Source organism: Pseudomonas sp. MT3 (assembly GCF_054720805.1).
In genome coordinates this window covers 217,416-274,261 of record NZ_JBTVPY010000001.1, presented here as the reverse complement: position 1 = coordinate 274,261, position 56,846 = coordinate 217,416, and the positions used below count along the sequence as shown (strand labels likewise).

Genomic DNA, 56,846 nt, shown 5'->3' with positions numbered 1-56,846 from the left:
ACAGTCAGAAGGGGGGACGTTCGTCCATATTCTGGGCGCCCCGGCGCGCGGGCGCGGTGATGGGACTCTTGCCGCTGCTGGTCGCGGGCTCGGCGCAGGCGCTGGAGTTCAAGCTGGCGGACAACGAGATCACCGGTTCCCTGGACAGTACCTTGTCCTACGGCGCGATGTGGCGCGTGCAGGGGCGCGACAAGGACAACATCACCGACATCAACGCCGACGACGGCAACCGCAACTTCGACACCGGGCTGGTTTCCCAGGTGTTCAAGCTCACCTCGGACCTGTCGGCCAAATACCAGAACTACGGCCTGTTCATGCGTGGCACTGCCTATTACGACACGCAGATCATGGACAAGCGCAACGACTACTACGACACCACCAACGGCGTGGAGCGTCCCAGCCAGTCGTTCCCGCAGGACGATCACTTCACCGATGACACCCGCCATATCGCCGGCCGCAAGGCCGAATTGCTGGATGCCTACCTCTCCGGCAGTTGGGACATCGCCGAACACCCGCTCACCGGCCGCGTCGGCCGCCAAGTGCTGAACTGGGGCGAGGGCGTGTTCTACCGGGGCGGCATCAACACCATCAACCCGGTGGACGCCGCGCGCTTCCACCTGCCGGGCTCGGAGCTCAAGGAAGTGCTGGTGCCGGTGGAGGCGTTGAGCTTCAACCTCGGCCTGACCGACGACCTGTCGATGGAGACCTTCTACCAGTGGAAGTGGAAGGAAACCCGGCTGGACTCGGTGGGGACCTATTTCTCCGACACCGACCTGTTCAGCGACGGCGGCAACACCGCCTACACCACCGAGGACAACCCGCTGATCAAGGAGCTGCTGGCGGGCTACCCGACCGTGGCCTCCCTCGGGCTGCTGGGCAACGGGCCGCACGGGCCAAACGCCTACCTGAACCCCAACACCGGCACCTTCAAGGTCGCCAACGTCGGCAAGGACATCGATGCCCGTGACGATGGCCAGTTCGGCGTCGCCTTCCGCTACATCGCCGAGGAACTGAATTCCACCGAGTTCGGCTTCTACTTCGTCAACTACCACGCCAAGGAGCCGCAGATCGCTGTCGACCTGCGCAACTACCAGGGCGTCGACGTGGATGGGCTGAACGCGTTGCTCGGGCCGCTGGGCCTGGGCGAAGCCGTGCCGGGGCTGTCTACGCTGGACATGGCCAGCAACGCCGAGGCGCGTCGCGACTATGTCGAAGACATCCGCATGTACGGCTTCAGCTTCAACACCACCCTGGGCGATGCCTCGGTGTCCGGCGAGATCGCCTACCGGCCGAACATGCCGATCAGCATTTCCGCCACCGACGACATCCTCGGCGACCTGCTGACCCAGGGTGTGCTCGGCCAGACCAACCTGTTCGACGCCAACGTGCCTGCCGGCCAGGCCTGCGCCCCGGTGGCCGGCAAGCAACTGTGTCGGGGCGAGCTGTTCGAGAACTACGAACGCGCCGAGACCTACAACATCTCGTTGTCGACCATCTACAACTTCGGCCCGCATCTGTCCTTCGACTCCATGACCGGCGTGGCCGAACTGGCCTCCGAGCACATCCGTGGCAGCAGCCTGAAATACACCGCCTGGGACGGTAGCGAGCGCAGATTCGTCGGCGCCCAGGACAAGGCCTATGTCGGCGGCAACGATGACGACGTGCAGATCGACCGCGACAGCTACGGCTACACGCTGCTGCTTACCGGCAGCTGGAACGATGTCTACGCTGGGGTGAAGCTGTCGCCCTACGTCGTCTACCAGGAGGACTTCAGCGGCAACTCCGACCGCACCGGCAACTTCATCGAAGGACGCAAGGCCTATACCCTCGGCATCGACGCCAGCTACCTGAACACCTTCGAGGTCGGCACCCAGTACACCAGCTATTACGGCGCCGGTTCCAGCAACTCCATGCGTGACCGGGACAACGTCTCGGTGACCGCGAAATACTCGTTCTGATCCGGAGAGAACCATGTACAAGAAGAGTTCCCTGATCGTCCTTGCGACCCTGACGGCACTGGCCGTCACCGATGCCCGTGCAGCGGTTTCGGCTGACCAGGCGGCCCAGCTCAAGAGCAGTCTCACCCCGATGGGGGCGGAGAAGGCCGGCAACGCCGCCGGCACCATCCCGGCCTGGACGGGCGGCCTGACCTCGGCGCCGGCCGGCTACAAGGGGCCGGGCGCGCACCACGTCGATCCCTTCGCCGGCGAGAAGCCACAGTTCGTCATCACCAAGGCCAACCTGGACCAGTACAAGGCCAACCTGACACCGGGGCAGATCGCGTTGTTCAACGCCTACCCGGACAGCTACCAGATGCCGGTCTACGAGACCCACCGCACCGGCTCGGCGCCGCAATGGATCTACGACAACATCTACAAGAACGCCACCAGCGCCAAGCTGGTGGAAGGCGGCAACGGCTTCTCCGATGCCTACGGCGGCGTGCCGTTCCCGATCCCGCAGAGCGGCGTGGAGGCGGTGTGGAACCACATCGCCCGCTACCGTGGCACCTACATCGTGCGGCGTTCGTCCCAGGCTGGCGTGCAGCGCAACGGCGCCTACGCGCTGGTGACCTCGCAGGACGAGGCACTGTTCCGCTTCTACGACCCCAAGGGCAGCTACGACAAGCTCGGCAACACGCTGTTCTACTACATGACCTTCACCACCGCACCGGCCCGCCTGGCCGGCAACGGCGCACTGGTGCAGGAGACCCTCGACCAGGTCAAGGAACCGCGCCAGGCCTGGGGCTACAACCCCGGCCAGCGCCGCGTACGGCGCGCGCCGACCCTGGCCTACGACACCCCCATCGAGGACTCCGATGGCCTGCGCACCGCCGACGACACCGACATGTACAACGGCGCGCCGGACCGCTACGACTGGACCCTGGTGGGCAAGAAGGAAATCTACATCCCCTACAACAACTACCAGGTCACCAGCCCCGAGGTTAAGTACAAGGACCTGCTCACCCCCGGCCACATCAATCCCAAGTACACCCGCTACGAGCTGCATCGCGTCTGGGTGGTGGACGGCAAGCTCAAGCCCGGCGCGCGGCACATCTACTCGCGTCGCACCCTGTACCTCGACGAGGACAGCTGGGGCGCCGCCGTGGTGGACCAGTACGACGGCCGTGGCGAGCTGTGGCGCGTGTCCCAGGCCTACCTGAAGAGCTTCTACGAGCAGCCGATGGTGTGGACGGCGCTGGACACCTTCCACGACCTCCAGGCGCACCGCTACAGCATCCAGTGGCTGGATAACGAGGAGTCCGGCACCGCCGACTTCAGCCAGGCGCCGCCGGACGACTCCAACTTCAGCCCCTCGGCCCTGCGCCGCAAGGCTTCGCGCTAAGCCCGGAAACGACAAAGGCCCCGAAAGGGGCCTTTGGTTTTCTGGCCGGAGCGATTGCGTCTTGCACGGAACGCGCTTGCTTCTCGTAGGAGCGAGCTTGCTCGCGAACCCGTTTCACACCTGACCCTGTTGGTGGCGTGCTTTCGCGAGCAAGCTCGCTCCTACAAGGTCGGCGCCGCGCCAGCCGGCAACTGTTGTCCACGCTCAGTGAGCGTGGACGCAGTTCAGTCCCCGCGATACTCGCACCCGCTGGTGCAGGTCTCGTGCACCCGCACCCTGGACAGCTCCGGCAGCAGCGGTTTGAGCTGTTGCCAGATCCACCGGCAGAGGTTTTCGCTGGTGGGGTTTTCCAGCCCCGGAATCTCGTTCAGGTAGTTGTGGTCGAGCTGGTCGTAGATCGGCTTGAAGATCTGCTTGATCTCGGCGAAGTCGCGAATCCAGCCGGTGTACGGGTCGACTTCGCCCTCGATGTAGATGGCGGCCCGGAAGGAGTGGCCATGCAGGCGGCCGCACTGGTGCCCGGCCGGGACGTGGGGCAGGCGGTGGGCGGCTTCGAAGGTGAACTCTTTGAACAATTCCACGGGATTTCCTGTAACTCAGATGAGGCGGGCGTTTCGGAAAGGCCCGTGATGCGGATGTAGTGATTGATGTACTGATCGGTCGTTGCTGGGCTGGAGGCTTTCCATCCAGTTGGCGATTTCTGACTGCCGCCAGGCAACGGAATTGGGGCCAAGTCTAACCTGTTTCGAGAGTGCGTTTTCACACGGCCGACGATAGACCCTGCGGTGGCCAGGGCCGATAACCGGAGGCGCCTATCTGCAGAGCCCCGTATGTAGAGGCGAGCAGCGGATGAGCACGCAATCCTCGCGTACGGTCACTTGATCGCCAGCCGGCGCGCCAGCCGGTTGAGGTTGGCCCGGTCCAGCCCCAGTTCGCGGGCGACCGCCGCCCAGTTGCCGGCATGACGTTCCAGGCAGTGGCTGATCATGCGGCGCTGGAAGGCGTCCACCGCCGGGCGCAGTTCGCCTTCGACGGCGGCTTCCGGGGCGTTGCCCTCGCGAGTGGTCACGCCGTGGAGCGACGGTCGTTGTTGTTCCAGGCCGAGATCGCCCAGGCCCAGGCTGAGGATGCGCGAGCGCTGCGGATGGTTCGCCAGCGCCTTGAGGGACGCCCGTCCGATCAGGTGCTCCAGTTCGCGCACGTTGCCCGGCCAGTTGTAGTCGAGCAGGGCGGCCTGGGCTTCGCGGGTCAGGCGCAGGCTGCGCAGGCCGAGGCGCGGACGGTTTTCTTCGAGGAAGTAGCCCGCCAGCAGCAGAACGTCGTTGCTGCGCTCGCGCAGGGGCGGTACGCGCAGCGGGTAGACACTCAGGCGGTGGTAGAGGTCGGCGCGGAAACGTCCGGTGCGCACCTCCTCGGCCAGGTCACGGTTGGTGGCGGCGATCAGGCGGACATCGACGTGGTGTTCGCGGTCCGAGCCGACTCGCTGCAGTTGGCCGCTCTGCAGGACGCGCAGCAGCTTGGCCTGGATCGCCAGCGGCAGTTCGCCGACTTCGTCGAGGAACAGGGTGCCGCCGTCGGCCAGCTCGAACTTGCCGCGGCGCTCGCCCACCGCGCCGGAGAACGCGCCGCGCACGTGGCCGAACAGTTCGCTTTCCACCAGGGTTTCCGGCAGCGCCGCGCAGTTGAGGCTGATCAGCGGCTGCTCGCGGCGCAGGGAGTTGGCGTGGATCGATTGTGCCACCAGCTCCTTGCCCACGCCGGTCTCGCCGGTGATCAGCACGCTCAGGTCGCTGCCGGCCACCAGCTGGATTTCGTTCATCAGCGCCTGGTGCGCCTTGCTCTGGCCGATCAGTTCCCGCGGCTGGTCGCCGGACGCGCGCTGGTAGGCATCGGCGCGCTGTTGCTCGTGCTCCGCGCGCAGGGTGAGGTCGAGCATGCGCTGGCTGGCTTTCACCGTGGCGGCGGCAAGGCTGGCGAAGGCTTCCAGGTTGTCCAGGTCGCCGGTGGAGAAGCGCTCCGGGTCGAGGGCGTCGAGGGTCAGCAGGCCCCAGGGCTGTTCGTCGAGGAACAGCGGGCAGCCCAGGCAGTCGTGCACTTCCAGGTGGCCATGCAGGCCTTCCACCAGGCCATCGTAAGGGTCCGGCAGGCCGCAGTCGGCGGCGAAGTGGGTCGGGCCGGGGTGTTCGAGTAGTGCGCGCAGGCGCGGGTGTTCGCTGGTCTTGAAGCGGCGGCCGAGGGTGTCGGCGCTGAGTCCGTCGACGGCCAGCGGTACCAGTTGATCACCTTCCAGGCGCAGCAGGGCGGTGGCATCGCAGGGCAGCAACTGGCGCAGCGCCTCCAGCAGGCGTCGATAGCGCTCGCTGTCGGGCAGCTCGCGGGAGAGATCGGCAACCAGGGGGAGCAGGGTGGCAAGCAAGGGGTTTCGGGTCATTTTGACCTCTTGAGAGTCTTTTTGACTCATTGATACTCTGGTCATTATGACTCAATAAACTGCAAAGGTCCCGAAAATAGTGGGCTGTAGGGTTGGCACGCTTCCTGAAGTACTTCTGGCAGAAAGCACAGGCAGACCCCTCTCTGCCTGGCCAATCCGAGGAGATCCCGATGCTGTCCAATGAACACCGTACCCTGGTCAAAGCCACTGTCCCGCTGCTGGAGACCGGCGGTGAGGCGCTGACCCAGCACTTCTACAAGATGATGCTGAGCGAATACCCGGAAGTGCGTCCGCTGTTCAACCAGGCGCACCAGGCGTCCGGCGACCAGCCCCGCGCCCTGGCCAACGGTGTCCTGATGTACGCCCGCCACATCGACGAGTTGGAACAGCTCGGCCCGCTGGTGGCGAAGATCGTCAACAAGCACGTCGCGCTGCAGATCCTGCCGGAGCATTATCCGATCGTCGGCACCTGCCTGCTGCGGGCCATCCGCGAGGTGCTCGGCGAGGAAATCGCCACCCAGGCGGTGATCGATGCCTGGGCCGCTGCCTACGGCCAACTGGCTGAAATCCTGATCGGCGCCGAGGAATCGGTGTACCAGCAGAATGCCGAGCAGCTCGGCGGCTGGCGCGGTGCGCGGCGTTTCCGCGTCGTCCGCAAGGACGTGGAGAGCGAGGAAATCACCTCCTTCTACTTCCAGCCGGTGGACGGTGGCGCACTGCTGGACTTCCAGCCGGGTCAGTACATCGGTCTGCGCCTGGAGCTGGATGGCGAAGAAGTACGCCGTACCTACTCGCTCTCCGATGTACCCAATGGCCGCGAGTACCGCATCAGCGTGAAGCGCGAGCAGGAGGGCAAGGTGTCCAACCATCTGCATGATCAGGTGCAGGTGGGCGACGAGATCGACCTGTTCCCGCCGGCGGGCGACTTCGTCCTGCGCGACGGCGAGAAGCCCCTGGCGCTGATCACTGCCGGCGTGGGCATCACCCCGGCGCTGGCGATGCTCAAGCAGGCGCTGGGCAGCGGCCGCGAGGTGCATTTCATCCACTGCGCGCGTCACGGCGGCGTGCATGCCTTCCGCGACTGGGTCGAGGCGCAGTCCGAGGCTCATCCGCACCTGGTGCATTACTTCTGCTACAGCGAGCCGCGCGAGCAGGATGAGGTGCACGCAGAAGGTTTCCTCAGCCGCGATCTGCTGGCCGAATGGCTGCCGGTCGACCGTGACCTGGATGCCTACTTCCTCGGACCCAAGCCCTTCATGGCCCAGGTGAAGCGTCATCTGCGCGAGCTCGGCGTGCCCGAGCGGCAGGCCCACTACGAGTTCTTCGGCCCGGCCAGCGCGCTGGAGGCCTGAAGCTGAAACACCCGGCCCGCCCGCGGGCCGATTCAACCGAGGAGGTGTGTGATGGACGGTCTTTTCGCTTGCCCCAGACGGAACCTGGTAATGTCGTCGACGCTGCTCGGCAGCGGGCTTGCGCTGTTGCTGGTGGGGATCATCGGAGCCTATTTCGTCGATACCCGGCTGTCGCTGCTGGCGATCGTGATGGCTCACGCATTTACCATCCTCGGTCCTACACTACTGAAGCTGGGCTATGTGCTGCGTCTCATCGCCCAGCATCAGATGCGCAAGGAAGGATGGGAGGCATGCTGTGTTGCTGGTTGATCGAAAAGCGTTGTTGAGCATTCCGCCGCTGTGGCGCCTGGGCTTCCGCCCATTCTTCCTCGGCGGCGCGTTGTTTGCGTTGATCGGTATTGCCGCCTGGGCGGCGGTGCTGCTGGGGGTGTTGCCGGCCTGGGAGCCACTGGGTGGCTGGTTGGCCTGGCACCGTCACGAAATGCTGTTTGGATTCGCCAGCGCCATCGTCGCTGGCTTTTTGTTGACGGCCGTCCAGACCTGGACCGGCCGACCCGGCGTCAGCGGGCGCCCGCTGATGATTCTCTCCGCGATCTGGCTGGCGGCCCGGCTCGGCTGGCTCGGCGGTGCGCCGCTGTGGCTGGTCACGCCGCTGGAACTGGCGTTCCTGCCGGCGCTGGCGTTCTTCGTCGGACGCAGCCTGTGGCAGGTGAAACAGGTGCGTAACTACCCGGTGATCGCGGTGCTGACACTGCTCACCCTGGCCGATGCACAGGTAATGCTGGGCCTCTGGAGCGGTAACGAAAACTGGCAGCGTGGCGGTGTGCTGGCCGCGCTCTGGCTGGTGGCGGCCCTGATGGGGCTGATCGGCGGACGGGTCATTCCTTTCTTCACCCAGCGTGGCCTGGGGCGCACCGCGCAGGTGCCGGCCTGGCCCTGGCTGGACAACGTGCTGCTGGCCGGCACGATGCTGGTGGCCGTGCTGACGGCGACCGGATTCGGCCTGACGCCGCAGCCGCTGGTGGGCGCGCTGTTCGCGGTGCTCGCCCTGGGGCACCTGATTCGCCTGTGGCGCTGGCGGGACAAGGGGATCTGGAGCGTACCGCTGCTGTGGTCGCTGCACCTGGCCTATCTCTGGATGATGCTGGCCCCGGCGGGCATGGCCGCATGGAACTTCGGTGCGCCGCTCGCCGTCAGCCTGCCGATCCATGCGCTGACGGTTGGCGGTGTGGGTGGCCTGATCCTGGCGATGATCGCCCGCGTCAGCCTTGGCCATACGGGGCGCCCGCTGCAGCCGCCGAAGGTCATGGCCTTGGCGTTCGCGCTACTGAACCTGGGGGTGCTTTTCCGGGTGCTGCTGGTGGTGTGGCTGCCGCTGCAGGGCCTGAGCCTGGCCGCTGCCTGTTGGGTGGTGGCTTTCCTGCTGTTCGCCTGGCACTACGGGCCGATGTTCTGGCGTCCGCGGCTGGATGGGCAGCCGGGCTGATTTCTCTTCGCGAACCCGCCTGGCACCGAACCTGCCGACGAATCGCGGACGGAGTCCACTTCTACAGGATCGGTATGTGCCGCGTTATCCGTAGGAGCGGGCTCCGTCCGCGATGCCCTTCGTAGGGCGAATAACGCGCAGCGTTATCCGCCGTGATGGGTATCGCTTCGCTCAACGCCATCCTACGTATGCCATCCCGGTGGGTTTCTTGTAGGAGCGAGCTTGCTCGCGAACTCGCCTGGCACCGAACCTTCCGGCGAATCGCGAACAGAGTCCGCTTACTGCCAGGGCGAGGCGGGAAGGGCGAATGAGCGGAACGAAGGTAGACGGCGCATGGTGATGCAAGTCGCGCCGATCATGTCAGCGGCAGCAGGCGCTCACCCAGCCGGCCGCTGTCTGCCAGTTCAAGGAACTCGTCGCCCATCCGCCGGCTTTCGTCCATCGCCTTGTGCCAGTAGCGCTCGCGGCCGGCGTCGTCGCCCAGGTAACGGTGGAAGTCCTTGCGGTCCGGCAGCTTGTTGTGCGGCAGGCGCGCGAGGTACTCCTTCGACGGCGCGAGCAGCAGCACGTCCTGCAGGCGGCCGGCGTCGCCACGGCGCCAGGGCAGGCTCTTGTCGAACCAGCCGGGGATCACCTTGTCGGTGAAGTGCGGATAGAGCACCACGCCTTCGGGCAGGTAGGGCAGGTCGAGGTGGTAGTCGAGCAGTCCGCCATCGCGGTAGGTGCCTGGGCCGGCGCCGGGAATGTCGCGCACGCCTTCCATCACCATCGGGATGGAACCTGAGGCGAGCAGGGCGTGACGCAGGTTGGCCAGGTCCAGGTGCAGGTAGCGCGAGGGGAAGTCCGACAGCGCTTCCAGCGGCGGAGCGCGGCGCGAGTCGTGGATGATCAGGCGCTCGAAATGCCGGTGCAGGTGACGACGCCCCACCAGGTTGTCGCGGATCACTGCGCCCAGTCCGAGGCCGAGGTTGGCCTTGCCGTCCCGGGCGAGGCGGCCGTGGCTCTTTACCACCACCACGTTGAGGCGGTACCAGGGGTTGTCCAGTACGCTGGAGTCGCGGCCGTCGAGCAGGTCGTCGAGCATTTTCGCGCAGCTTTTCGAGACGTCGGCGATGCTCGCATTGCGGGCGAAACGCTGCTGGGTGTAAAGCGCTCCGAGGCGGCGGATGCCCTCGGCCGGATCCGGCAGGCAGGCGCTGGCGAAGCGCCAGGAGCCGATGGACGCACCGATCAGCGAGCGTTCGCGCGGTGCGCGTGGCAGCCATTCGCCGAACAGCGCCAGGTCCAGGCCCTGGATGCCCAGCGCCTTCGGGCCTCCGGCGGCGCCAGGCAGGATGCCGACGTCGGCGGGGGCCAATCCCTGTTCGCGGATGCGCTTGAGGGCGCGGGTGCCGGCCTTGAGGGTGAGGGCGGGAGTCTTGATCTGGATGGCGGTCATGCGGGGCCTCGCGGATGCAGGCCCGCGATTATAGAGCCTGTATGCGGCGAGCAAGGATACTTCACGGGGTGAATGACCTTTGTCGATTCAGCTTGAATTAAGTCCTTCACCTTAGTCTGAGGACGATGCTATTTCAGACGAGGTGTTTGCCCATGAAACCGCTGATCATCCTCACCGCCGCCACCGCGCTGCTGCTTGGCGCCGCCACGGCGATGGCCCACGACGTTGGACCGGACGAGGCGCTGCGTCTGCGCGATGCCGGCACCATCCGCGATTTCGAAGCGCTCAACCAGACCGCGCTGGGCAAGCATCCGGGCGGAACGGTGTACGATAGCGAGCTTGAGCTGGAACATGGCCGCTACCTCTACAAGGTCGATATCAAGGACGCCCAGGGCGTGAAATGGGATGTCGAACTCGATGCGGTGAGCGGTGCAGTCATCAAGGATCGCCAGGACGACTGATGAAGATCGATTTGCCGCGCGTGGCCCTGCTGGCCGTTGCGCTCGCCCTGTCGGCCGGCGCCGCGCAGGCCCATGACCTGAGCCAGGACGAGGCCCTGCGGCTGAGCCGTGAGGGCGTGATCCGCCCGTTCGAGGAAATCCTGCCCATCGCCCAGGCCCGCTATCCCGGTTCGAAGTTGCTGGAGGCGGAGCTGGAGAAGGAACACGACGCCTATGTCTACGAGGTGGAGTTGCTCACCGTCGATGGCGTGGTGCGCGAACTGGAACTGGATGCCCGCGACGGTCGCATCCTCAAGGATAAGGAAGACGACTGATGCGCCTGCTGCTGGTGGAAGACCACGTCCCCCTGGCCGATGAACTGCTGGCCGCCCTGACGCGCCAGGGCTATGCCGTCGACTGGCTGGCCGACGGCCGCGATGCCGCCGTGCAGGGCGCCAGCGAGCCCTATGACCTGATCGTTCTCGACCTCGGCCTGCCGGGGCGTCCAGGACTGGATGTGCTGCGCGAATGGCGCGGCATGGGGCTGGCAACGCCAGTGCTGATCCTCACCGCGCGCGGTTCCTGGGCCGAGCGCATCGACGGCTTGAAGGCTGGCGCCGACGACTACCTCACCAAGCCATTCCATCCCGAAGAGCTACTGCTGCGCATCCAGGCGCTGCTGCGCCGTGCCCGTGGCCTGGCCAACCAGAGCCAGCTGGAGGTGGCGGGGCTGAGCCTGGACGAGGCGCGGCAGTGCGTGCAGCAGGGCGGCAAGGACGTCGATCTGACTTCCGCCGAGTTCCGCCTGCTGCGCTACTTCATGCTGCATCCCGGGCAGTTGCTGTCGAAGTCCCACCTCGCGGAGCACCTCTATGACGGCGAGACGGAGCGCGACTCCAACGTCATCGAGGTGCATATCAACCACCTGCGCCGCAAGCTGGGCCGCGAGATCATCGAGACCCGCCGTGGGCAGGGATACCGCTTCACCGGCAATGCCGGCGGAGCCGCCCGTTGATGTCGATCCAGCGCCGGCTCGGCCTCGGGCTCGGCGTGGTGCTGGTGGTGATCGGCCTGGCGCTGGCGCAGACCGGGCTCTGGCTGTTCGACCAGGGGTTGCGCCGCTATCTCGCCAACGGCCTGCAGGACGAGGCGGAAAGCCTGCTGGTGGGCATCATGCGCGGCCCGGCCGGGCTGCAACTGGACAGCCAGCGGGTGGATGCCGTCTACGAGCGGCTGTTCTCCGGACGCTATTTCGTCATCCGCTTCGATGACGTCACCTGGCGCTCCCGTTCCCTGTGGGACCGCGAGCTGGATCTGCCGTCGCACAAGGGCCTGGCCCGTGACCTGGAAAAGGGCCCGGAGGGGCAGCGCCTGCTGGTCTATCGCGGCGACTACAAGCGCTATGGCAAGAAACTGAGGATTGTCGTGGCGCAGGATTACACGCCGATCCTCAAGAGCTTCAATCGCCTGCGCAACATCGGCCTGGGCGCCGGCGGGGTGGCGTTGCTGCTGATCCTGGTCTTCCAGGGCTTCGCCGTGCGTCGTGCGCTACGTCCGCTGGAACGGGTGCGCCAGCAGATCGCGCAGTTGCAGGAGGGGCGGCGCAGCCAGTTGGACCGCCAGGTACCGCAGGAGCTGGAACCGCTGGTGGATCAGGTCAACCACCTGTTGCAGCACACCGAGGATACCCTGCGCCGCTCGCGCAACGCGCTGGGTAACCTCGGCCATGCCTTGAAAACGCCGTTGGCGGTCCTGATCAGCCTTGCCGATCGCGCCGAGCTGCATGAGCACCCGGAGTTGCGCCGTGTGCTGCAGGATCAGTTGGAGCAGATCGAGCAGCGCCTGGCCCGCGAGCTGGGGCGGGCGCGTCTGGTGGGAGAAGCGCTGCCCGGCGCGCATTTCGACTGCGATGCCGAACTGCCCAGCCTGTGCGAGATGCTGCGGCTGATTCATGGCGAGCACCTGCGGATCGACTGGAACGCGACGCCCGGCCTGCGGCTGCCGTTCGACCGTGAGGACCTGCTGGAGATGCTGGGCAACCTGCTGGACAACGCCTGCAAGTGGGCGGACGGCCAGGTGCGGCTGACAGTGGAGAAGGGCGCCGATCGCTATCTTCTGAGCGTGGATGATGATGGCCCTGGCATCGCCGAGGAGCAGCGTGACAGCGTACTGGAGCGTGGCACGCGGCTGGACGAGCAGGTTGCGGGGCATGGCCTGGGCTTGGGCATCGCGCGGGATATCGCGGCGGCGTGTGGCGGTGGCCTGAGGCTGGAGGCGAGCGAGTTGGGTGGATTGCGCGTGGTGATCGAGTTGCCGCGTCGGGTGGCGTGATTCCGGTTTTTGTAGGAGCGGACTCTGTCCGCGATGGGTGCCGTGCGGTTCGCGAGCAAGGACTGGGCGTCCCCCTCGGTCCTACGAAGAGCGCGCCGAGTTTCCCCTGTAGGAGCGAGCTTGCTCGCGAACCAGCCCGAACGTCGGCGTCGCCGTCTGAACCATGTCCCGGCTGCGCCGGGGTTTCGCGGAGAAGCTCCGCTCCTACGAAAGCGGCTCTGGCGTCAAACCCGGAACTGATCCATCAACCCCTGCTGATGGTTCGCCAACTGGTTCAGCGACTGGCTGACCTGCGCCGATTCCTGCGCCTGGCTGGACAGCGATTCGGTCACGTCGCGAATGCCCGCCACGTTGCGGTTGATCTCCTCGGCCACCGCGCTCTGTTCCTCGGCGGCGCTGGCGATCTGCAGGTTCATGTCGGTGATCACGCTGACCGCCTCGCCGATGCGCTGGAGCGCGGCCACGGCCTGCTCGACCTGCGAAACGCTGTCCTGCGCCTGGCGATGACTGTTGTTCATCGCGCCGACCACGTCGCGGGTGCCGCTCTGCAAGCCTTCGATCACCTGGCGGATTTCCTCCACCGAATCCTGGGTGCGCCGGGCGAGGTTGCGTACTTCGTCGGCGACCACCGCGAAACCACGCCCGGCTTCACCCGCGCGAGCCGCTTCGATGGCCGCATTGAGCGCCAGCAGGTTGGTCTGCTCGGCGATGCCACGGATCACGTCCAGCACCGAGCCGATCTGCTCGCTGCTCGCCGCCAACCCTTCGACCTGATTCATGGCGCTGCTCATGTCGCTGGCCAGTTCGTCGATCATGCGCGTGGTGTTGTCGATCACGCTGAGGCCATCGCGGGTCGCGCCATCGGCGCCACGGGCGGCCTCGGCGGCCATCGCCGCGCTGTTGGCGACGTCATGGGCGGTGGCGCTCATCTCTTGCGAGGCGGTGGCGACCTGGTCGACTTCGCGGAACTGCTGCTGCATGCCGGCGCTGGTCTGGCTGGCGATCTCCGAGGATTGGTCGGCGGTGGCGCGGGCGTCCTGCACGGAGGATTTCACGTCGCGGATGATCGGTTGCAGCTTGTCGAGGAAGCGGTTGAACCAGCCGGCCAGCTCGCCCAGTTCATCCCTGCCCGAATAGTTCAGGCGCGTGGTCAGGTCGCCTTCGCCGCTGGCGATATTGCGCAGCATGGCGGCGACGTCGAGGATCGGCCGGGTCACGCCACGGGCGGTGAGCCACATGGCGAACAGGCCGATGAGCACCGCGATCAGGCCGAAGCCGAGCTGGGAGAGGGTGCCCTGCGTGCGCTGCTCGTCGAGCTGCTGTTGCAGGGCGATGGCCGGGCCGAGCAGGGTCTGCTGCGGCACTTCGAGCAGGACACCCCAGGGCTTGGAGCCGGGAATCGGTTGCAGCGGCTCGATGACCCGCAACTGATCGTCCTGGCGTAGCACCTGCTTGCGGTTGGCGGCGATGGACTGCAGCAGCTGCGCCCCTTGCTCCGGATAGATCTCCTGCAATTTCTTGCCCAGCCGGCTGGCGTCGGCGCTGTGTCCGGCGAGCAGGCCGGCGGCGCTGACAATGCTGACCTTGCCCTGGCCGTCGTACAGTTCCTGGCTACCCTGGCGGCTGATCTCCTGCAGCTTGTCCAGGCCGATGTCCAGACCCATCACGCCGACGATCCTGCCGTCCAGCTCCAGGGGGAAGGCGATGCTGGTCATCAGTACCTGGCGGTCGCCGACCTCGTCGAAATAGGGATCGAGCACGCAGGCTTGGCCACTGGTCTTGGGGCAGGTGAACCACGCGTTGTAGGCCGCGCCGCTTGGGCCGGGGGTGGTGTCGGCGAGCATGTCTTCGTTCATCGACTCGGATTCGAGCTTGCCTGGCGTGGACTGTGACCAGTAAAGCGAGAAGCGTCCGGCGTCGTTGCTGCCCAGCTCGGCCTGGCCGGCGAACAGCGTGTCCTTGCCGTCCAGGGCGTTGGGTTCGAAGGTGACGTAGAGCCCGAGCAGTTCGGGGTTGCCTTCCAGGGCGGTTTTTACCTGGCGGGTGAGGTCTTCGCGCAGGTCGTAGGCGTCGAGGAAGCGCTTTTGCGCCTGGTCGCGCAGGAACAGCACTTGCCGGGAGAAGCCTTTGCCGTACTGGTAGGCGTCCATGATGTAGCGCTGGATGCGCATGGCCTGGACTTCGCCGCGCGATTGCAGGCGTGCCTGGGCGGCTTCGTCGAGCATGCGGGTGCTGGATTCCTTGACCAGCGCGGTGCTGTACTGGGTGCGGAACACGGAAAGGCCGGACAACAGCGATACCACGCCAAGCAGGCAGAGACCGGCGAGCAGCGTGATCTTCCATTGGATGGAAAGGCGGCGGAGAAGCATGGTTATGTCCTTGAGCAGGAAACCTTGGGGCTACCGGGTTATCGGCATTTTCGGCCCCGTCTTGATCGATAACAGGATGAAACGCCAGAAAACAGGCGATTCTGGTGTGCCCAGTCGAAGGGCAGCGGTTTTTCAGCAAAAAGCGTGCTCAGCAAGGCGAAAATCCTGTCGGGAATGCGTCGTTCGTGGCATGAAAGACCTTGATTCGACTGGCTTTTTGACAGGCCGGATGGGGTTCGGCAGAGTACGCGCCTTTTGCCCGCCCTGAGACGGGCGGACTTGGCTGTGGAGGAGTGATGAGATGAATGCGGTGCTGATCGCCGTTGGCTTGATGCTGGTGCTGAGCCTGTGCCGCGTGCATGTGGTGGTGGCGCTGATCGCCGGCGCGGTAGCGGGCGGGTTGCTCGGTGGCCTGGGCATGGAGGGGACGCTCAAGGCGTTCAACGCCGGCCTGGGTGGTGGCGCGACGGTAGCGCTGTCCTACGCGATGCTGGGGGCATTCGCGGTGGCCATCGCGCGCTCCGGCATGGCCCATGCGCTCGCCGACCGCGTGCTGGCGCTGCTTGGGCGGCACGAAGACACGGCTCCCGCCGGCTTCAAATGGTTGCTGATCGGACTTCTGCTGCTGGTGGCGATCTCCTCGCAGAACCTGCTGCCGATCCACATCGCCTTCATTCCGCTGCTGGTGCCGCCGCTGCTCTACGTGCTGACTCGCCTGCAGATCGACCGCCGGCTGATCGCCTGCGTGATCACCTTCGGCCTGATCACGCCCTACATGTTCCTGCCGGTGGGGTTCGGCAACATCTTCCTCAACGAGATCCTGCTGGCCAACGTCGCGCGCAGCGGTGTGGATGTCAGTGGCGTGGACGTCAGCCGGGCCATGCTCATCCCGGCGCTGGGCATGGTTTGCGGCCTGCTGATCGCGGTGCTGTTCAGTTACCGGCGCCCGCGCGGCTATGACCTGGAGCGCATCGAGCAGGCCGAGCGGGTGGGCACGCCCTACAGCCCGATGAGCCTGGCGGTGGCCGGGGTGGCGGTGGTGGCGGCATTCGTCATCCAGCTGTGGCTGGACTCGATGATCCTCGGCGCGCTGGTGGGTTTCCTGGTGTTTTCCCTGTCCGGCGTGGTGCGCTGGAAAGAGGCGGACGACCTGTTCACCGAGGGCATGAAAATGATGGCGATGATCGGTTTCATCATGATCGCCGCCGCCGGTTTCGCCGAGGTGATGAAGGCGAGCGGGCAGGTCTCCACCCTGGTGGAAGCAGCGGCCGCCTGGATCGGCCATAGCAAGGCCTGGGGTGCGTTCCTCATGCTGCTGGTGGGGCTGCTGGTGACGATGGGGATCGGTTCGTCCTTCTCCACGGTGCCGATCATCGCGGCCATCTTCGTCCCGCTGGCGGTGCAACTGGGCTTCAGCCCGCTGGCCATCGTCAGTATCGTCGGCACGGCCGGCGCCCTGGGGGATGCGGGATCGCCAGCGTCGGACTCCACCCTGGGGCCCACCTCCGGCCTCAACGTGGACGGGCAGCACAATCACATCTGGGACACCGTAGTGCCGACCTTCCTGCACTACAACCTGCCGCTGCTGGCCTTCGGCTGGGTAGCGGCGATGGTGCTGTAAGAGCGGCGGCGCACCGCAGAAAGTTGCACTCGGCAGGCCAACTGCTGACTAATGAGCAGGTTGCCCCCTTCCTCCGGACCTGCTCATGCTCGAATCTAAACTGGAATACCGGACGTTCCTGCTTCTCCTGGCGGTGGTCACCATCGCCTTCGCCTGGCTGCTGTTGCCGTTCTATGGCGCGGTGTTCTGGGGCACCATCCTGGCGATCATCTTCGCCCCGCTGCAGCGCCGCCTGCGGGTGCGCCTGCATGGGCGCAACAACCTCGCGGCGCTGATCTCGCTGACGATCTGCCTGCTGATCGTGATCCTGCCGATGACCTTCATCGCCGGTGCGCTGGTGCAGGAGGGCGCCACTGTGTACCAGCGCCTGAAGTCGGGCGAACTGAACTTCGTCACCTATTTCCAGCAGGTCATGGCCGCGCTGCCGGATTGGGTGCACCCGTGGTTGGAGCGTTTCGACCTGACGGACCTTTCCAGCCTGCAGGAGAAGCTGTCCGCGGGAGCGATGCAGGCGAGTCAACTGGTCGCCACCAAGGCTTTCAGCATCGGCCAGAACACCTTCGAATTCGTCATCAGCTTCGGCATCATGCTCTACCTGCTGTTCTTCCTCCTGCGCGACGGCCCGGCGCTGGGGCGCCGCATCAAGCAGGCGGTGCCGCTGAGCGGTGAACACAAGCAGCACCTGTTCACCAAGTTCACCACGGTCATTCGCGCCACGGTGAAGGGCAACATCGCCGTGGCCGCGACCCAGGGTGCGCTGGGCGGGCTGATCTTCTGGTTCCTCGGTATTCAGGGCTCGCTGCTGTGGGGCACGCTGATGGCGTTCCTCTCGCTGTTGCCAGCCATCGGTGCGGGGCTGATCTGGGTGCCGGTGGCCGCCTACTTCCTGCTCACCGGGGCAATCTGGCAGGGAGTGGTGCTGACGCTGTTCTGCGTGCTGGTGATCGGCCTGGTGGACAACATCCTGCGCCCGATCCTGGTGGGCAAGGACACCAAGATGCCGGACTACGTGGTGCTGATTTCCACCCTTGGCGGCATGTCGCTGTTCGGCCTCAACGGCTTCGTCATCGGTCCGCTGATCGCGGCGCTGTTCATCGCGTCGTGGGATCTGTTCACTGGGCGCGAATTGAATGAGTCGAAGGCTGAGTAGGGGAGTGCATGGGGCGTATGACCGTTCGCGATTATACGCCCTTCGTTCCCGTATCTGTTCAAGTAGAGTCGTGGAGGAGGCGTAGGTTCTTGTAGGAGCGAGCTTGCTCGCGAACCGCATAACGCCGTGCGTTCCTGAAATACCGTTCGCGAGCAAGGACTGGGCGTCCCCCTCGGTCCTACGAAAAGCGGTCTGCGGCCGAGTGAGTCGCGCCCAATAAAAACCCCGCCGAAGCGGGGTTTTTATTACCTGTCGACCTCAGCCGGCGATGGCTACCAGGCCGCTGTGCTGGAGGATGTCCAGCAGCGGCTGCGGGTACACGCCGAGGAAGAAGGCGAGCAGGGCGATGGCCACCAGCATGATGCCGCCGGCGCGCTGGGCCCAGTCCAGGGGGGCGTCGTGGCGCTTCATGTTCGGTTCGACCAGGAACATGGTCACCATGACGCGCAGGTAGTAGTACAGGCCGATGGCGCTGCCCAGTACCAGAGCGCCGACCAGCCACCACAGGTGGGACTCGACGCCGGTGGCGACGATGTAGAACTTGCCGATGAAGCCGGCGGTCAGCGGGATGCCGGCCAGGGACAGCATCATCACGGTCATCACCGCGGTCAGCACCGGACGGCGCCAGAACAGGCCGCGGTACTCGAACAGGGCGTCGGCGTCGCGGCCGCTGTACGGAGTGGACATCAGGGTGACCACGCCGAAGGCGCCCAGGGTGGTGACCACGTAGGTGGTCAGGTAGACGCCGACCGCTTCCACGGCCAGGCCCTTGCTCGCCACCAGGGCGATCAGCAGGTAGCCGAAGTGGGCGATCGAGGAGTAGCCGAGCAGGCGCTTGATGTTGCTCTGGGTCAGCGCCAGCAGGTTACCGATCAGGATCGAGGCGATGGCGATGACCGCGATGGCGTCATGCAGCAGGCCGTTGTTCAGGGCCGCCGGAGCGATCTGGAACAGGCGCAGCAGCACGGCGAACACGGCGACCTTGCTGGTGGTTGCGAGGAATGCGGCCACCGGGGCCGGGGCGCCTTCGTAGACGTCCGGGGTCCACAGGTGGAACGGTGCCAGCGACAGCTTGAAGCCCAGACCGACCACCATCATGCCGACGCCGATGGACAGCAGCGGGCCGTGGCTGGTGCCCTCGGCCAGGGACGCGCCGATGGCCGAGAAGCCCAGGCTGCCGGATTCGGCGTAGAGCAGGGCCATGCCGAACAGCAGGAAGGCGGAGCCGGCGGCGGACAGTACGGTGTACTTGATGCCCGCTTCCAGGGTGCGCTTGTTGAAGAAGGCGTAGGCCACCATGCCGTAGACCGGCACCGACAGCAGTTCCAGGCCGATGAACAGGCCGGCCAGGTTCTGTGCGCTGACCAGCACCAGGCCGCCCGCGGTGGACAGCAGCAGGAGCAGGTAGAGCTCCTCGCGGTTGCCCGGGTAGCTCTCCATGTAGGCGTGGGCGAGCGTGGTGCAGGCCAGGGCGCCGATCAGGACCAGCGCCATGTAGAAGCAGGCGAAGTTGTCGATCACCATCAGCGGGGTGACTTCGATCGGGGTGACTTTCAGCACCGGCAGGATCGACAGCAGCGCCAGGTTCAGACCGATCACCGAGAGGGTGGCGGTCATCGAGTGGTTACGCTTCCAGGCCACGGCGAGCATCACCACCACCAGGGTGGCGCTGGTGATGAGCAGCGGCAGGAGCGCGATGAAGTGTTGGATCGTGAAGGTCATGTCGCGCTTACCGTGCTGCCAGGGTGGAGAGGGCGGCACCCAGCCATTGCTGGACGCCGTGCATGGTTGCCGCGGAGGTGTCGAGGACCGGCTGCGGGTAGACGCCGAGCACGATCAGCAGCACCGCCAGGCCGAGCACCATGAGCAGCTCGCGGGCGTTCAGGCCGGCGATGGCGGTGTCGGAGTTGGCCGGGCCGAAGTACGCGCGGTGGATCATGATCAGCGAGTAGACCGAGCCGAACACCAGGCCGAAGGTGGCGATCACGGTGATCACCGGAACGACCTTGAAGCTGCCCAGCAGGATCAGGAACTCGCCGACGAAGTTGCCGGTGCCCGGCAGACCCAGCGACGCGATGGCGAAGAACAGCGCTACAGCCGGCAGGTACGGGATGCGCGACCACAGGCCACCCATCTTGCGCATGTCACGGGTGTGCAGGCGCTCGTACAGCTGGCCACAGAGGATGAACAGCGCGGCGGCGGAGAGGCCGTGGGCGATCATCTGGATCACCACGCCCTGCAGCGCCTGCGGGCTGCCGGAGTAGATGCCGATGATGACGAAGCCCATGTGCGATACGGAGGAGTAGGCCACCAGACGCTTGATGTCGGTCTGTGCGAACGACAGGAAGGCGCCGTAGAAGATGCCGATCAGACCCAGGGTCATGGCCACCGGGGCAAACTCGGCCGAGGCGTTGGGGAACAGCGGCAGGGCGAAGCGGATCAGACCGTAGGCGGCGGTCTTCAGCAGGATGCCGGCCAGGTCCACGGAACCGGCGGTCGGCGCCTGGGCGTGGGCGTCCGGCAGCCAGGAGTGCACCGGCACCACCGGCATCTTCACCGCGAAGGCGACGAAGAAGCCGAGCATCAGCAGCCACTCGGTGTGTTCCGGCATCTGGGTCTTCAGCAGGTCGGCGTAGTTGAAGGTCAGCACGCCGGTGCTGTTGTAGTGCACGAACACCAGGCCCAGGATCGCCACCAGCATCACCAGGCCGCTGGCCTGGGTGAAGATGAAGAACTTGGTGGCGGCGTAGATGCGGGTCTTCTTGCCGTCGTCCGAGCTATGACCCCAGAGCGCGATGAGGAAGTACATCGGCACCAGCATCATTTCCCAGAAGAAGAAGAACAGGAACAGGTCGACGGCCAGGAACACGCCGATCACACCGCCCAGGATCCACAGCAGGTTCAGGTGGAAGAAACCGATGCGGCGCTGGATCTCGTTCCAGGAGCAGAGCACGGACAGCACGCCGAGCAGACCGGTCAGGGCGACCATCAGCAGGGACAGGCCGTCCATCGCCAGGTGCACGCTGATACCGAAGCGCTCGATCCAGGCCAGCTTGAACTCGAGGGTCCATTGCGGCTCGCCACCCGGTGCGGGCGCCAGTTGGAAGTCGCCGGTGTGCCACACCCAAAGGCTCAGGGCGAGAGTCAGGGTCATCGACCCCAGCGCGACCCAGCGGGGCAGGGTCTTGCTGGTGGACTCGGCGATCCAGCAAAGGAAGCCGCCGATGAAGGGGATCAGGATTAGCCAGGGCAGAATCATGTCGGGCTCAATCTCATTCGTGAAGTTTTAAGCCAGCAGCAGCGCGCCGAGGAGCAGCGCGGCGCCGCCCACCAGGGAAGCGGCGTACCAACGCAGGCGGCCGTTCTCGGTGAGGCTGAGGAGTTTGTGACCACCACGGGCGGTGAGCGGGACCAGGACAAGCGACTTGTCGACCGGGTCCGCGGCCAGCAGGCGGCAGATCAGCAGGTAGGGTTTCACGAACAGCTTGTCGTACACCCAATCGAAGCCCCAGGCATGCAGCCACCAGGTGCCGAAGAAGCGGCCCGGCGCGCTCTGGGAGAGCGCGCTGACGAAGCGGCGCTTGCCGAGGAACAGCAGGCCTGCCAGCAGGATACCGGCGATGGCGATGGCGCCCGAGGCGATTTCCAGGCTGTGCTTGGCTTCACCACCGGCGTGACCGGCACTTTCCGGCAGGACACCGGCCAGCGGCGGGGTGATCAGCGCGCCGATGAAGGTGGACAGCACGATCAGCACTCCCAGCGGCAGCCAGTGGCTGATGCCGTGGCCGGCGTGCGCCTCGGTCTTCGCTTCGCCGTGGAAGGCGATGAAGATCAGGCGGAAGGTGTACAGCGAGGTCATGAACGCGCCGACCAGACCTGCGATCAGCAGGTTCTGGTGACCGCTGGCGAAGGCTTCCCAGAGGATCTCGTCCTTGGAGTAGAAGCCGGCGGTCAGGAAGGGCAGGGCGGCCAGGGCCGCGCCACCGACCACGAAGCTCGCGTAGGCCAGCGGCAGCTTCTTCCACAGACCACCCATCTTGAAGATGTTCTGCTCGTGGTGGCAGGCGACGATCACCGCACCCGAGGCAAGGAACAGCAGGGCCTTGAAGAAAGCGTGGGTCATCAGGTGGAAGATCGCCCCACCCCAGGCGCCAACACCCAGGGCCAGGAACATGTAGCCGATCTGGCTCATGGTCGAGTAGGCGAGGATGCGCTTGATGTCGGTCTGCACCAGGGCGGCGAAGCCGGCCAGGACCAGGGTCACGGCACCGACGATGCCGACCAGCTCGAGGACATTCGGAGCCAGCTCGAACAGGCCGTGGCAACGGGCGATCAGGTAGACGCCCGCGGTCACCATGGTGGCGGCGTGGATCAGCGCGGAGACCGGAGTCGGGCCGGCCATCGCGTCGGCCAGCCAGGTCTGCAGAGGCAGCTGGGCGGACTTGCCGACGGCGCCGCCGAGCAGCATCAGGGCTGCCAGGTTGATCCACAGGTCGCCCTTGGCGAAGTGCTGCGGAGCCAGGACCAGCAGTTCCTGGATGTTCAGCGTGCCCAGATGCTGGAACAGGATGAACATGCCGATGGCGAAGAACACGTCACCCACGCGGGTCACGATGAAGGCCTTCAGCGCCGCGTTGCCGTTGGGCACGTGGTTGAAGTAGAAGCCGATCAGCAGATAGGAGCACAGGCCCACGCCTTCCCAGCCGAAGTACACGAACAGCAGGTTATCGCCCAGCACCAGGAACAGCATGCTGGCGATGAACAGGTTGGTATAGGCGAAGAACCGCGAATAGCCGGCCTCGCCACGCATGTACCAGGAGGCGAACAGGTGGATCAGGAAGCCAACGCCGGTGACCACGCCGAGCATGGTGACCGACAGACCGTCCAGATACAGGGTGAAGTTGGTGTTGAAGTCGCCAACGCTCATCCATTGCCACAGCACCAGGCTGTAGGCGCCACCTTCGGGCGGGTTGCTGTGGAAGCTCCAGATCGCCCAGAAGGCGGAGAGGGCCGCGAGGCCCACGGAGCCGACACCGACCAGTGCCGAGAAGTTTTCCGACCATCTGCCGCGGGAGAAAGACAGCAGCAGGAAGCCGACCAGAGGGAACAGGAATGTAAGGGGCAGCAGGTTCATCCGCGCATCTCGCTTGCAGCGTCGATATCGAGGGTATGGAAGCGGCGATACAGCTGGAGCAGGATCGCCAGGCCGATGCTCGCCTCGGCCGCGGCCAGGCTGAGCACCAGGATGAACATCACCTGGCCGTCGGGCTGGGCCCAGCGGCTACCGGCGACCACGAAGGCCAGAGCGGCGGCGTTCATCATCACTTCCAGGCTCATCAGTACGAACAGGATGTTGCGTCGTACCATCAGGCCTGCCAGGCCGAAGCAGAACAGCACACCGGCGAGCGCCAGTCCGTGTTCGAGAGGGATTGTGTTCATGGTGTTATTCCTTCGCTTCGTGGCGGCCGAGGTGGTAGGCGGCGACCAGTGCCGCCAGCAGCAGCATCGAGGCCAGTTCGACGACCAGCAGGTAGGGGCCGAACAGGCTGATGCCCACGGCCTTGGCGTCCACGACGGTGTGGCCGATGCCGGCGCCGCTCGGGGTGCGCGAGAGCATCCACAGCAGCTCGACCATCAGCACCAGCGACAGCGCACCGGGGCCGACCCAGACGCCAGGCTTGAGCCACTTGCGTTCCTGCTCGGCAATCGCCGGGCCGAGGTTGAGCATCATCACCACGAAGACGAACAGCACCATGATCGCGCCGGCGTAGACGATGATCTCCAGGGCGCCGGCGAACGGGGCGCCGAGGCTGAAGAAGGTCATCGATACGGCGAGCAGCGAAACGATGAGGTAAAGCAGGGCATGCACCGGGTTGCTGTTGGTGATGACCCGGAAGGTTGCCAGCACGGCGACGCCGGCGGCGAAGTAGAAAGCGAATTCCACGCGACGTCTCCTTACGGCAGCAGGCTCTTGACGTTGATCGGTTCGGCCTCGTTCTGCGCGGCGCCCTTGGGCTTGCCGGCGATGGCCATGCCGGCAACGCGGTAGAAGTTGTAGTCCGGGTTCTTGCCGGGGCCGGAGATCAGCAGGTCTTCCTTCTCGTAGACCAGGTCCTGGCGCTTGAACTCGCCCATCTCGAAATCCGGGGTCAGCTGGATCGCGGTGGTCGGGCAGGCTTCTTCGCACAGGCCGCAGAAGATGCAGCGGGAGAAGTTGATGCGGAAGAACTCGGGGTACCAGCGACCGTCGTCGGTCTCGGCCTTCTGCAGGGAGATGCAGCCGACCGGACAGGCCACGGCGCACAGGTTGCACGCAACGCAGCGCTCCTCGCCATCGGGGTCGCGGGTGAGCACGATGCGGCCACGGTAGCGCGGCGGCAGGTACACGGGCTCTTCCGGGTACTGCAGGGTGTCACGCTTGCGGAAGGCGTGACCGAAGATCATCACCAGGCTGCGCAGCTGGGTGTAGGTGCCGTGCACCACGTCGAAAATGTACTTGATCATGGTCCTACTCCTTACTGGCTGGCCAGCACGACAGCGCCGGTCACCAGCAGGTTGATCAGGGTCAGCGGGAGGCAGAACTTCCAACTGAAGGCCATCACCTGGTCATAGCGCGGGCGTGGGATCGAGGCCCGCAGCAAAATGAACATCATGATGAAGAAGCCGGTTTTCAGGGCGAACCAGATGAACGGGATCTGCGGCAGGATGCCGAAGGGACCGTGCCAGCCGCCGAAGAACAGGGTTGCCAGCAGCGCGGACACCAGCACGATGCCGATGTACTCGCCGACGAAGAACATGCCCCATTTCATGCCGGCGTACTCGATGTGGTAACCGTCGGCCAGTTCCTGCTCGGCTTCGGGCTGGTCGAACGGGTGACGGTGAGTCACGGCGACGCCGGCGACGAAGAAGGTCATGAAACCGAAGAACTGCGGGATGATGAACCACATGTGCTCGGCCTGGTAATCGACGATGTCGCGCAGGCTGAACGAGCCGACCTGGGCCACGATGCCCATCAGCGACAGGGCCAGGAACACCTCGTAGGAGATGGTCTGGGCCGACGCGCGCAGGCTGCCGAGGAGGGCGAACTTGTTGTTGCTCGACCAGCCGGCGAACAGCACCGCGTACACGGTCAGGCCGGCCATGGCGAAGAAGAACAGGATGCCGATGTTCAGGTCCGCCACGCCCCAGGTCGGGGTGATCGGGATGACGACGAAGGCCACCAGCAGCGCACCCATGGCGATCATGGGGGCGAGGGTGAAGATCATCTTGTCGGCGAACGGCGGGGTCCAGTCTTCCTTGAAGAACATCTTCAGCATGTCGGCGCCGAGCTGGAAGGCCCCGAAGGGGCCGACCCGGTTCGGACCGTAGCGGTCCTGCCAGAGGCCGAGCAGACGACGCTCGACCCAGCTGAGCAGCGCGCCGCAGACAACCACGGCGAGCAGGATGACGATGGCCTTGATGACTTCGATGATGATGTCGACGACGGCGGGCGTCAGCCAGTTCATGCTCATCAAGCTCATTGGGCAGCCTCCTGCAGACCTTCAGCGACAGCGCCGATGACGCCGGCGGGAATGCCCTGCAGACCGATCGGCAGGGCGACCAGGCCGGCGCCGAGCTCTTCGCTGACGCGCAGCGGCAGGCGCAGTTCCTGACCCTTGACGGTCAGGCGGATGATCGCACCTTCGTTGACGCCCAGACGGTCAGCCTCGGACTTGGCCAGGGTGACGTAGGTCTGCGGGATGCGCTCCTGCACCGGTGCGGCCTTGGCGGAGTTCTCCTCGCTGCCGAACAGGTGATAGAAGGGCACCACCTTGAACTGGCTGGCGGCGGTGTGGAACGGCGCGGGGACCTCGCTGAACCACAGGGCCTGACCCTTGGCTTCGATCAGGCGCACGCCCGGGTCGCCGGCGCGCAGGTGACCGCCGACTTCGTCCTGGAACTTGTTCCAGGCCTGCGGCGAGTTCCAGCCCGGGGACCAGGCGAACGGAATCTGCTGACGCGGTTCGGCGCTGCCGGCGTAGCCTTCCATGGTGAAGGCGAACGCGGAGTCGATGTCCTGCGGCTGACGCGGCTCGCTGACATTGATGTTGGCGCGCATGGCGGTACGCCCGGAGTAGCGGTGCGGCTCGCGCGCCAGCTTCAGACCCTTGATGCGGAACGCGGCGTTCGGCGCGGCGTCGCGGATGCCGGCCAGTTGCGGCTTGGCGGCGACGACGGCGTCGATCACGTGGTCCAGCTGGGTCCAGTCGACACGCTTGCCTTCGAGAGTGCTGTGCAGGGCGTGCAGCCAGCGCCAGCCTTCGCGAACCAGGTTGTCGGCGTTGTAGTAGGTCGGATCGTAGACCTGGAAGAAGCGCTGGGCGCGGCCTTCCTGGCTGACCAGGGTGCCATCGCCTTCGGCGAAGCTGGCGGCCGGCAGCAGGACGGTGGCCTTGGCGCTGGTAGCGGTCTGCTGGTGATCGGCGACGACGACGATCTTCGCGGCGGCCAGGGCAGCGTCGACGACGGCGGCGTCGGCGCGGCGGTACAGGTCGTTCTCCAGGATCACCACGGCATCGGCGGCGCCGGAGGTCAACTGCTCCAGGGCGGCTTCAACCGAGGCGCCACCGAACATGCTGAGGCCCAGGCTGTTGGCTTCCGGAACGACCAGGCTCAGGGAGCCGTTCTTCTCGCGGTTCTTCAGCGCACTGGCGATGTTGGCCGCGGCTTCGATCAGGGCGTTGCTGCCCAGCGAGGTACCGGAGATGACCAGCGGACGCTTGGCTTTGAGCAGGGCATCGGCGATGCGCTGGGCGAGGGCGGCGGCTTCGCCGTCGAGGCCGGCCACGGCCGGGGCGCTCGCATCGATGGCGTGGGCCACGGCGAAGCCCAGGCGGGCCAGGTCTTCGGTGGCGGCGTGCACGCACTCGGCGGCAACGTCGTCCAGGCGGGTTTCATCCAGGCTGGCGATGAACAGCGGGTTCATCTCGTGCTGGGCGATGGTCTTCACCGCGGCGTCGAGCCACGGCTGGATCTTCATCGCGGCGGCCATGTCCTCACCCTTGCCTTTGACCGACTGACGCAGGGCCAGGGCGATACGGGCGGCGGTCTGGGTCAGGTCTTCGCCGAGCACGAATACCGCGTCGTGCTCTTCGATGTCACGGAGGGTCGGCACCGGCAGCGGGCCGTCCTGCATGACTTTCAGGACGAGTTGCAGGCGTTGCAGCTCGTCGGCGGAAATGCCGCTGTAGAAGTTCTGCGCGCCGACCAGGGCGGACAGGGCGTAGTTGCTTTCCAGGCTGGCGCGCGGCGAACCGATGCCGATGACCTTGCGGCCCTTGAGCAGGGCGGCGGTCTGGTCCAGGGCGCCGTCCAGCGAGAGCTTCTGCTTGCTCAGCATCAGCTGCGGCTGGCGCGGGCGGTCTTCGCGATTGACGTAGCCGTAGCCGAAGCGGCCGCGGTCACAGAGGAAGTAGTGGTTGACCGAGCCGTTGTAGCGGTTCTCGATGCGGCGGATCTCGCCGTAGCGCTCACCGGGGCTGATGTTGCAGCCGCTGGAGCAGCCGTGGCAGATGCTCGGGGCGAACTGCATGTCCCACTTGCGGTTGTAGCGCTCGGAGTGGGTCTTGTCGGTGAACACGCCGGTCGGGCAGACCTCGGTCAGGTTGCCGGAAAATTCGCTCTCCAGCACACCGTCCTCGATACGGCCGAAGTAGACGTTGTCGTGCGCGCCATAGACGCCCAGGTCGGTGCCGCCGGCGTAGTCCTTGTAGTAACGGACGCAGCGGTAGCAGGCGATGCAGCGGTTCATTTCGTGGGCGATGAACGGGCCGAGCTCCTGGTTCTGGTGGGTGCGCTTGGTGAAGCGGTACCGGCGCTGGTTGTGGCCGGTCATCACCGTCATGTCCTGCAGGTGGCAGTGACCGCCTTCCTCGCAGACCGGGCAGTCGTGCGGGTGGTTGGTCATCAGCCATTCGACGACGCTGGCGCGGAACTGCTTGGCCTCTTCGTCTTCGATGGAAATCCAGGTGTTGTCGGTGGCGGGGGTCATGCAGGACATGACGAGGCGACCGCGTTTGTCGTTCTCGTCGGTGTATTGCTTGACCGCACACTGGCGGCAGGCGCCGACGCTACCGAGCGCCGGGTGCCAGCAGAAGTAGGGGATGTCGAGACCGAGGGAGAGGCAGGCCTGCAACAGGTTGTCCGCTCCGTCGACTTCTAACGTCTTGCCGTCTACGTGGATCGTGGCCATGGGTCTAAGTCTTCGTTGGCCCGTTGTCAGCGGGCGTGGCTAATAGAAATCACGGTTTCATCGGGCCTGCGGCACGCCGCGGCGCTACAACGAAACAACGCCGGACGCTTGCGCCCGGCGAACAAAGCATCAAGCGCCGACGGTCTGCGGTGCTTGTACGGCCTGAGCCTGGCGGGAAATGCCCGCTTCGAACTCGGGACGGAAATACTTCAGTGCGCTGCCCAGCGGCTCGACGGCACCCGGTGCGTGGGCACAGAAGGTCTTGCCTGGACCGAGGAAGTTGACGAGCTGCTCGAGGGTCTCCAGGTCGCCCTGGGCGCCTTCGCCTTTCTCCAGCGCACGCAGTACCTTCACGCTCCACGGCAGGCCGTCACGGCACGGCGTACACCAGCCGCAGGATTCGCGGGCGAAGAACTCTTCCATGTTGCGCAGCAGCGAAACCATGTTGACGCTGTCGTCCACCGCCATGGCGAGGCCGGTCCCCATACGGGTGCCGACCTTGGCGACGCCGCCGGCGTAGAACAGGGCATCCAGGTGCTCCGGCAGGAGGAAGCCGGTACCGGCGCCGCCCGGCTGCCAGGCCTTGAGTTTGTAGCCGTCGCGCATGCCGCCGGCGTAGTCCTCGAACAGCTCGCGGGCCGGAAGGCCGAAGGGCAGTTCCCAGATGCCGGGGTTCTTCACCTTGCCGGAGAAGCCCATGAGCTTGGTGCCCATGTCTTCGCTGCCCGGACGGGCGAGGCCCTTGTACCAGTCGACGCCGTGCTCGACGATCGCCGGCACGTTGCACAGGGTCTCGACGTTGTTCACGCAGGTGGGCTTGCCCCAGACGCCAACGGCGGCGGGGAAGGGCGGCTTGGAGCGCGGGTTGGCGCGGCGGCCTTCCAGCGAGTTGATCAGCGCGGTCTCTTCGCCACAGATGTAGCGACCGGCGCCGGTGTGCACGAACAGCTCGAAATCGAAACCGCTGCCGAGGATGTTCTTGCCCAACAGGCCTGCGGCCTTGGCTTCATCGATGGCGCGGTTCAGGTTGCGGGCGGCGTCGACGTACTCGCCGCGCAGGAAGATGTAGCCGCGGTAGGCCTTGAGGGCGCGCGCGGAGATCAGCATGCCTTCCACCAGCAGGTGCGGCAGCTGCTCCATGAGCATGCGGTCCTTCCAGGTGTTGGGCTCCATCTCGTCCGCGTTGCACAGCAGGTAGCGGATGTTGAGGGATTCGTCCTTGGGCATCAGGCCCCACTTCACGCCGGTGGGGAAGCCCGCCCCGCCGCGACCCTTGAGACCGGAGTCCTTGACGGTCTGGACGATGTCGTCGGCGGCCATCTGAGCCAGCGCCTTGCGCGCGGCGGCGTAGCCGTTCTTCGACTGGTATTCCTCCAGCCAGACCGGGGCGCCGTCGTCACGCAGGCGCCAGGTCAGCGGATGGGTTTCGGCCGCGCGCGCGGTGCGGTTGGGCGTACCGTAGGAGGTGAGGCGACTCATGCGTAGGCCTCCAGCAGTTTGGCGACGCCGTCGGGACGCAGGTCACCGAAGGTGTCGTCGTCGATCATCAGCGCTGGGGCGTTGTTGCAGTTGCCCAGGCAGCACACCGGCAGCAGGGTGAAGCGGCCGTCGGCAGTGGTCTGGCCGAGGCCGATGCCCAGTTGCTTCTGGATCTCGCCAACCACGGACTCGTGGCCGCCGATGTAGCAGACCATGCTGTCGCAGACGCGGATGATGTGGCGGCCGACCGGCTGGCGGAAGATCTGGCTATAGAAGGTCGCCACGCCTTCGACGTCGCTGTCCGGAATGCCGAGGATGTCGGCGATGGCGCCGATGGCGCCGTCCGGCACCCAGCCGCGCTGCTTCTGGACGATCTTCAGGGCTTCGATGGACGCCGCGCGGGAGTCCTCGTAGTGATGCATCTCGTGCTCGATGGCCGAGCGCTCGGTTTCGCTGAGTTCGAAACGATCAGTCTGGATAAGGGTACTCATGATCAGCGGTCCACGTCGGCCATAACGAAGTCGATACTGCCCAGATAGGCGATCAGGTCAGCGATCATGCTGCCGTTGATCACCGACGGAATCTGCTGCAGGTGCGCGAAGCTGGGCGTCCGGATGCGGGTCCGGTAGCTCATGGTGCTGCCATCGCTCGTCAGGTAGTAGCTGTTGATGCCCTTGGTCGCTTCCACCATCTGGAAGGCTTCGTTGGCCGGCATGACCGGGCCCCAGGAAACCTGCAGGAAGTGGGTGATCAGGGTTTCGATGTGCTGCAGCGTGCGCTCTTTGGGCGGCGGCGTGGTCAGCGGGTGGTCGGCCTTGTACGGGCCTTCGGGCATGTTCTTCAGGCACTGCTCGATGATGCGCAGGCTCTGGCGCATCTCACCCATCTTGACCATGCAGCGGTCGTAGGCGTCGCCGTTGTGGGCCAGCGGAACCTCGAACTCGAAGTTCTCGTAGCCGGAGTAGGGGCGTGCCTTGCGCAGGTCGAAATCGCAACCGGTAGCGCGCAGGCCGGCGCCGGTGGTACCCCACTCGAGCGCTTCCTTGGTGTTGTACTGGGCAACGCCGATGGTACGGCCACGCAGGATGCTGTTCTTCAGGGCGGCGGTTTCGTACTCGTCCAGGCGCTTGGGCATCCAGTCGAGGAACTCGCGGACCAGCTTGTCCCAGCCGCGCGGCAGGTCGTGGGCGACGCCGCCGATGCGGTACCAGGCCGGGTGCAGGCGGAAGCCGGTGATGGCCTCGACGACCTTGTAGGCGCGCTGGCGGTCGGTGAAGGTGAAGAACACCGGGGTCATCGCGCCCACGTCCTGGATGTAGGTACCCAGGTAGAGGAGGTGGTTCAGGATGCGGAAGAACTCCGACATCATGATGCGGATGACGTCGACGCGCTGCGGTACCTTGATGCCGGCGAGCTTCTCGACCGAGAGCACGTACGGCAGGTTGTTCATCACACCGCCGAGGTAGTCGATACGGTCGGTGTACGGAATGAAGCTGTGCCAGGACTGACGCTCGGCCATCTTCTCGGCGCCACGGTGGTGGTAGCCGATCTCCGGAACGCAGTCGAGGATCTCTTCACCGTCCAGCTGCAGGATGATGCGGAACGCACCGTGCGCGGACGGGTGGTTCGGGCCGAGGTTGAGGAACATGAAGTCCTCGTTCTCGCCGTGGCGCTTCATGCCCCAGTCTTCGGGCCTGAAGCGCAGGGCTTCCTGCTCGAGGTCCTGCTTGGCGGCGGACAGCGCGTAAGGGTCGAACTCGGTGGCGCGCGCCGGGTAGTCCTTGCGCAGCGGGTGACCTTCCCAGGTCGGCGGCATCAGCATGCGGGTCAGGTGCGGGTGACCGGTGAAGGTGATCCCGTACATGTCCCAGACCTCACGCTCGTACCAGTTGGCGTTCGGCCAGATACGGGTGGCGGTGGGCAGGTTGAGGTCGCCCTCGGACAAGGCCACCTTGATCATCACGTCACTATTACGCTCGAGCGACATCAGGTGGTAGAACACGCTGAAGTCGGCGCCCGGCAGGCCGCGACGGTGGGTGCGCAGGCGCTCGTCGACCCCGTGCAGGTCATAGAGCATGACGTACGGCTTGGGTACGTTGCGCAGGAAGGTGAGGACGTCGATCAGGCGCTCACGGGACACCCAGAGCACCGGCATGCCGGTGCGGGTGGCCTGGACGGTGAAGGTCTCGGCGCCAAAGCGGGAATTCAGTTCGACGACGATGTCTTGGTCGTCTGCCTTGTAAGGCGGGATGTACAGAGCGGAGTCTGCATTCATAGTCTTAAGTCACACTCGGTCAACGGTGGAGTGAATACGGGCCTCTCGTGGAGGGCCGGATCACACTTCGTCGGGGCTGCGCAGGTTGGTGACCGCAATGCGCTGTTCGCGCTTGAGATCCTTCTGGGCAGGCATGTCGGCACGATAGATGCCTTGATCGCCTACAACCCAGGACAACGGGCGACGCTCCTGGCCGATGGATTCCTGCAGCAGCATCAGGCCTTGCAGGAACGCCTCCGGACGGGGCGGGCAGCCGGGGATGTACACGTCCACGGGGAGGAACTTGTCGACCCCCTGAACGACCGAGTAGATGTCGTACATGCCGCCGGAGTTGGCGCACGAACCCATCGAGATCACCCACTTGGGTTCCAGCATCTGCTCGTACAGGCGCTGGATGACCGGAGCCATCTTGATGAAGCAGGTGCCGGCGATGACCATGAAGTCAGCCTGGCGCGGCGATGCACGGATCACTTCGGCGCCGAAACGGGCGATGTCGTGCGGCGCGGTGAACGCCGTGGTCATCTCCACGTAGCAGCAGGACAGACCGAAGTTGTACGGCCAAAGGGAGTTCTTGCGACCCCAGTTCACCGCACCGTTGAGAACATCCTCCAGTTTGCCCATGAAGATGTTCTTGTGGACCTGCCCTTCGATGAGCGGGTCTTCTACCGTTTCGCGCTGGCCGATCGGGTATTGATCATTGGGCGCATCCGGATCGATCCGGGTAAGTTTGTATTGCATCGCCAAAGCCTCATTGTTTTAGCTTCGCCTGCCGTGCGCGACGTGCCGCCGGCGCCCAATCGAGCGCGCCGATACGCCACAGGTAGACAAGACCTGCCAACAGAATTGCTATGAAAATGGTTGCCTCGATCAGACCGGCCCAGCCGCTTTCACGGACGGACACTGACCAGGCGAAAAGGAAGAGGGCTTCGACGTCGAAGATCACGAAGAGCATCGCGACCAGATAGAATTTTGCCGACAGACGCAGGCGTGCGCTGCCGGTAGGAACGATCCCGGATTCGAACGGTTCGTTCTTGCTGCGACCAAATGCCTTACTGCCAAGCAGACTGGAAACCCCTAGCATGAAGCCGAGCAGGCCCAGCACTCCTAAAAGGAAGGCGGCGAGTCCCCAGTGTTGAGCTGCAAGTTCAGCTGGATTGGGCATGCCGATACTCCTTCCTACAAATAACGATTGTCTTGGGTTTCGGGCGCAAGGCCCGACTACTGCGAACCCGGCAACTCAAGGATAGCGAGCTAAGGGTTCAGGTCATCTTTCCAATTTTATGCCCAAAGCCTTCAGCAAGTAAATTTTTCCAACACAAACAGATGCTTCTAAAACGGGCAAAAGGCTTTTGCATTTCCGTAAGGCCACTGCCTGCGCGGTTCACAACGCCTAGTGTGCCGGCACTTCGGCTTTGGTCGAATAGTACTTTCGAGGTATTTGGCCGCAATAAATTGGCACCTCATAAATGATAAGTATTATCATTTGCGGTGTTGTATGTCCGTAACTTTACTACATATAAGCGGCGAGGCTCTTATTTCGCCGCTTCTTCGACATTCAATTATCCCTTTCCTGCTTTGTTGGACGACCCCTCCCTTCGGGGTGGTTCATTTCTTCTTGCTGACCCAGGCCCAGTGCATTTCGCAGCGAACCGGCTCGCCGCCGCTATCGTCCAGCAGGGTTACCGGGATCAGCGTGTCGCCTCGGTCATCCGTAAGCATGGCATGGCGCTGTTCCGGCGTCAGTGTGGCGATGGCGCGCAGCCCGCCGCTGGCGCGGCGCAGGTAGTCGACCTTGAGGGTCTTGATCAGTGGCAGTTTGTGGTCGGGCAGGTTCATGCCGACCATGCAGCCGCTGGCGGATTCGGCGAGCAGCGCCGTAGCGGCGGCATGCACGCCGCCAATGTGGTTCCGCACTTGACGATGGTTGGCCAGGCTCATTCGGACTTCGTCGCCGGACAGCTTCTGGATGCGCACCTTGGCGGTACCGGCGAAGCGCACCTGGGAGCAGAACAGGCGACTGAGCAGCGGTTCGTGAAGGAGGCGTGGCAGGCGCTGGATCAGGTGGGCGGCGAGGGCGAGGCGGTTGCGCTTGGGCATGGACTTTCCAGTTCTCGATGGAGGGAAGTCCGAGGCTGGCATGTCGATGCGGATCTGCCCTTGGCGGGCCGGAGGAGGGTGGCTGGCAATTGGGCCAAGCGGAAAAACAAAACCCCGGCGGATGCCGGGGTCTTGCGCTGCCTCCCGGCCCGAGGGGCCGGTCGAACCGGGTTCCTTAGTGGAACTGGTTCATGGTGTTGTCTTTACCCGAGGCTTTCAGAGCGGCTTCGCCAGCGAAGTACTCTTTGTGGTTGTCGCCGATGTCCGAGCCAGCCATGTTCTGGTGCTTGACGCAGGCGATGCCCTGACGCAATTCCTGACGCTGAACACCCTTCACGTAGGCCAGCATGCCCTGGTCGGCGAAGTAGCCCTTGGCCAGGTTGTCGGTGGACAGCGCGGCGGTGTGGTAGGTCGGCAGGGTGATCAGGTGGTGGAAGATGCCGGCGTGGGCGGAACCGTCACGCTGGAAGGTGCGGATCTTCTCGTCAGCAACCTGGGCCAGTTCGGTCTCGTCGTACTCGACGCTCATCAGCTTGGCGCGGTCGTAGGCGGAAACGTCCTTGCCTTCGGCGACGAACGCATCGAACACCTGCTGGCGGAAGTTCAGGGTCCAGTTGAAGGACGGGCTGTTGTTGTAAACCAGCTTGGCGTTCGGGATGACTTCGCGGATGCGGTCAACCATGCCCTTGATCTGGCCAACGTGCGGCTTCTCGGTTTCGATCCACAGCAGGTCGGCGCCGTTCTGCAGCGAGGTGATGCAGTCCAGGACGCAGCGGTCTTCGCCGGTGCCCTTGCGGAACTGGAACAGGTTGGAAGCCAGGCGCTTGGGACGCAGCAGCTTGCCGCCGCGGTTGATTACCACGTCGCCGTTCTGCAGCTCGGCGGCGCTGATCTCGTCGCAGTCAAGGAAGGAGTTGTACTGGTCGCCCAGGTCGCCCGGCTGCTTGGTCACGGCGATCTGCTTGGTCAGGCCGGCACCCAGGGAGTCGGTACGGGCAACGATCACGCCATCGTCAACACCCAGCTCGAGGAAGGCGTAGCGAACAGCGTTGATCTTGGCGAGGAAGTCTTCGTGCGGAACGGTCACTTTACCGTCCTGGTGGCCGCACTGCTTCTCATCGGAAACCTGGTTTTCGATCTGGATGCAGCAAGCGCCTGCTTCGATCATGCGCTTGGCCAGCAGGTAGGTGGCTTCCGGGTTGCCGAAGCCGGCGTCGATATCGGCGATGATCGGTACGACGTGGGTTTCGTAGCCGTCGATCTGAGCCTGGATCTCGTCCTGCTTGGCCTTGTCGCCAGCGGCGCGAGCGCTGTCCAGGGCGGTGAAGAGCAGATCCAGTTCGCGGGCGTCAGCCTGGCGCAGGAAAGTGTAGAGCTCTTCGATCAGGCCCGATACTGCGGTTTTCTCGTGCATGGACTGGTCGGGCAGCGGGCCGAAGTCGGAACGCAGCGCGGCAACCATCCAGCCGGACAGGTAGAGGTAGCGCTTGTTGGTGGTCTTCAGGTGCTTCTTGATCGAGATCAGCTTCTGCTGACCGATGAAGCCATGCCAGCAACCCAGCGACTGGGTATAGACGGAGGAGTCGGCGTCATACTCGGCCATGTCCTTGCGCATGATGGCCGCAGTGTACTTGGCGATGTCCAGACCAGTCTTGAAGCGGTTCTGAGCGCGCATGCGGGCAACCGACTCGGGGTTGATAGCGCTCCAGCTGTTGCCGGCTTTCTCTTTCAGGGCGGCAACGGCTTTGATGTCGTTTTGATAAGCTGACATGGTCAATCCTTCAAAGTATGTGTGTGGTTGAGCACCGACTTACCCACTCAAGACCTGTATCGAAACGGAATTGGCTGCGGGTTGCTCGCCGCGGGATGGCGAAGGGGCGACCGAAAGAAGGAGTGACGCTGGAGGAGTGGGGTGGCGCGGCGTACAGACTCGTGACTGCAGCGGTGACATCCAGAATCGCTTGCCGGCTCGTGGCAGCCGTTGGGCGATGGTGGACGGCTGAATCCGTCACTTCGTGCTGTTACTCAGGCTTGCTTCCCCGTCCCTCAGGACAACCTCTTGCCAGTCGCAACCTCGTCGATCCGCCTTGTGGGCTTAACAACACGGACCGGCGCGACGGGTGGGCCGCTGGCGCGATCCGGAGGGCTTTGAGGCCCTCTGGTTAGCGGGAGCGAGGCCATCATGCCCTTTCAAACGAGCGTTCGTCAAACGTTTTGTAGTGTTTTTTTTAGACTACTACACGAAGGTCTAACGAGGACCGGCAAGTCACCTTCGGAGGGGTTAGTCGAGGACTTCGACTTTCACCCGCAGGCTGCTGTCGTTGCGGCCCTGGGTGCTGTAGTGGCGGGCGAAACCGCTCTGGGTGCTCCGGTTGCTTTCGCTGACGCCGCCGATCTCGATCCATTGGCCGAGCGGGCCGCTGACCCGGGTTTCGGTGGCGCTGGTGTTCATCGAGCCCTGGTAGTTGCCGTTGAAGCGGTCGTTGCGGGTGCTCAGGGTGATGTGCGCGAGATTGCCGGTGAGGCTGACGGTCACGTACATGCCCTGGTTGGCGTCGCGGTATTCGGTCTGACTGTAGACCTGGCCGTAGGGGCCGATGCCCGCGTTGGTTACCGGCTGGCTCTGGCCGACCTGGATGAGCGCCGGCGAGCCTTCGGTGGCGCGCACTTGCTGGGTACCGCCGCCGCGGCTGTTGGTGGAGCGGTTGATGATGCGTACCTGGTCACGACCGTTCACTTCGCCACGGCCGCTCTGGATTTCCACGTTGCCGGCGCTGACCGAGCCGTTCACGGAATAGCCGCTCTGGTTGCCCTGGCTGTTGTCGCTGGTGTCGAGGCTGATGAGCAGTTGATGGGGGCGGGTGTCCAGTTGATTGAGCACCTGTTGCAGTTCGCGGATCTTTGCGGGTTCGGCGTTCACCACGAGCTGGTTGCCATAGGCGCTGACGCGTCCTTCGTTGCCCAGCACCGACTGCGCTACCGGCAGCACGTCTTCGGCGGTGCGGTAGTTGAGCGGAATGATCTCGGTGCGCGGTGCCGCGACGGCGGCGAGGCTGATGCCGCAGGCGAGAAGCAGGGCGAAAGGGCGTCGGCTCAAATCAGGAAACTCCGCAGGTTCGGGTCGAGCAGGCTGGTGTTCCAGGTTTGTTCGAACTGTGCCAGCAACTGACGGGTGCGACCGGGATTGTTGTAGTAGACGTAGCCGGCATGCTCGCCAGGCGCTGGCCGCAGCAGCAGGCCGCACTCGTCAGCCAGCAGGAAGGCGTGTTCTTCGCTCGGATAGTCGGGGTTGATCCGGCGGATCTGGCAGTAGCTGGAGAGGCGCCGGCTGAGGTTGAGCAGGCGATGGCCTTCCTTCACCGCGCGGCTGCTGTCGCGTACCAGGATCATCAGGCGATTGCGCGGATTGCCCAGCAGCAGTTGGGTGCAGGCCTCCTGGATGCTGCTGTGGTGGTACAGCCAGGGCTCCAGGTCGGGGGTGTAGAGGTAGAGTGTGCGCTGCGCCTGCTGCATCAGTGCCAGGGCGTGGGCGCGGGCGTCTTCGGGCTTGCTGAAGCGGTGCAACTGGTCATTCTTGCCGAGGCGAAACGGCGCAGGCTCCAGCGTCTCGGGTGGCAGCGCTTCGCTGGGTGGGTTGTGGATGGCGAAACGTCCCGGAGACTGGAACTCGATGTCCGGCAGTTCCACCGGGAGGTCGTCTTGCTCCGGGACGTTGTCCATTATGTTGCCTCAGTCGCTTTCGCGCACCATGTCCACGTGGGGGAGGCCGGCGTCGAGAAATTCGCCGCTGGCCACCTTGAAGCCTAGCCGTTCGTAGAAGGGAATGGCGTAGACCTGGGCGGTCAGCAATTGGCGTTTCAAGCCCTTGCGTTCGGCTTCCTCGATGGCGGCACGCATGAGCTGGTCGCCGACCTTCAGGCCGCGCCAGTCCTTGAGGACCGACACCCGGCCGATATGCCCGTCGGGCAGGAGGCGGGCGGTACCGATGGCGTAGTCACCTTCGAAGGCCAGGAAGTGCACGGCTTCGACGTCCTCGGCGTCCCATTCGAGTTCCGGCGGAACCGATTGCTCGGCGATGAACACTGCCTCGCGAATGCGCCGCAGGTCGGCATTATCCTTTTGCCAGTCCGCCACGCGAACCCTGATCTTGCTACTCATCGGCGAACTCCAGACTGCCTTGTTTGATCAGTTCTCCAACGAGCTTACGCCCATCCTCATCGGCCAGCCATTGGCCGAGATTCTCTTCGTGCAGCGATTGGGCCGAGCACACCAGCTTGAGCAGGTCGCGGAGCTTTTCCGGCAGGACCACGGTCTGGCCGCTGGCGAACAGCAGCAGGCCGACGTCCACTTCGCTCCAGGCCATGCGCGCGCTGGGGTTGCGGATCAGTACGGCGCCCTCGGCAATCGCGCTGGTCAGTTCGTCTTCCTCGATTTCCTCGCCGGCGACCAGTTCCGGGTAGCGCGGCTCGGTCATGAACTGGCCGAACCAGGTGAGCAGCAGGCGCTCGTCGCTCATGTGTTCCTGCAGCAGGTTTTTCAGGCGGTCGAGAGCGTCGCTCTGGATCTTGTGCTGGTCTTCGTCGCCCTTCACCGCACTCATGCCGGCGTCGCTGTAGCGCTCCTCGTCGGAGAGGAACTGGGCGAGGAAGTCGGTGAAGTGGGTCAGCACTTCGGCGGCGCTGGGGGCGCGGAAACCGACCGAGTAGGTCATGCAGTCGTCTTCGGCGATGCCGTAGTGGGCCACGCGCGGCGGCAGGTAGAGCATGTCGCCGGGCTCCAGCACCCATTCTGCGCTCTCTTCGAACTCGGCGAGGATGCGCAGGTCGGCGTGAGGCAGCATCGGGCTGCTGGCATCGCAGGTCTGGCCGATCTTCCAGCGGCGATGGCCGTGGCCCTGGAGGAGGAACACGTCGTAGTTGTCGAAGTGCGGGCCGACACCGCCGCCGGGGGCTGCGTAGCTGATCATCACGTCGTCGATGCGCCAGCTGGGCAGGAACTTGAAATGTTCCAGCAGTTCGGCGACTTCCGGGATGAACTGGTCGACGGCCTGCACCAGCAGGGTCCAGTCGCGCTCGGGCAGGTCCTTGAAGGTTTCTTCCTTGAACGGGCCGCGGCGCAGTTCCCACGGGCTGCCGCCGTGCTCGACGACGATGCGCGATTCGATCATCTCTTCCAGGGCCAGGCCGGCCAGTTCGTCAGGCTCCAGTGGGCTCTTGAAGTCGGGGATGGCCTGGCGCACCAGCAGAGGCTTTTTCTGCCAGTAATCGCGGAGGAATTCTTCGGCGCTGATGCCGCCCAAAAGCTGAAGAGGAATAACAGGATTCATGGTTAAGTCCTTGAAACAAAAACGCCCGGCACAGCCGGGCGTGCAAAGTCAGGGCGAATCTCAGATGCGCTTGGCCTGGGCGGCGGCGTTACCGATGTAGTTCGCGGGGGTCAGTTTCTTCAGCTCGGCCTTGGCTTCTGCCGGCATGTCGAGGCCTTCGATGAACACCTGCAGGGCTTCGGCGCTGATGCCTTTGCCGCGGGTCAGCTCCTTGAGTTTCTCGTAGGGGTTCTCGATGCCGTAGCGGCGCATGACGGTCTGTACCGGCTCGGCCAGGACTTCCCAGCAGGCGTCCAGGTCATCGGCGATGCGCGCGGCATTCAGCTCCAGCTTGCCGATGCCCTTGAGGCTGGCTTCGTAGGCGATGACGCTGTGGGCGAAGCCGACGCCCAGGTTACGCAGCACGGTGGAGTCGGTCAGGTCGCGCTGCCAGCGGGAGATCGGCAGCTTGCTGGCCAGGTGCTGGAGCAGGGCGTTGGCAATACCCAGGTTGCCTTCGGAGTTCTCGAAGTCGATCGGGTTGACCTTGTGCGGCATGGTCGAGGAGCCGATCTCGCCGGCGACGGTCTTCTGCTTGAAGTAGCCCAGGGAGATGTAGCCCCAGACGTCGCGATCGAAGTCGATGAGGATGGTGTTGAAGCGCGCCACTGCGTCGAACAGCTCGGCGATGTAGTCGTGCGGCTCGATCTGGGTGGTGTAGGGGTTCCAGTTCAGGCCCAGGTCACCTTCGATGAATTCGCGGGCGTTGGCTTCCCAATCCACTTGCGGGTAGGCGGACAGGTGGGCGTTGTAGTTGCCCACGGCGCCGTTGATCTTGCCCAGCAGTTCGACCGAGGCGACCTGCTTGATCTGGCGCTCCAGGCGGTAGACGACGTTGGCCAGTTCCTTGCCCAGGGTGGTCGGGGAGGCCGGCTGGCCGTGGGTGCGGGAGAGCATCGGCACTTCGGCGAACTGCACCGCCAGCTCGCGGATGGCGTCGGCGATCTGGCGCATCAGCGGCAGCAGCACGGTATCACGGCCTTCGCGCAGCATCAGGGCGTGGGACAGGTTGTTGATGTCCTCGGAGGTGCAGGCGAAGTGGATGAACTCGCTGACCTCGGCCAGTTCCGGCAGCTTGGCGGCTTGTTCCTTGAGCAGGTATTCCACGGCCTTGACGTCGTGGTTGGTGGTGCGCTCGATGTCCTTGATGCGCTGCGCGTGCTCCAACTGGAAGTCATCGGCCAGCTGATTCAGCAGGGCGTTGGCTTCGGCGGAGAAGGGGGCGACTTCAGGGATGCCGGCATGGGCGGCGAGACGCTGCAGCCAGCGAACCTCCACCAGGACGCGGAAACGGATCAGGCCGTATTCACTGAAGATCGGACGCAGGGCGCTGGTTTTGCTGCCGTAACGGCCGTCAACGGGGGAAACCGCGGTAAGGGAGGAAAGCTGCATGGGGCGTTCTCGTGGCTGGAGGTCAACGAAAAGGGCGCACATCATACACGAAAGTGGCGCTCCGGTCGCCTTTGCGGCGACCGGTAGAAGGTGTTTCAGCCGCGCAGCAGGGGGCGCAGCTCGTTGAGCATTTTCTTCCGGCTGAACAGCATCTGCCAGCGGTTGCCGCCGAGCTGTCGCCACAGGCGCGCGGAGCGGATGCCGGCCAGCAGCAGGGCGCGGATGCGTGCGGCGTTGGCGTTGATCTGCAGATGGCGCATGTCGCCGTGTACCTGGATGCGCTGGCGGAAGGTGCTCAGCGTGTCCTGGTAGAGGCCGGCGCAGGAGGCGATGACGTTCTCGTGGACCAGGCCGAAGTGCTGGACCTGCTGTTGGATCTGGTCGAGGCGGCTACCCATCAGGTCGAGCATGTCGTCGCGCTTGTTCAACTGGCGTTCCAGGCCGATCAGCGACAGGGCGTAGCGCAGTGGCTCGCGCTGCAGGCTGTTGGGGTCACGCTCCAGGGCACTGACCAGGGCGCGGAAGCCCTCGCGCAGGTTGGCGGTGTCGCCGCCGTAGACGTCGAGGGTGGTCTTCGGGTCGCGCACCAGCAGGCTGCCGAGCATGCAGCCCAGCGGTGCCTCGGGGATCTGCCCGGTGCGGGCGAGGCGGTCTACCAGAGAGGCGGCTTCGAAGACGCCGGAGAGGGCAATGATCTGGTCGTGCAGATCGCTCATTTACGGTCCTTAGCGAACGCGGGTTCTGCGGATTCGATGACGCCGCCGCCGAGGCAGATTTCGCCGTCGTAGAAGACCACGGACTGGCCCGGGGTCACGGCGCGCTGCGGCTCGTCGAAGACGGCGCGGTAGCCGTTCTCGGTGCGTTCCAGTGTGCAGTCCTGGTCGGCCTGGCGGTAGCGCACCTTGGCGCGCAGGACCTTGGGCTGGTCCAGGTCGATGGGGTTGACCCAGTAGATGTGCGAGGCGTGCAGGGCGCGGGAGAACAGCCACGGGTGGTCGTTGCCCTGGCCGACGACCAGGACGTTGCGCACCAGATCCTTCTCCAGCACGTACCAGGGGCTGTCGTCGGCGTTCTTCAGGCCGCCGATGCCCAGGCCCTGGCGCTGGCCGATGGTGTGGTACATCAGGCCGACATGCTTGCCGATGACGGTACCGTCGGTGGTCTCGATGTCACCCGGCTGGGCCGGCAGGTACTGCTTGAGGAAGTCGCTGAAACGGCGCTCGCCGATGAAGCAGATGCCGGTGGAGTCCTTCTTCTTCGCAGTGGCCAGGCCGTATTTCCCGGCGATGGCGCGGACCTCGGGCTTCTCCAGTTCGCCGACCGGGAACAGGGTCTTGCCGATCTGCTCGCCGCCGACAGCGTGCAGGAAGTAGCTCTGGTCCTTGTTCGGGTCCAGTCCCTTGAGCAGCTCGCTGCGCCCGTCGATATCGCGGCGGCGCACGTAGTGGCCGGTGGCGATCAGGTCGGCGCCCAGGGCCAGCGCGTAGTCGAGGAAAGCTTTGAACTTGATCTCGCGGTTGCAGAGGATGTCCGGATTCGGTGTGCGGCCGGCCTTGTACTCTTCGAGGAAGTGTTCGAAGACGTTGTCCCAGTATTCCGCGGCGAAATTGGCGGTGTGCAGCTGGATGCCGATACGGTCGCAGACGGCCTGGGCGTCGGCCAGGTCGGTCATGGCGGTGCAGTATTCGGTGCCGTCGTCCTCTTCCCAGTTCTTCATGAACAGGCCTTCCACCTGGTACCCCTGTTCCTTGAGGAGGAGGGCGGAGACGGAGGAATCCACGCCGCCAGACATACCGACAATGACGCGGGTGTTCTGGGGGCTTTTCAGCGAAGAAGGAGCGGAATCAGACATGGTGGCGCATCACGGGTGCAGGTAAAGGCGGAGATTCTACCAGAGCCGGGCGGCAGAGGCGCTGCTTGCGCATCAGGCCTTGATCAGACTGAGCGGATAGCGCTCGCCCCGCAGATAGTCGTCGATGCAGCGCAGCACCAGATGGCTGCGCCAGCGCTCGGGTTGCGCGGCGAGTTCGTCGCGGGTCATCCAGCGGGCGCCGAGGATGCCGTCGTCCAGTGCGCGCTCGGGGTGGTGGCGCAAGGGGCGGGCGGCGAAGCATACACGCTGGTAGGTCACGCCGTTGCTCGGCGCAGTGTAGAGGTAGATGCCGGTGACAGCGGTCAGCTCCACGGCCCAGCCGGTTTCCTCGAGGGTTTCGCGTTCGGCGGCCTCGATGAGGGTTTCGTTGGCTTCCAGGTGGCCGGCGGGCTGGTTGAAGACCTGCTTTTTGTCAGCGGACATTTCTTCCACCAGCAGGAAGCGGCCCTGGTCTTCGACGATGGTGGCGACGGTGACGTGTGCTAGCCAGCGCATGGTTGCGATCTCGTTAGGTCGGAAGGCGCGAGTTTAACGTGGCGGGGTGCGGAAAGCAGAACCCCGGGCAGGCCCGGGGTTCTGGTGTCACGCGAAGCGGCTTACGCCAGTGCGTCGATTGCGGCGTTGAAGGTCGCACTCGGGCGCATGACCTGCGAGGTCAGCTCCGGGTTGGAGCGGTAGTAACCGCCGATGTCGGCCGGCTTGCCCTGGACGCCGTTCAGTTCGGCGACGATGGTCGCTTCCTGCTCGGTCAGGGTCTTGGCCAGTGCGCTGAAGTGGGCCTTCAGTTCGGCGTCGTCGTTCTGCGCGGCCAGGGCCTGGGCCCAGTACATCGCCAGGTAGAAGTGGCTGCCGCGGTTGTCGATTTCACCAACCTTGCGCGACGGCGACTTGTTGTTGTCCAGCAGCTTGCCGGTGGCTTCGTCGAGGGTCTTGCTCAGGACCTTGGCCTTGGCGTTGCCGGTCTTGATGCCTTCTTCCTCGAAGGAGACGGCCAGGGCCAGGAACTCGCCCAGGGAGTCCCAGCGCAGGTAGTTCTCTTCCACCAGCTGCTGTACGTGCTTGGGCGCCGAACCGCCGGCGCCGGTCTCGTACATGCCGCCGCCGGCCATCAGCGGAACGATGGACAGCATCTTGGCCGAGGTGCCCAGCTCCATGATCGGGAACAGGTCGGTCAGGTAGTCGCGCAGGATGTTGCCGGTCACGGAGATGGTGTCCAGGCCGCGGATCTGGCGCTCCATGCTGGTACGGATGGCTTCGTTGTAGTCCTTGATGCTGATGTTCAGGCCGGTCAGGTCGTAGTCCTGCAGGTACAGCTCGACCTTCTTGCGCAGCTCATTGTCGTGGGCGCGCTCCGGGTCCAGCCAGAAGATGGCCGGGGTGTTGGACTGGCGGGCGCGGGTGACGGCCAGCTTGACCCAGTCGCGGATCGGGGCGTCCTTGGTCTGGCAGGCGCGCCAGATGTCGCCGGCCTGTACTTCGTGCTGCATCAGTACCTTGCCGTCGGCGTCGACCACGCGCATGGTGCCATCGGCTTCCATCTCGAAGGTCTTGTCGTGGGAGCCATACTCCTCGGCCTTCTGTGCCATCAGGCCGACGTTCGGCACGCTGCCCATGGTGGTCGGGTCGAAGGCGCCGTTGGTCTTGCAGAAGTTGATCATCTCCTGGTACATGCGGGCGTAGGTGCTTTCCGGCATTACCGCCTTGGTGTCCTTCTGCTTGCCGTCCTTGCCCCACATCTGGCCGGAGTTGCGGATCATCGCCGGCATGGAGGCGTCGACGATCACGTCGCTGGGGATGTGCAGGTTGGTGATGCCCTTGACCGAGTCGACCATCGCCATTTCCGGGCGGTGGCTGTACACCTCGTGGATGTCGTGGAGGATTTCTTCCTGCTGCGAGGCGGGCAGCGACTTGATCTTGTCGTAAACGCTGGAAATGCCGTTGTTCGGGTTCACGCCCAGCTCTTCGAACAGCTTGCCGTACTTGTCGAACACGTCCTTGTAGTAGACGGTCACGGCGTGGCCGAAGACGATCGGGTGGGAGATCTTCATCATGGTCGCCTTGACGTGCAGGGACCACATGACGCCGGTTTCCTTGCAGTCCTGCAGGGTCTTCTCGAAGAAGTCGCGCAGCTTGCCGCAGCTCATGAACATGCTGTCGAGGACTTCGCCTTCCTGCATCTTCAGGGTCTTCTTGACCTCGACCTTGCCGTCCTTGCCGACGAACTCGAGACGGACGTCACCGGCCTTCGGAATGGTCACCGACTGCTCGCTGGAGAAGAAGTCGCCACCGCGCATGTAGTCGGCGTGGGAGCGCGAAGCCATGCTCCACTTGCCCATGCTGTGCGGGTGCTTGCGGGCGTAGGCTTTCACGGCGGCGGGGGCGCGGCGGTCGGAGTTGCCTTCGCGCAGGACCGGGTTCACGGCGCTGCCCAGGACCTTGGCGTAGCGCGCGCGGGTGTCGTTTTCTTCGTCGGTCTGCGGGTCTTCCGGGAGGTCCGGAACGGCGTAGCCCAGCTTCTGCAGCTCGGCGATGGCGCCCTTGAGCTGCGGTACCGAAGCGGAGATGTTCGGCAGCTTGATGATGTTGGCTTCGGGGACGGTGGCCAGTTGGGCCAGGTAGGCCAGGTCGTCTTCGATGGCCTGGTCGCCGAGTTTGTCGGCGAAGGAGGCCAGGATGCGGCCTGCAAGAGAGATGTCGCGGGTTTCTACGTCGATGCCGGCGGAGGCGGCGAAGGCTTTTACGATGGGAAGAAGCGAATAGGTGGCAAGGGCGGGTGCTTCGTCGGTGAAGGTGTAGGTGATCTTCGAGCGGATGGACATCTCGTTCTAACTCTCTTCTTTGCTGGGCGCGCACAGAGTCTCGAATCGCGTTGGTACACGCTTGCGTTCAACGAAGTGGTTGATCGACCTTCGAGAATTGCCGCGGGGATATTGGGGCGCCAGTAGAGCGTTGTACGACGGGTTCCTGGTGTGGACTCCGCCGTTGCGAGGGGAGAGAGTCTGGTCCCAGACTGCTCGGACCTCGATGACCATTAAGTCATGCCGACCAGTATACCACCCTAATGGCAGGGTTTACGCGTGCGCCGTTTTTAGACTAAGGAAGATGTAGTTCGATTGCCTTCTTGTGGGCTACCCTAATGGGCTGCAAGAGGGTTTAACCACAACGCGGAGTTCAGCATGGGATACCAAAAGATCCAGGTGCCGGCCGGTGACAAAATCACCGTCAACGCCGATATGTCCTTGAATGTACCGAAGAACCCGATCATCCCGTTCATCGAGGGTGATGGCATTGGCGCCGACATCAGCCCGGTCATGATCAAGGTCGTCGACGCTGCCGTCGAGAAAGCCTACAAAGGCGAGCGCAAGATCGCGTGGATGGAAGTCTATGCGGGCGAGAAGGCCACCCAGGTCTATGATCAGGACACCTGGCTGCCCCAGGAAACCCTGGATGCCGTTCGCGACTACGTCGTGTCCATCAAAGGGCCGCTGACCACTCCGGTGGGTGGCGGTATCCGCTCGCTGAACGTAGCACTGCGCCAGCAGCTCGACCTCTATGTCTGCCTGCGCCCGGTGCGTTGGTTCGAAGGTGTGCCGAGCCCGGTGAAGAAGCCTGGTGACGTGGACATGGTGATCTTCCGCGAGAACTCCGAAGACATCTATGCCGGCGTCGAGTGGAAGGCCGGCACGCCCGAGGCTCAGAAGATCATCAAGTTCCTCACCGAGGAAATGGGCGTCAAGAAGATCCGCTTCACCGACAACTGCGGTATCGGCATCAAGCCGGTTTCCCTGGAAGGTACCAAACGCCTGGTGCGCAAGGCCCTGCAGTATGCCGTGGACAATGATCGCAGCTCCGTGACCATCGTTCACAAGGGCAACATCATGAAGTTCACCGAAGGTGCCTTCAAGGACTGGGGCTACGAGCTGGCCCGTGACGAGTTCGGCGCCGAGCTGCTCGACGGCGGCCCGTGGATGCAGTTCAAGAATCCCAACACCGGCAAGAGCATCGTGGTGAAGGACGTGATCGCCGACGCCATGCTGCAGCAGATCCTGCTGCGTCCGGCCGAGTACGACGTGATCGCCACCCTCAACCTGAACGGCGACTACCTGTCCGACGCCCTGGCGGCGGAGGTGGGCGGCATCGGCATTGCGCCGGGCGCCAACCTGTCCGACTCGGTGGCCATGTTCGAGGCGACCCACGGCACCGCACCCAAGTATGCGGGGCTCGACAAGGTGAATCCGGGTTCGGTGATCCTCTCTGCCGAGATGATGCTGCGCCACATGGGCTGGCCGGAAGCGGCCGACCTGATCATCAAGGGTGTGAACGGCGCCATCGCGGCCAGAACTGTAACCTATGATTTCGAGCGCCTGATGGAAGGCGCCAAGCTGCTGTCCTGCTCGGAGTTCGGTGACGCGATCATCGCCAAGATGTAATCCGGGTGACACGCTCATAAAAAAGGCCGGCTGATGCCGGCCTTTTCATTCTGCTGATCCGGGGGGATCAGGCCTCTGCCGTGATGTTCTGGATCTCGCTGCTCGGGGCAGTCTGGGCGGAGGGAATGGATGCGTTGGCGTTGATGGGTTGGATGTTGACCGCATGCAACCCCTTCGGACCTTGCAGGATCTCGAAGCTGACGGGCTGGCCGGCCTTGAGTGTCTTGTAGCCATCCATCTGGATCGCCGAGTAATGAGCGAACAGGTCCTCATCTCGGCCTTCAGCCAGGATGAATCCATAGCCCTTGGCGTTGTTGAACCACTTGACCTTACCGCTGAGCATGCTGATATCCCTCTGCAAAGGACTCCATCGCTGGAGTATCATCCACTACTATTCCGCTTCAGCCTTTAACGAGACTGGCGTCCGGAACTCCTGATACCCTCCGGGGGTATCCTTTGGTTGTAACACCCTTTTGCCGTTAGTCAAGGCGGCATCGTCTGGGCCTGAGAGGCGATTCAAACTCCAGTCGGCCCCCTCATTCACCCACTCGCAAAGCTTTTATTCCAGCATGCATGCAAGTAGCCAGATTCGACTAACATTCAATCAGGACCGCCCGGATCCATTGGAAGACGAAGGGACGGGGCTCGCGGTCGAGGAATCCAAGCCTGCGCTGAAAGCACCGTCCATGTATCGGGTCATCATGTTCAACGATGATTACACCCCGATGGATTTCGTGGTCGAGGTGCTCGAGCTGTACTTCAACATGAACCGTGAGCAGGCAACCAAGGTCATGTTGACCGTGCATACTCAAGGCAAGGCGCACTGCGGGACCTTTACCCGTGATGTCGCGGAAACCAAAGCCATGCAGGTCAATCAATATGCGAGGGAGAGCCAACATCCACTGTTGTGCGAAATAGAGAAAGAAGGTTGATGCGGATGTTTGGGAGCGAGGTGAAGTCATGTTGAATCGAGAGCTCGAAGTCACCCTCAATCTCGCCTTCAAGGAGGCGCGGGCGAAACGGCATGAGTTCATGACCGTTGAGCACTTGCTGTTGGCGCTTCTGGACAATGAAGCTGCCGCAACGGTCCTGAGAGCGTGTGGAGCCAATCTGGACAAGCTGCGGCGAGACCTGCAGGAGTTCATCGACTCCACCACGCCGCTGATCCCCCAGCATGATGAGGATCGCGAGACCCAGCCGACCCTGGGCTTCCAGCGCGTATTGCAGCGCGCGGTGTTTCACGTTCAGAGCTCCGGCAAGCGCGAAGTGACCGGCGCCAACGTGCTGGTGGCCATCTTCAGCGAACAGGAAAGCCAGGCGGTGTTCCTGCTCAAGCAGCAAAGCGTTGCACGGATCGACGTGGTCAACTACATCGCCCACGGTATCTCCAAGGTGCCGGGCCATGCCGAGCAGCAGGACAGCGAACAGGACATGCAGGACGAAGAGGGCGGCGAGTCATCCACCTCCAGCCATCCGCTGGATGCCTATGCCAGCAACCTGAACGATCTGGCGCGCCAGGGGCGCATCGATCCGCTGGTTGGCCGCGAGTCGGAAGTCGAGCGCGTCGCGCAGATCCTCGCGCGCCGTCGCAAGAACAACCCGCTGCTGGTCGGCGAGGCGGGCGTCGGCAAGACCGCTATCGCCGAAGGTCTGGCCAAGCGCATCGTCGATGGCCAGGTGCCGGATTTGCTGTCCGACAGCGTCGTCTACTCCCTGGATCTGGGGGCATTGCTGGCGGGTACCAAGTACCGTGGCGACTTCGAAAAGCGCTTCAAGGCACTGCTCAATGAGCTGCGCAAGCGGCCGCATGCGGTGCTGTTCATCGACGAAATCCACACCATCATCGGTGCCGGCGCGGCGTCGGGCGGGGTGATGGATGCCTCCAACCTGCTCAAGCCGCTGCTGTCTTCCGGAGAGATCCGCTGCATCGGCTCGACTACCTTCCAGGAGTTCCGTGGCATCTTCGAGAAGGATCGCGCGCTGGCTCGCCGCTTCCAGAAGGTCGACGTCACCGAGCCGTCCATCGAGGACACCGTCGGTATCCTCAAGGGGCTGAAGCCACGCTTCGAGCAGCACCACCATATCGAGTACAGCGATGAAGCGCTGCGCGCCGCCGCCGAGCTGGCCGCCCGCTACATCAATGACCGGCACATGCCGGACAAGGCCATCGACGTGATCGACGAAGCGGGTGCCTACCAGCGCCTGCAGCCCGAAGAGAAGCGTGTGAAGCGCATCGAGGTGCCGCAGGTCGAGGACATCGTCGCGAAGATCGCGCGGATTCCGCCCAAGCACGTGTCCAGCTCCGATAAAGAGCTGCTGCGCAACCTCGAGCGTGACTTGAAGCTGACCGTGTTCGGTCAGGCGGCGGCCATCGAATCGCTGTCCACGGCTATCAAGTTGTCGCGCGCCGGTCTCAAGTCGCCGGACAAGCCCGTCGGCTCGTTCCTGTTCTCCGGCCCGACAGGGGTGGGCAAGACCGAGGTGGCTCGCCAGTTGGCCAAGGCGCTGGGCGTGGAGCTGGTGCGCTTCGACATGTCCGAGTACATGGAGCGGCATACCGTGTCTCGTCTGATCGGCGCGCCTCCGGGCTACGTCGGCTTCGACCAGGGCGGCCTGCTCACCGAGGCGATCACCAAGACTCCACATTGCGTGCTGCTGCTGGACGAGATCGAGAAGGCGCATCCGGAAGTCTTCAACCTGCTGCTGCAGGTAATGGATCACGGCACCCTGACCGACAACAACGGGCGCAAGGCGGACTTCCGCAATGTCATCCTGATCATGACCACCAACGCGGGCGCGGAAACCGCGGCGCGGGCCTCCATCGGCTTCACGCTGCAGGATCACTCGACCGACGCGATGGAAGTGATCAAGAAGAGCTTCACGCCGGAGTTCCGCAACCGCCTGGATACCATCATCCAGTTCGGTCGTCTCAGTCACGAGACCATCAAGAGCATTGTCGACAAGTTCCTCACCGAGCTGCAGGCGCAGTTGGAGGACAAGCACGTGCAGATCGAGGTCAGCGATGCGGCGCGTGGCTGGTTGGCGGACAAGGGCTACGATCCGCAGATGGGCGCGCGCCCGATGGCGCGGCTGATCCAGGACAAGATCAAGCGGCCGCTGGCTGAGGAGATCCTGTTCGGCGAACTGGCCGAGCATGGGGGGGTGGCCCATGTGGATCTGAAGGATGGCGAGCTGGCCTTCGAGTTCGAGGTGATCGCCGCGGAGCCGGCCTGACGAGCATCAGGCTCAAACGAAAACGCCCGGCAATGCCGGGCGTTTTTATATATGCCGGCTTCTACTGCCGGCGCTACCGTCCGTCAGCGGGCGCGGTAGGTGATACGACCCTTGGACAGGTCGTAGGGCGTCAGTTCTACGCGAACCTTGTCGCCGGTCAGGATGCGGATGTAGTTCTTGCGCATCTTGCCGGAGATGTGCGCGGTAACGACGTGCCCGTTCTCCAACTCCACGCGGAACATGGTGTTGGGCAGGGTGTCGACGACAGTGCCTTCCATTTCGAAGCTGTCTTCTTTCGACATGCAGTAGAACCCTCGGTATCTATGGTTGCCTGAAGTTTCAGGTCATTAAAAAAGGCACACATTGTGCCTGAAATTGCCTCATCACGCCAAGTGGCGCGTAATGGATCAGTTCAGCACCACCCAGCGCTGGTTCACGAACAGCTCGATTGGCCGGTACTGGGTCTTGTAGTTCATCTTCCGGCAGTTCTTGATCCAGTAGCCGAGATAGACCGCATGCAGGCCAAGGCGGTGGGTCTCGGCGATCTGCCAAAGGATGGCGAAGCGGCCCAGGCTGCGGCGCTCTTCGTCGGGGTCGTAGAAGGTGTAGACCGCCGAGAGTCCATTGGGCAGCACGTCGGTGACGGCCACGGCCAGCAGGCGGCCCTGCAGGCGGAACTCGAAGAAGCAGCTGAACGGCAGGTCGCGCACCAGGAAGGTGGCGAACTGGTCGCGGCTGGGCGGGTACATGTCTCCGTCAGCGTGGCGTTGCTCGATGTAGCGCATGTACAGCGCGTAGTACTCCTCGGTGAAGGTCGGCCGCTTGCGGAGGATCTCGAGGTCGGTGTTGCGCTTGAGGATGCGTTTCTGCTGGCGGCTGGGCTGGAAGCTGGTGGCCGGGATGCGCGCCGGGATACAGGCGGTGCAGTGCTGGCAGTGGGGGCGGTACAGGTGCTCACCGCTGCGCCGGAAGCCGACCTCCGAAAGCGAGGCATACAGCTGCGTGTCCATAGGCTGACTGGGGTCGAGGAACAGGGTGGTGGCCTGCTCCTCGGGCAGATAGCTGCATGGATGCGGCTGTGTGGCGTAAAACTTCAGGCGGGCGAGCTCGGTCATCTTCAACCCCTGCGAGGACCCTCTGGCAAGTTTATGTCAGGCTGGGCTGGTCCGCTTGGGAAGTCCAGTCCAGTAATGGCGATTGGTCGAGATGGCGGCGCAGATAGGCGGAAAATTCCCGTCGGGAGATGGCTCGCGCACCAAAGCTGTGCAGGTGCTGGGTCGGCATCTGGCAGTCGATCAGTTCGAAGCCGGCAGTCTTCAGGCGCTGCACCAGGCCGACGAACGCTACCTTGGAGGCATTGTCCGCGCGGCTGAACATGGATTCGCCGAAGAACAGCCGGCCAATGGCCAGCCCGTAAAGGCCGCCGACCAACGCGTTGCCGTCCCAGGCTTCCACCGAATGTGCGATGCCCATGCGATGCAGCTCGCAGTAGGCCTGCTGCATTGGCGTGGTGATCCAGGTGTCGTCGGCGTAGTCGCGCGGGCCGGCGCAGCCGTGGATGACCTGCTCGAAGGCCTGGTCGATGGTGACCTGATAGCGCTGCTGGCGGATGAGCTTTGCCAGGCTGCGGGAAACGTGCAGTTCGTCGGGGAACAGCACGGTGCGCGGATCGGGCGACCACCAGAGGATCGGCTGGCCGTCCTGGTACCAGGGGAAGCAGCCGTGGCGATACGCCTGGACCAGTCGGCGCGGGTCGAGATCGCCGCCGGCCGCGAGCAGGCCGTTGGGCTCGTGCAGGGCCTTGTCCAGGGGTGGGAAGTCGAAGTTGTCGCGAGAAAGCCAATTGAGCATGGGTGGAGGAGGGGAGGGCGGGCCTCCCCCTTTGACCGATCAGTTGTCGTCGAGGAACTTTTCGGCGTCCAGCGCGGCCATGCAGCCGGCGCCGGCGGAGGTGATTGCCTGGCGGTAGACGTGGTCGGCCACGTCGCCTGCGGCGAACACGCCTTCGATGCTGGTCTGGGTGGCGTTGCCTTCGGCGCCACCCTTGATCTTCAGGTAGCCGTCATGCATTTCCAGTTGGCCGGTGAACAGGTCGGTGTTGGGCTTGTGGCCGATGGCGATGAATACGCCGGACAGGTCCAGTTGGCGGGTTGCGCCACTTTCGGTGTTCTTCAGGCGTACGCCGATCACGCCCATGTCATCGCCCAGGACTTCGTCCAGGGTGGTGTTCCAGTGCAGGCGCACGTTGCCGTTCTGGGCTTTCTCGAACAGCTTGTCCTGGAGGATCTTCTCCGAGCGCAGCTTGTCGCGGCGGTGGATCAGGTGCACTTCCTTGGCAATGTTGGACAGGTAGAGTGCTTCTTCCACGGCGGTGTTGCCGCCGCCGACCACGCAGACCACCTGGTTGCGGTAGAAGAAGCCGTCACAGGTGGCGCAGGCGGAAACGCCCTTGCCCATGAAGGCCTGCTCGGAGGACATGCCCAGGTACTGCGCGGAGGCGCCGGTGGCAATGATCAGCGCGTCGCAGGTGTAGGTGCCGCTGTCGCCCTTGAGGGTGAAGGGCTTTTGCTGCAACTCGGCGGTGTGGATGTGGTCGTAAACGATCTCGGTATCGAAACGCTGGGCGTGCTGCTCCATGCGCTGCATCAGGGCGGGACCGGTCAGGCCCTCGACATCGCCGGGCCAGTTGTCGACTTCGGTGGTGGTGGTGAGCTGGCCGCCGGGCTGGATGCCGGTGATGACAACAGGCTTGAGGTTGGCGCGCGCGGCGTACACGGCAGCGGTATAGCCCGCGGGGCCGGAGCCCAGGATGATCAGGCGCGAATGCTTGACTTCACTCATAAAAAGACTCCATAAGCCTTTGTCACGTAAGAGAATGCATGCTCCAATTGAGCAGCCGAAAATCGGTGATGGGCTATGCTACACCGAACCTCGGAAAGCCGGCAAAAGCGCCGTCGGACGCTTCCGGGCTCGCTGGCATCGGCTGGCCAAAGCCGTACAATAGGCCTGTTTTGAGGCTCAACGACTCTCGGACGCGCGTAGAGCGCAGGAATAGACGCGTTTTGAAGGACACCACCACAGCAAGCCATGCCGCCGCCTGGCGTCAGCAACTGCACTATCGCCTGAAGGAAGGGGCGTTGATCGCGCTGGGCGCGCTCTGCCTTTACCTGTGGATGGCGCTGCTCACCTATGATCCGTCCGATCCGGGCTGGAGCCATTCCAGCCACGTCGAACAGGTGCAGAACGCCGCCGGTCGCCTGGGCGCACTGAGCGCCGACATCCTGTTCATGGTGCTGGGCTATTTCGCCTACCTGTTCCCGCTGCTGCTGGCGGTGAAGACGTATCAGGTCTTCCGCAAGCGGCACATGTCCTGGGAATGGAGCGGCTGGCTGTTCTCCTGGCGCCTGATCGGCCTGGTATTCCTGGTGCTGGCCGGTTCCGCGCTGGCCTACATCCATTTCCATGCCAGTGGCAGCCACATGCCGGCCAGCGCCGGCGGCGCCCTGGGCGAGAGCCTGGGGCAACTGGGGGTCAATGCGCTGAACGTGCAGGGCAGCACCCTGTTGTTCCTGGCCTTGTTCCTGTTCGGCATGACCGTCTTTGCCGACCTGTCCTGGTTCAAGGTCATGGACGTGACCGGCAAGATCACCCTCGATCTCTTCGAACTGATCCACAACGCCGCCAATCGCTGGTGGAGCGCTCGCAGCGAGCACAAGCAACTGGTCGCCCAGCTGCGCGAAGTGGATGAGCGCGTGGCCGAAGTCGCCGCGCCCATCGTTGCCGACCGGCGCGAGCAGGCCAAGGTCAAGGAGCGCCTGATCGAGCGCGAGGAAGCCCTGGTCAAGAGCGTGCAGGAGCGCGAGAAGCGTGTGGCGCCGAAGATCGACGTGCCACCGCCTGCCGTCAAGTCCGCCGAGCCGAGCAAGCGTGTGCTGAAGGAGAAACAGGCGCCGCTGTTCGTCGATACCGCCGTGGAAGGCACGCTGCCGCCGCTGTCGATCCTCGATCCGGCCGCCGAGAAGAAGCAAAGCTACTCCCCGGAATCCCTGGAGGCCATGTCGCGCCTGCTGGAGATCAAGCTCAAGGAGTTCGGTGTCGAGGTCGTGGTGGAATCGGTCCATCCGGGCCCGGTGATCACCCGTTTCGAAATCCAGCCGGCCGCAGGCGTGAAGGTCAGCCGCATCTCCAACCTGGCCAAGGACCTGGCGCGTTCGCTGGCGGTGATCAGCGTGCGCGTGGTGGAAGTTATCCCCGGCAAGACCACCGTCGGCATCGAGATTCCCAACGAAGACCGGCAGATGGTGCGCTTCTCCGAAGTGCTGATGACGCCGGAATACGACGAACACAAGTCCACCGTGCCGCTGGCCCTGGGCCACGACATCGGCGGCAACCCGATCATCACCGATCTGGCGAAGATGCCGCACTTGCTGGTGGCCGGTACCACCGGTTCCGGTAAGTCGGTGGGCGTGAACGCCATGCTGCTGTCGATCCTGTTCAAGTCCACGCCCGACGAGGCGCGCCTGATCATGATCGACCCGAAGATGCTGGAATTGTCGATCTACGAAGGCATCCCGCACCTGCTCTGCCCGGTGGTCACCGACATGAAGGAGGCTGCCAACGCCCTGCGCTGGAGCGTCGCCGAGATGGAGCGCCGCTACAAGCTGATGGCGGCGATGGGCGTGCGTAACCTCGCTGGCTTCAACCGCAAGGTGAAGGACGCGGAGGAGGCTGGCACGCCGCTGACCGACCCGCTGTACCGCCGCGAGAGCATGGAAGACGAGGCACCGTTGTTGCAGACCCTGCCGACCATCGTAGTGGTGGTCGACGAATTCGCCGACATGATGATGATCGTCGGCAAGAAGGTGGAAGAACTGATCGCCCGTATCGCCCAGAAGGCGCGCGCGGCGGGCATCCACCTGATCCTGGCGACCCAGCGTCCATCGGTGGATGTGATCACCGGCCTGATCAAGGCGAACATCCCGACCCGTATCGCCTTCCAGGTCTCCAGCAAGATCGACTCGCGCACCATTCTCGACCAGGGTGGCGCCGAGCAACTGCTGGGCCACGGCGACATGCTCTACCTGCCGCCGGGCACCGGCCTGCCGATCCGCGTCCACGGCGCTTTCGTCTCCGATGAGGAAGTGCATCGCGTGGTCGAAGCGTGGAAGCTGCGTGGCGCGCCGAACTACATCGAGGACATCCTCGCCGGCGCCGAAGAAGGCGGTGGCGGCGGTTCCTTCGAGGGTGGTGGTGGCGAAGGCGGCGAGGGCAGCGAGGACGATCCGCTTTACGACGAGGCCGTGCGTTTCGTCACCGAAAGCCGTCGTGCGTCCATTTCCGCCGTGCAGCGCAAGCTGAAGATCGGCTACAACCGCGCCGCACGGATGATCGAGGCGATGGAGATGGCCGGCGTGGTCACCCCGATGAATACCAATGGCTCGCGCGAAGTCATCGCGCCGGCCCCGATCCGTGATTGATTCGACTTCGAGGATTTCGATGCGTCTGATCCGCCTGTTGTTCGTTGCTGCGCTGGCTTGTGCTGGCGTCCAGGCCCATGCCGACGATGCCGCCGCCCAGCGTCTGAGCGGGATGCTCAGCAAGGCCCAGACCCTGACCGCACGTTTCTCCCAGCTGACCCTGGACGGCAGCGGCACCCGCCTGCAGGAAACCGCCGGTACCCTGGGCCTCAAGCGTCCGGGCCTGTTCCGCTGGCACACCGATGCACCGAACGAGCAACTGCTCATCTCCAATGGCGAGAAGATCTGGCTCTATGACCCGGACCTGGAGCAGGTGACTATCCAGAAGCTCGACCTGCGCCTGACCCAGACCCCGGCGCTGTTGCTCTCCGGCGATGTCTCGAAGATCGGCCAGAGCTTCGACATCACCGCGAAGGACGGTGGTAACGTGGTGGACTTCATCCTCAAGCCCAAGGCCAAGGACACCCTGTTCGACAGCCTGCGGATTTCCTTCCGCAGCGGCGTGGTGAATGACATGCAACTGGTCGACAGCGTCGGTCAGCGTACCAACATCCTGTTCTTCGACGTGAAGATGAACGAGGCGATGGACGCCAAGCAGTTCGTCTTCGACGTGCCCAAGGGCGTCGACGTCATCCAGGAGTGACCGGCTTCGCGCCGGATTGATCGATAGGTAAGATTCGTGGATCTGTTCAGCTCCGCCCCCGTTTCCCAGCCCCTGGCCGCGCGCCTGCGCGCGACCAGCCTGGACGAGTACGTCGGCCAGGAGCACCTGCTCGCCCGCGGCAAGCCGCTGCGTGAGGCGCTGGAGCAGGGCGCGCTGCACTCGATGATCTTCTGGGGCCCGCCCGGGGTGGGCAAGACCACCCTGGCGAAGTTGCTGGCCCAGGTCACCGATGCGCACTTCGAGACCATCTCGGCGGTCCTGTCCGGGGTGAAGGAAATCCGCCAGTCGGTGGAAGTGGCCAAGCAGCACGCTGCGCAGTACGGCCGCCGCACCATCCTCTTCGTCGACGAAGTGCACCGCTTCAACAAG

51 protein-coding genes (2 of these 51 cut by a window edge) are annotated in these 56,846 nt (G+C 64.3%); 17 read left to right on the top strand and 34 right to left on the bottom strand.

The genetic code is table 11. The annotated features are described in order from the left end of the window. A protein-coding gene (locus tag ACYCAX_RS01150) for a DUF1302 domain-containing protein (RefSeq protein ID WP_460247258.1) crosses the window boundary here: on the top strand, positions 1–1,958 show its 3' portion. The gene continues 4 nt to the left of window position 1, outside the view; only the last 1,958 of its 1,962 coding nucleotides appear in the window; the start codon falls outside the window, past its left edge; it ends in the stop codon at positions 1,956–1,958. A gap of 13 nt (positions 1,959–1,971) precedes the next feature. Then, a complete protein-coding gene (locus ACYCAX_RS01145; RefSeq protein ID WP_294972432.1) occupies positions 1,972–3,342 on the top strand; it encodes a DUF1329 domain-containing protein in 1,371 nt (456 codons plus the stop codon). A gap of 224 nt (positions 3,343–3,566) precedes the next feature. Here ACYCAX_RS01145 and queD read toward each other — a convergent pair whose 3' ends face one another. The 3 genes from queD to norR all read right to left on the bottom strand — a co-directional run bounded on the left by queD (position 3,567) and on the right by norR (position 5,773). Then, complete coding sequence (queD, locus tag ACYCAX_RS01140; RefSeq protein WP_015477501.1) at positions 3,567–3,923, bottom strand: 6-carboxytetrahydropterin synthase QueD; 357 nt, start codon at positions 3,921–3,923, stop codon at positions 3,567–3,569. 15 nt (positions 3,924–3,938) lie between these two features. Further along, positions 3,939–4,142, bottom strand: a complete 204-nt coding sequence (locus ACYCAX_RS01135) for an AlpA family phage regulatory protein (RefSeq protein WP_460247315.1) — start codon at positions 4,140–4,142, stop codon at positions 3,939–3,941. Between the two features lie 74 nt (positions 4,143–4,216). Further along, positions 4,217–5,773: a nitric oxide reductase transcriptional regulator NorR gene (gene norR, locus ACYCAX_RS01130; RefSeq protein WP_015477500.1), complete on the bottom strand. Its 1,557-nt coding sequence runs from the start codon at positions 5,771–5,773 to the stop codon at positions 4,217–4,219. Positions 5,774–5,943: 170 nt separating this feature from the next. On the opposite strand from norR, the gene hmpA reads away from it, so the two are divergent. Genes hmpA through ACYCAX_RS01115 form a run of 3 tightly spaced genes read left to right on the top strand, consistent with a single transcriptional unit; the run spans position 5,944 to position 8,611 of the window. Next, entirely contained in the window at positions 5,944–7,125 is a 1,182-nt protein-coding gene (gene hmpA / locus ACYCAX_RS01125; protein ID WP_015477499.1) for an NO-inducible flavohemoprotein, read from the top strand. Between the two features lie 51 nt (positions 7,126–7,176). Continuing rightward, a complete protein-coding gene (locus ACYCAX_RS01120) occupies positions 7,177–7,434 on the top strand; it encodes a hypothetical protein (protein ID WP_015477498.1) in 258 nt (85 codons plus the stop codon). Further along, positions 7,421–8,611, top strand: coding sequence for an NnrS family protein (locus ACYCAX_RS01115; RefSeq protein ID WP_041711997.1), 1,191 nt, complete (start codon positions 7,421–7,423; stop codon positions 8,609–8,611). The genes ACYCAX_RS01120 and ACYCAX_RS01115 overlap by 14 nt, the downstream gene beginning before the upstream one ends. Before the next feature lie 355 nt (positions 8,612–8,966). Here the strand turns inward: ACYCAX_RS01115 and ACYCAX_RS01110 are convergent, their stop codons facing one another. After that, positions 8,967–10,049 (bottom strand): patatin-like phospholipase family protein, encoded by a 1,083-nt coding sequence (locus ACYCAX_RS01110; protein ID WP_460247257.1) that lies wholly within the window; start codon positions 10,047–10,049, stop codon positions 8,967–8,969. A 152-nt stretch (positions 10,050–10,201) separates the two neighbouring features. On the opposite strand from ACYCAX_RS01110, the gene ACYCAX_RS01105 reads away from it, so the two are divergent. The 4 genes from ACYCAX_RS01105 to ACYCAX_RS01090 are packed head-to-tail and all read left to right on the top strand — an operon-like array spanning position 10,202 to position 12,820. Beyond that, entirely contained in the window at positions 10,202–10,510 is a 309-nt protein-coding gene (locus ACYCAX_RS01105) for a PepSY domain-containing protein (RefSeq protein WP_015477495.1), read from the top strand. Continuing rightward, positions 10,510–10,824, top strand: coding sequence for a PepSY domain-containing protein (locus tag ACYCAX_RS01100; protein WP_015477494.1), 315 nt, complete (start codon positions 10,510–10,512; stop codon positions 10,822–10,824). Before ACYCAX_RS01105 ends, ACYCAX_RS01100 begins: the two co-directional genes overlap by 1 nt. Then, on the top strand, positions 10,824–11,504 hold the full coding sequence (locus ACYCAX_RS01095; protein WP_015477493.1) for a response regulator transcription factor: 681 nt from the start codon (positions 10,824–10,826) through the stop codon (positions 11,502–11,504). The genes ACYCAX_RS01100 and ACYCAX_RS01095 overlap by 1 nt, the downstream gene beginning before the upstream one ends. After that, positions 11,501–12,820 (top strand): ATP-binding protein, encoded by a 1,320-nt coding sequence (locus tag ACYCAX_RS01090; RefSeq protein WP_460247256.1) that lies wholly within the window; start codon positions 11,501–11,503, stop codon positions 12,818–12,820. Before ACYCAX_RS01095 ends, ACYCAX_RS01090 begins: the two co-directional genes overlap by 4 nt. A gap of 224 nt (positions 12,821–13,044) precedes the next feature. Here the strand turns inward: ACYCAX_RS01090 and ACYCAX_RS01085 are convergent, their stop codons facing one another. Then, positions 13,045–15,189, bottom strand: coding sequence for a methyl-accepting chemotaxis protein (locus ACYCAX_RS01085; protein ID WP_460247255.1), 2,145 nt, complete (start codon positions 15,187–15,189; stop codon positions 13,045–13,047). Positions 15,190–15,490: 301 nt separating this feature from the next. On the opposite strand from ACYCAX_RS01085, the gene ACYCAX_RS01080 reads away from it, so the two are divergent. Continuing rightward, positions 15,491–16,810, top strand: a complete 1,320-nt coding sequence (locus ACYCAX_RS01080; RefSeq protein ID WP_015477490.1) for a Na+/H+ antiporter family protein — start codon at positions 15,491–15,493, stop codon at positions 16,808–16,810. 85 nt (positions 16,811–16,895) lie between these two features. Further along, entirely contained in the window at positions 16,896–17,960 is a 1,065-nt protein-coding gene (locus tag ACYCAX_RS01075) for an AI-2E family transporter (RefSeq protein WP_015477489.1), read from the top strand. A 258-nt stretch (positions 17,961–18,218) separates the two neighbouring features. On the opposite strand, the gene nuoN is transcribed toward ACYCAX_RS01075, so the two are convergent. From nuoN to ACYCAX_RS00955, 24 genes are all read right to left on the bottom strand, one after another. Next, complete coding sequence (gene nuoN, locus ACYCAX_RS01070) at positions 18,219–19,682, bottom strand: NADH-quinone oxidoreductase subunit NuoN (RefSeq protein WP_015477488.1); 1,464 nt, start codon at positions 19,680–19,682, stop codon at positions 18,219–18,221. Between the two features lie 7 nt (positions 19,683–19,689). Further along, positions 19,690–21,219, bottom strand: a complete 1,530-nt coding sequence (gene nuoM / locus ACYCAX_RS01065) for an NADH-quinone oxidoreductase subunit M (RefSeq protein WP_460247254.1) — start codon at positions 21,217–21,219, stop codon at positions 19,690–19,692. A 27-nt stretch (positions 21,220–21,246) separates the two neighbouring features. Beyond that, positions 21,247–23,094 carry an NADH-quinone oxidoreductase subunit L gene (gene nuoL / locus ACYCAX_RS01060; RefSeq protein WP_460247253.1) on the bottom strand — a complete coding sequence of 616 codons (1,848 nt, stop codon included), beginning with the start codon at positions 23,092–23,094 and terminating at the stop codon, positions 21,247–21,249. Beyond that, the gene (gene nuoK / locus ACYCAX_RS01055; protein ID WP_015477485.1) at positions 23,091–23,399 is read right to left on the bottom strand and encodes an NADH-quinone oxidoreductase subunit NuoK; all 309 of its coding nucleotides are present in this window, start codon (positions 23,397–23,399) and stop codon (positions 23,091–23,093) included. Before nuoK ends, nuoL begins: the two co-directional genes overlap by 4 nt. A gap of 4 nt (positions 23,400–23,403) precedes the next feature. Continuing rightward, positions 23,404–23,904, bottom strand: coding sequence for an NADH-quinone oxidoreductase subunit J (gene nuoJ, locus ACYCAX_RS01050; protein WP_015477484.1), 501 nt, complete (start codon positions 23,902–23,904; stop codon positions 23,404–23,406). An 11-nt stretch (positions 23,905–23,915) separates the two neighbouring features. Further along, positions 23,916–24,464 carry an NADH-quinone oxidoreductase subunit NuoI gene (gene nuoI, locus ACYCAX_RS01045; RefSeq protein ID WP_015477483.1) on the bottom strand — a complete coding sequence of 183 codons (549 nt, stop codon included), beginning with the start codon at positions 24,462–24,464 and terminating at the stop codon, positions 23,916–23,918. An 11-nt stretch (positions 24,465–24,475) separates the two neighbouring features. After that, complete coding sequence (gene nuoH / locus ACYCAX_RS01040) at positions 24,476–25,465, bottom strand: NADH-quinone oxidoreductase subunit NuoH (RefSeq protein ID WP_015477482.1); 990 nt, start codon at positions 25,463–25,465, stop codon at positions 24,476–24,478. Between the two features lie 11 nt (positions 25,466–25,476). Continuing rightward, the gene (gene nuoG / locus ACYCAX_RS01035) at positions 25,477–28,191 is read right to left on the bottom strand and encodes an NADH-quinone oxidoreductase subunit NuoG (protein ID WP_460247252.1); all 2,715 of its coding nucleotides are present in this window, start codon (positions 28,189–28,191) and stop codon (positions 25,477–25,479) included. A gap of 129 nt (positions 28,192–28,320) precedes the next feature. Continuing rightward, positions 28,321–29,670: an NADH-quinone oxidoreductase subunit NuoF gene (gene nuoF, locus ACYCAX_RS01030; RefSeq protein ID WP_015477480.1), complete on the bottom strand. Its 1,350-nt coding sequence runs from the start codon at positions 29,668–29,670 to the stop codon at positions 28,321–28,323. Continuing rightward, on the bottom strand, positions 29,667–30,167 hold the full coding sequence (gene nuoE / locus ACYCAX_RS01025) for an NADH-quinone oxidoreductase subunit NuoE (protein ID WP_460247314.1): 501 nt from the start codon (positions 30,165–30,167) through the stop codon (positions 29,667–29,669). The genes nuoF and nuoE overlap by 4 nt, the downstream gene beginning before the upstream one ends. Further along, positions 30,164–31,945 (bottom strand): NADH-quinone oxidoreductase subunit C/D, encoded by a 1,782-nt coding sequence (gene nuoC / locus ACYCAX_RS01020; protein WP_460247251.1) that lies wholly within the window; start codon positions 31,943–31,945, stop codon positions 30,164–30,166. Before nuoC ends, nuoE begins: the two co-directional genes overlap by 4 nt. Positions 31,946–32,005: 60 nt before the next feature. After that, a complete protein-coding gene (locus ACYCAX_RS01015; protein WP_015477477.1) occupies positions 32,006–32,683 on the bottom strand; it encodes a NuoB/complex I 20 kDa subunit family protein in 678 nt (225 codons plus the stop codon). 10 nt (positions 32,684–32,693) lie between these two features. Then, the gene (ndhC, locus tag ACYCAX_RS01010) at positions 32,694–33,107 is read right to left on the bottom strand and encodes an NADH-quinone oxidoreductase subunit A (protein ID WP_015477476.1); all 414 of its coding nucleotides are present in this window, start codon (positions 33,105–33,107) and stop codon (positions 32,694–32,696) included. Between the two features lie 443 nt (positions 33,108–33,550). Next, on the bottom strand, positions 33,551–34,042 hold the full coding sequence (locus ACYCAX_RS01005; RefSeq protein WP_015477475.1) for a DUF4442 domain-containing protein: 492 nt from the start codon (positions 34,040–34,042) through the stop codon (positions 33,551–33,553). A 175-nt stretch (positions 34,043–34,217) separates the two neighbouring features. After that, complete coding sequence (locus ACYCAX_RS01000) at positions 34,218–35,813, bottom strand: isocitrate lyase (protein ID WP_015477474.1); 1,596 nt, start codon at positions 35,811–35,813, stop codon at positions 34,218–34,220. Between the two features lie 510 nt (positions 35,814–36,323). After that, positions 36,324–37,139: a secretin N-terminal domain-containing protein gene (locus ACYCAX_RS00995; protein ID WP_015477473.1), complete on the bottom strand. Its 816-nt coding sequence runs from the start codon at positions 37,137–37,139 to the stop codon at positions 36,324–36,326. Beyond that, the gene (locus ACYCAX_RS00990) at positions 37,136–37,762 is read right to left on the bottom strand and encodes a DUF7931 domain-containing protein (protein ID WP_294972484.1); all 627 of its coding nucleotides are present in this window, start codon (positions 37,760–37,762) and stop codon (positions 37,136–37,138) included. The genes ACYCAX_RS00995 and ACYCAX_RS00990 overlap by 4 nt, the downstream gene beginning before the upstream one ends. Before the next feature lie 9 nt (positions 37,763–37,771). Beyond that, positions 37,772–38,200 carry a GNAT family N-acetyltransferase gene (locus tag ACYCAX_RS00985; RefSeq protein WP_294972487.1) on the bottom strand — a complete coding sequence of 143 codons (429 nt, stop codon included), beginning with the start codon at positions 38,198–38,200 and terminating at the stop codon, positions 37,772–37,774. After that, a complete protein-coding gene (locus tag ACYCAX_RS00980) occupies positions 38,193–39,368 on the bottom strand; it encodes a ribosomal protein uL16 3-hydroxylase (protein ID WP_015477470.1) in 1,176 nt (391 codons plus the stop codon). The genes ACYCAX_RS00985 and ACYCAX_RS00980 overlap by 8 nt, the downstream gene beginning before the upstream one ends. Before the next feature lie 60 nt (positions 39,369–39,428). Further along, positions 39,429–40,799: an adenylosuccinate lyase gene (purB, locus tag ACYCAX_RS00975; protein WP_294972492.1), complete on the bottom strand. Its 1,371-nt coding sequence runs from the start codon at positions 40,797–40,799 to the stop codon at positions 39,429–39,431. 95 nt (positions 40,800–40,894) lie between these two features. Further along, entirely contained in the window at positions 40,895–41,515 is a 621-nt protein-coding gene (gene hflD, locus ACYCAX_RS00970) for a high frequency lysogenization protein HflD (RefSeq protein WP_294972495.1), read from the bottom strand. Continuing rightward, positions 41,512–42,651, bottom strand: coding sequence for a tRNA 2-thiouridine(34) synthase MnmA (gene mnmA / locus ACYCAX_RS00965; RefSeq protein ID WP_162140830.1), 1,140 nt, complete (start codon positions 42,649–42,651; stop codon positions 41,512–41,514). Before mnmA ends, hflD begins: the two co-directional genes overlap by 4 nt. Positions 42,652–42,723: 72 nt before the next feature. Next, positions 42,724–43,167, bottom strand: coding sequence for an NUDIX hydrolase (locus tag ACYCAX_RS00960; RefSeq protein WP_294972500.1), 444 nt, complete (start codon positions 43,165–43,167; stop codon positions 42,724–42,726). Positions 43,168–43,268: 101 nt separating this feature from the next. Then, on the bottom strand, positions 43,269–45,491 hold the full coding sequence (locus ACYCAX_RS00955; protein ID WP_294972504.1) for an NADP-dependent isocitrate dehydrogenase: 2,223 nt from the start codon (positions 45,489–45,491) through the stop codon (positions 43,269–43,271). Between the two features lie 357 nt (positions 45,492–45,848). Between ACYCAX_RS00955 and icd the strand changes: the two genes are divergently transcribed. Further along, positions 45,849–47,102, top strand: a complete 1,254-nt coding sequence (gene icd, locus ACYCAX_RS00950; RefSeq protein WP_460247250.1) for an NADP-dependent isocitrate dehydrogenase — start codon at positions 45,849–45,851, stop codon at positions 47,100–47,102. Between the two features lie 67 nt (positions 47,103–47,169). On the opposite strand, the gene cspD is transcribed toward icd, so the two are convergent. After that, the gene (cspD, locus tag ACYCAX_RS00945) at positions 47,170–47,445 is read right to left on the bottom strand and encodes a cold shock domain-containing protein CspD (protein WP_015477463.1); all 276 of its coding nucleotides are present in this window, start codon (positions 47,443–47,445) and stop codon (positions 47,170–47,172) included. Positions 47,446–47,671: 226 nt separating this feature from the next. Between cspD and clpS the strand changes: the two genes are divergently transcribed. Next, on the top strand, positions 47,672–48,034 hold the full coding sequence (clpS, locus tag ACYCAX_RS00940) for an ATP-dependent Clp protease adapter ClpS (RefSeq protein ID WP_041711993.1): 363 nt from the start codon (positions 47,672–47,674) through the stop codon (positions 48,032–48,034). Between the two features lie 28 nt (positions 48,035–48,062). After that, the gene (gene clpA / locus ACYCAX_RS00935; RefSeq protein ID WP_015477461.1) at positions 48,063–50,336 is read left to right on the top strand and encodes an ATP-dependent Clp protease ATP-binding subunit ClpA; all 2,274 of its coding nucleotides are present in this window, start codon (positions 48,063–48,065) and stop codon (positions 50,334–50,336) included. 83 nt (positions 50,337–50,419) lie between these two features. Here clpA and infA read toward each other — a convergent pair whose 3' ends face one another. From infA to trxB, 4 genes are all read right to left on the bottom strand, one after another. Then, positions 50,420–50,638, bottom strand: coding sequence for a translation initiation factor IF-1 (gene infA, locus ACYCAX_RS00930; RefSeq protein ID WP_002553999.1), 219 nt, complete (start codon positions 50,636–50,638; stop codon positions 50,420–50,422). A gap of 105 nt (positions 50,639–50,743) precedes the next feature. After that, the gene (locus ACYCAX_RS00925) at positions 50,744–51,451 is read right to left on the bottom strand and encodes an arginyltransferase (RefSeq protein WP_015477460.1); all 708 of its coding nucleotides are present in this window, start codon (positions 51,449–51,451) and stop codon (positions 50,744–50,746) included. A 31-nt stretch (positions 51,452–51,482) separates the two neighbouring features. After that, positions 51,483–52,187: a leucyl/phenylalanyl-tRNA--protein transferase gene (gene aat / locus ACYCAX_RS00920; protein ID WP_015477459.1), complete on the bottom strand. Its 705-nt coding sequence runs from the start codon at positions 52,185–52,187 to the stop codon at positions 51,483–51,485. Positions 52,188–52,226: 39 nt separating this feature from the next. After that, positions 52,227–53,177 carry a thioredoxin-disulfide reductase gene (gene trxB / locus ACYCAX_RS00915; protein WP_015477458.1) on the bottom strand — a complete coding sequence of 317 codons (951 nt, stop codon included), beginning with the start codon at positions 53,175–53,177 and terminating at the stop codon, positions 52,227–52,229. Between the two features lie 170 nt (positions 53,178–53,347). Here trxB and ftsK point away from each other — a divergent pair, with 170 nt between their 5' ends. The 3 genes in view from ftsK to ACYCAX_RS00900 are tightly spaced (at most 36 nt apart) and all read left to right on the top strand, a layout consistent with a single transcriptional unit that may run on beyond the window. Then, entirely contained in the window at positions 53,348–55,813 is a 2,466-nt protein-coding gene (gene ftsK, locus ACYCAX_RS00910) for a DNA translocase FtsK (RefSeq protein WP_442961245.1), read from the top strand. Between the two features lie 19 nt (positions 55,814–55,832). Next, positions 55,833–56,456, top strand: coding sequence for an outer membrane lipoprotein chaperone LolA (gene lolA, locus ACYCAX_RS00905; protein WP_294972520.1), 624 nt, complete (start codon positions 55,833–55,835; stop codon positions 56,454–56,456). Positions 56,457–56,492: 36 nt separating this feature from the next. Next, positions 56,493–56,846, top strand: partial view of a replication-associated recombination protein A gene (locus ACYCAX_RS00900; RefSeq protein ID WP_294972524.1) — the 5' portion only. Its footprint extends 972 nt past the window's final position; the window shows 354 of its 1,326 coding nt (coding positions 1–354); its start codon is at positions 56,493–56,495; its stop codon lies beyond the right edge, outside the window.

Excerpts from the sequence above, each read along its gene's own strand:
- lolA (WP_294972520.1), top strand. The coding sequence starts at position 55,833 with ATGCGTCTGATCCGCCTGTTGTTCGTTGCTGCGCTGGCTTGTGCTGGC.
- ACYCAX_RS00960 (WP_294972500.1), bottom strand. The coding sequence starts at position 43,167 with ATGCGCTGGCTAGCACACGTCACCGTCGCCACCATCGTCGAAGACCAG.
- nuoK (WP_015477485.1), bottom strand. The coding sequence starts at position 23,399 with ATGAACACAATCCCTCTCGAACACGGACTGGCGCTCGCCGGTGTGCTG.
- norR (WP_015477500.1), bottom strand. The coding sequence starts at position 5,773 with ATGACCCGAAACCCCTTGCTTGCCACCCTGCTCCCCCTGGTTGCCGAT.
- ACYCAX_RS01015 (WP_015477477.1), bottom strand. The coding sequence starts at position 32,683 with ATGCAATACAAACTTACCCGGATCGATCCGGATGCGCCCAATGATCAA.
- nuoL (WP_460247253.1), bottom strand. The coding sequence starts at position 23,094 with ATGAACCTGCTGCCCCTTACATTCCTGTTCCCTCTGGTCGGCTTCCTG.
- ACYCAX_RS01145 (WP_294972432.1), top strand. The coding sequence starts at position 1,972 with ATGTACAAGAAGAGTTCCCTGATCGTCCTTGCGACCCTGACGGCACTG.
- nuoM (WP_460247254.1), bottom strand. The coding sequence starts at position 21,219 with ATGATTCTGCCCTGGCTAATCCTGATCCCCTTCATCGGCGGCTTCCTT.
- ACYCAX_RS01085 (WP_460247255.1), bottom strand. The coding sequence starts at position 15,189 with ATGCTTCTCCGCCGCCTTTCCATCCAATGGAAGATCACGCTGCTCGCC.
- ACYCAX_RS00955 (WP_294972504.1), bottom strand. The coding sequence starts at position 45,491 with ATGTCCATCCGCTCGAAGATCACCTACACCTTCACCGACGAAGCACCC.
- ACYCAX_RS01110 (WP_460247257.1), bottom strand. The coding sequence starts at position 10,049 with ATGACCGCCATCCAGATCAAGACTCCCGCCCTCACCCTCAAGGCCGGC.
- cspD (WP_015477463.1), bottom strand. The coding sequence starts at position 47,445 with ATGCTCAGCGGTAAGGTCAAGTGGTTCAACAACGCCAAGGGCTATGGA.
- trxB (WP_015477458.1), bottom strand. The coding sequence starts at position 53,177 with ATGAGTGAAGTCAAGCATTCGCGCCTGATCATCCTGGGCTCCGGCCCC.
- infA (WP_002553999.1), bottom strand. The coding sequence starts at position 50,638 with ATGTCGAAAGAAGACAGCTTCGAAATGGAAGGCACTGTCGTCGACACC.
- ACYCAX_RS00980 (WP_015477470.1), bottom strand. The coding sequence starts at position 39,368 with ATGAATCCTGTTATTCCTCTTCAGCTTTTGGGCGGCATCAGCGCCGAA.
- purB (WP_294972492.1), bottom strand. The coding sequence starts at position 40,799 with ATGCAGCTTTCCTCCCTTACCGCGGTTTCCCCCGTTGACGGCCGTTAC.
- clpA (WP_015477461.1), top strand. The coding sequence starts at position 48,063 with ATGTTGAATCGAGAGCTCGAAGTCACCCTCAATCTCGCCTTCAAGGAG.
- ACYCAX_RS00990 (WP_294972484.1), bottom strand. The coding sequence starts at position 37,762 with ATGGACAACGTCCCGGAGCAAGACGACCTCCCGGTGGAACTGCCGGAC.
- ACYCAX_RS00985 (WP_294972487.1), bottom strand. The coding sequence starts at position 38,200 with ATGAGTAGCAAGATCAGGGTTCGCGTGGCGGACTGGCAAAAGGATAAT.
- ACYCAX_RS01100 (WP_015477494.1), top strand. The coding sequence starts at position 10,510 with ATGAAGATCGATTTGCCGCGCGTGGCCCTGCTGGCCGTTGCGCTCGCC.
- icd (WP_460247250.1), top strand. The coding sequence starts at position 45,849 with ATGGGATACCAAAAGATCCAGGTGCCGGCCGGTGACAAAATCACCGTC.
- ndhC (WP_015477476.1), bottom strand. The coding sequence starts at position 33,107 with ATGCCCAATCCAGCTGAACTTGCAGCTCAACACTGGGGACTCGCCGCC.
- ACYCAX_RS00925 (WP_015477460.1), bottom strand. The coding sequence starts at position 51,451 with ATGACCGAGCTCGCCCGCCTGAAGTTTTACGCCACACAGCCGCATCCA.
- nuoN (WP_015477488.1), bottom strand. The coding sequence starts at position 19,682 with ATGACCTTCACGATCCAACACTTCATCGCGCTCCTGCCGCTGCTCATC.
- mnmA (WP_162140830.1), bottom strand. The coding sequence starts at position 42,651 with ATGTCTGATTCCGCTCCTTCTTCGCTGAAAAGCCCCCAGAACACCCGC.
- hflD (WP_294972495.1), bottom strand. The coding sequence starts at position 41,515 with ATGAGCGATCTGCACGACCAGATCATTGCCCTCTCCGGCGTCTTCGAA.
- nuoF (WP_015477480.1), bottom strand. The coding sequence starts at position 29,670 with ATGAGTCGCCTCACCTCCTACGGTACGCCCAACCGCACCGCGCGCGCG.
- ACYCAX_RS01080 (WP_015477490.1), top strand. The coding sequence starts at position 15,491 with ATGAATGCGGTGCTGATCGCCGTTGGCTTGATGCTGGTGCTGAGCCTG.
- hmpA (WP_015477499.1), top strand. The coding sequence starts at position 5,944 with ATGCTGTCCAATGAACACCGTACCCTGGTCAAAGCCACTGTCCCGCTG.
- ACYCAX_RS01105 (WP_015477495.1), top strand. The coding sequence starts at position 10,202 with ATGAAACCGCTGATCATCCTCACCGCCGCCACCGCGCTGCTGCTTGGC.
- ACYCAX_RS01120 (WP_015477498.1), top strand. The coding sequence starts at position 7,177 with ATGGACGGTCTTTTCGCTTGCCCCAGACGGAACCTGGTAATGTCGTCG.
- nuoG (WP_460247252.1), bottom strand. The coding sequence starts at position 28,191 with ATGGCCACGATCCACGTAGACGGCAAGACGTTAGAAGTCGACGGAGCG.
- clpS (WP_041711993.1), top strand. The coding sequence starts at position 47,672 with ATGCATGCAAGTAGCCAGATTCGACTAACATTCAATCAGGACCGCCCG.
- ACYCAX_RS01000 (WP_015477474.1), bottom strand. The coding sequence starts at position 35,813 with ATGTCAGCTTATCAAAACGACATCAAAGCCGTTGCCGCCCTGAAAGAG.
- nuoI (WP_015477483.1), bottom strand. The coding sequence starts at position 24,464 with ATGATCAAGTACATTTTCGACGTGGTGCACGGCACCTACACCCAGCTG.
- nuoH (WP_015477482.1), bottom strand. The coding sequence starts at position 25,465 with ATGAACTGGCTGACGCCCGCCGTCGTCGACATCATCATCGAAGTCATC.
- ACYCAX_RS01075 (WP_015477489.1), top strand. The coding sequence starts at position 16,896 with ATGCTCGAATCTAAACTGGAATACCGGACGTTCCTGCTTCTCCTGGCG.
- nuoC (WP_460247251.1), bottom strand. The coding sequence starts at position 31,945 with ATGAATGCAGACTCCGCTCTGTACATCCCGCCTTACAAGGCAGACGAC.
- ACYCAX_RS01095 (WP_015477493.1), top strand. The coding sequence starts at position 10,824 with ATGCGCCTGCTGCTGGTGGAAGACCACGTCCCCCTGGCCGATGAACTG.
- ACYCAX_RS01005 (WP_015477475.1), bottom strand. The coding sequence starts at position 34,042 with ATGCCCAAGCGCAACCGCCTCGCCCTCGCCGCCCACCTGATCCAGCGC.
- aat (WP_015477459.1), bottom strand. The coding sequence starts at position 52,187 with ATGCTCAATTGGCTTTCTCGCGACAACTTCGACTTCCCACCCCTGGAC.